We start from the raw sequence: 57,351 nt of genomic DNA on the forward strand, positions 1-57,351 counted from the left end.
CCCTTTTTCATTCTGAAGATCATGCCCTTATCCACTAGGCTTTATAAATTTTCCCTAGAACATCCTTACCGCCTGTAACGGGTATGATGCTGCCGGTAATGAAATCTGATTTTTCATCACATAAGAATGTGATGACCCTCGCTATATCCTCCCCTGTACCAGGTCTGCCGACTGGTATCGAATCATCCTTTACTCCTCTTGCGACCCTAATTTCTTCCTCTTTCCAATTACCAATGATATCGCCAGGACAGACCATATTAACGGTGATTCCATGTGTAGCTTCTTCGGCAGCTAAAGTTCTAGTCAAGGAGGTCAAGCCGCTCTTTGCAGCGGAAAAAGCAGAACGATAAATCCAACCCGGTGCAGTTTCACACCTCTCAAACCCTAATGTAATGACCCTTCCCCAGCTTCTACTGCGCATTTGTGGAATAAGCTCCTTCGCAATATAGAAAAAACCATTTAAATTTCCATCCATGATATACTTCCATTCATCATTGGCATATTCAGTCATGGGCTTGCGATCATGCATATATGGCCCTGCGTTATGAATGAAGATATCAACATGGCCAAAGGCCTCCAAGGCCAACTGCAAAATATTCCGGCAATCTTTCTCACTTGACGAATCACCTTGAATCGCAAGTGCCTTAACATGATACTTATCCTGTAATTGATCCACTAATGCTAAAGCTGCCTTTTTACTTTTTCGATAAGTAATGATAATGGACATTCCATTATCCGCGAGTGAAAATGCCATCCTTTTGCCGATTCCAGTTGCTCCACCAGTAATAAAAGCTACTTTTTCATCCACAGGCATACCCTCTTTATCAAATGGATTTTACTTAATTATACATAAGTTTGACCCGATTTCTATAATTTAGTAATTATAAAAACGAACCTATAGGCTTTAGCCTGCATAAAATATAAGAAATAAACCTGTCAGCCCATAAGCAGGAGAGAGGAATTCAAAATGTTTCCCTGGAATTCACTTTTTTCTTTTAAAAATAACCCCAACCAAAAGGACTTCATGAAAAATATGCAGCAAAGTGATGTACAATCATTCATTGAAAAAGTATTTTCACAGGTCATCCCTGAAAATATGCAAGGTATGATGAACCAAAATGATGGCGGCTCACAAAAAGTAAATGCCAAATCTGAACATCCTTTACATGCCGATGTATTTGAAACTCATTTATTTGTCTTTGTAAGAATTCCCATAGAAGATGAATCTTGGCTGAAGAAAATGAAACTTTACCATACCTCTAACCAATCCATCATTGAGGGGATTCCAAAAGAGTCAGATCGTCATGTCATAACACTTCCCGCTCTTGTAAAGAAAAAAGGGGCATCTGCCCAATATAAAGAATCAACATTGGAAATACGTCTTCAGAAAAGTTTCAATACCCAGTATTCAGAAATCGATGTATCCGAGATTTAACGTGCTTCATTGGGACCACACTGATGATAAAGTGCGGTTCCTGCCATTCTATTAGATTTCGGCAACCAATCGATGTCACAATTCATACCATTCCTTTGAATGGAATTAGTTATTTTCGCACAAAAAAAGCGCACCCCATGTTTTTGGGATGCACTCTTCTATCAATTATTATTTTCCGATGAATTGTTGAGTCCAGTAGTTACCAGATTCCACATAACCTACTCCAATATGAGTAAAGCTAGAATTCATGATGTTTTCACGGTGTCCTTGGCTATCCATCCAAGCTTGTACAACTTCTTCAGGTGTTTGTTGACCTTGTGCGATGTTCTCGCCTGCTGTTGTATAGCTGATTCCGAATTTTTTCATCATATCGAATGGTGAGCCGTAAGTTGGGCTATTGTGGTCAAAGTAGTTATTATCTTTCATGTCTTGAGACTTGGCGCGTGCAACTTTGCTCAACTCAGTGTCGATTTTAAGAGCTGCCAAACCTTGTTTTTCACGTTCTGCATTAGTTAATTTAACAACTTCTTGTTCAAAAGCGCTTAATTCAGAGCTTGTCTCTTTTTCACCAGTTGATTTATCAGGTGTTACTTCAGGTTTTGCTTCAGGTTTTGGTTGGTTTGCTGTTCCAGCTTCTTGAGCTGGTTTTTGAACTGGTTTTTGAACTGGTTTTTGAACTGGTTTTTGAACTGGTTTTTGAACTGGTTTTTGAACTGGTTTTTGTTGTGCCTGTGCTGCCGGTAAAGTGACATTGTATTTAGTTAGATATTGGTTAAGGACTTTTTGCATATCCTCTTTATTCATAGATTGGTAAGTTACTTGTTTCACAGTATCACAGTTGGCTGCTTCTGCTTGGTTAGCTCCTACTCCTGTGAATATAATAGCTGCAGCTGCTGCTGCTGACATAAACATTTTCTTTTTCATTCGTATTTCCTCCTGTGATGTTCTTTTTTTGTTGTGCTTTGCTTCTGGAATTATCATATCATGCACTTTTTGTAATATATGCACCATCAATTTCCAACAAATTCACAGGATGCGAATGACGAATATATTATTATCATAGTTTCAGAGAAAGCAAGCAAAAATGCTTAAACTATCTATGTTTCTGCCAATAGTATAAATACTCATATTTATCCAGATATTCCTTGTCAATGGTAGTTACATAGAACCATTTCCATTGAATACTAATAACTTTTAGTTGACATATCGTTTCAAACCTAATTATTGTGACTTTCTTTACTTTTATGTTACAAATTTTTCGAATTGACTTCGACATTTCGTCCTTTGTCCTTATTCATTAACCTCTGTTGCCTTGAACATTTTTCCAAATAAAAAAACAATCCGGATTTAAACCCGAATTGTTTTGGTTTTGATGGTTCATTCATCATTTCATTTCTCCATCATTCATCTCGTCCATTTCCTTTTTATCACCATTTTGTTCAGGAGGGCTTGGTTTGCCTATGACGAATTCCTTCTTTGGCATGTTGTGCATATCCCTTGCCGTTACATGGGCATATACATAATAGGTTCCTTCTTCTTCAAAATTCTTTTCCATTTCATAAATGCCGTTTCCTTTATGTTTTACAGAGATCTTGTCATGGTCATCGCTATTTGCAAGCCAAATTTCAAAACTGACATCATCCGCATCTGTCACTTCTTCGTCCCCGTAGGTCACTTTTGCCTGAAACTTCACAGACTCGTTCACTTTGCCCTGAATTGGATCGACAGCTAAATCGACATTTAACATTTTCGGTATTTCCTCTTCCTTGCCACATCCAGCCAATAAAATTAACGCCATGCAAAATAACATGATTTTTTTCATTTTTGAACGTATCCCCTTTTTATGAATTCCATTCTTCTTTTATTATCGGTAGGACGACCCTGACTTTTGTTCCCCTTTTTTCCTTGCTTTCTATTTCGATTTTGCCATTTTGCAATTCCACCAATTTTTTGACGATCGACAGTCCGAGCCCTGACCCTCCATCAAAACGACTGCGTGCTTTGTTCACCCGGTAAAAACGATTCATTACATATGGCAGATCCGCTTCAGGAATCCCGTTACCCGTATCAGTAACCAGCAGTTCGCAATTTTCTTTATGCTGAATTAGGCTAATATCGATTGATCCTCCAGAATCCGTGTACTGAATGGCATTGTCAAGAATGTTATGCAGGATCTGTTCCATCCTGCCTTCATCCCCAATAATAATCGGATCTGGATCCAGCTCGATCTGCAAGTCCAATTGCTTTTCTTTTATTATCGGTTCATATTTAACAAGCACTTCTTCAATGAATTGCGCATAGGCAATCGGAGTTTTATATAACATGAATGGATCACTATCCATTTTTGATAAGTCCATCAAATCTCCTACAAGGCGCTGCAGCCTAAGAGCTTCCCTTGAAATGAGTTGAAGGTATTTCCGTTCCTCTTCATCATTTTTCACAACACCATCCAAAATGGCCTGTGTGTACCCCTTTACGTAACTAAGCGGGGTCCTGAGCTCATGTGCCACATTTTCAAGAAACTCTTTTTTTCTTTCCTCTTCCAAATGGATTGAATTGGCCATATCATTAAAGGCTATTGCCAATTTGCCTATTTCATCATGACTCCTTACCGGAACCTGTATGTCATAATACCCCTCTGAGACACGATGGGCAGCTGTCTCGATTTCCTTAATCGGACTGACCAGCTTTTTCAACCATTTCGTAGTAAAAAAAATCGCGACAATCAAGAATAAAAGAATCGCTGCCATCCATTTTGCTGCAAATTCCTTAAGCAAGACAGTAATTGAATCTACTGGAATATATGTATAGATGATACCTTCTAGGCGATCTTCATCAATCAGGGGTATGATGGCCGCCACGATATTTTTTTCAAACCTTTTCTCATACCCCTCTTTTTCAACGGCTTTTCCGGCTAAAAGCATTTGCCTTTCTTCTTCAGAAATAAGTGTGTCATAGTTTATTTCAAAAGGCAGACAAGCACTCAATTCCCTGGGATTGTTGACGACAAAGACCTCGCTGTCATTCTTACTGTTGAACCATTCAACTCTTTGCTTATATTCTTCGCTGATTTCACCACCGGAATAATCCGCTCCAAGCAATGACGCTTCATTAACTAAATCTGTTTTAAGCTTCTCCACATATAGATTTTTATAATAATATTGAGAAAGGGAATAAGCGAAAAGCACGGACAAGATGATGGCAGTGATGATGGTGAGCCATAATTTAAAAGAGAGGGATCTCCATTTATTAATCATTTCTTTTTCCTCTATCTTATAACCGATTCCCCAGACGGTTTGAATGTAATCGGCCGCGCTTAATTTCATTCGTAACGTTTTGATATGGGTATCCACGGTACGTAAAGATCCTCCATATTCCCCGCTCCATACATTTTCAAGCAGTTGTTCACGACTGAGAGCCTGACTTTTATGTCGCATGAGGAATAAAAGCAATTCGAATTCTTTCAAAGTTAAATTGATCGGCTTCCCTTCCACCAAAACGGTTCTGGATTGTAAGTTTAAGCTAATGTTACCGAATCGGACATGGTTTTGATTCTCTTCATTCAATGACAGTTTTCCTGTCCTTCGCAATACCGCTTCGACCCTTGCGACCAATTCTCCAGGATTGAACGGTTTGACGATATAATCGTCCCCGCCGAGCTTCAGCCCTTTCACCTTATCCCATTCTTCACCTTTCGCACTGACAAATATCACAGGAATCTCCCAATTTTCACGGATTTTTTCACAAACGGAGAAACCATCCATACCTGGCATCATGATATCCAATAGGATTAAATCTACTTCCTGTGTTTCAACCATACTAATGGCTTCTTTTCCATTCGCAGCTTGAAGGCATTGATAACCTGAATTCAGCAAATACATTTCAATTAGATTCCGCATATCCTCTTCATCATCCACGACTAATATGGTGTAAACATGCATGTCAACTACTCCCTCAACATCAATTGGAATGGACCCTCGCCGACTTTGACCGTTTTTTTAACATCGACCGTTTCAGCATCCATTACATACAATTCATCACTATCATATCCCGCTACGACCACATCTTCGTTAAAGTTCACCATTTCAAAAGGGTTGACGCCGACCACTTTGCTTTTCACTTCCTCATATTGATCATTCAATTTATATAAGGAGCTGGTGCCATGACTAAGGACAAAAATGCCTTCAGTATTTTCCAGGAACTTTATCGGCATGGTGGGAGCCTTCAACTTTTTCTTCAACTCTCCCGTTTTTGCCGAATAAATATATAGATCTTCTTCCACTTGGTCCCCATCCCCGTGTCCCCCGATCCATATTTCATCCTTTTCCTCCCTTAATAATGTGCCTGTGCTGGAACTATGTATGGGAAATTCGAAATCGACCTTTTTCGTTTCAAGATTTATCACTGAACATTTGGTATCACCAAAATTAATTACATACAAACGATTCACTTGCTCACCTTGAAGAACGGTCAAGGGGCTTTTACCAACTTTGACTATATCCTGCTCCTCCCCTTCATCATTTAAAAAGGAAATGGAGTGATTCGATTGATTGACTGCCACGATGCTTTTTCCATCCTGTAACAGCTGCATATTGACGATCCCTTTCCCAATTTCCCAACTGTTTATCAGTTTTCCTGCCGATAAAGAGAACACTTGGACTTTCTCCATCTCTTTTCCATAAAGCAAGATAGTATCTTTGTCGGCCAGAAGCAGGGCTCCGGTAAATGGTTCTGAAATATCCCACTTGGCAAAAGTATGATAGTTTTCATCTATGAAAGTCAGGGAGGTATCCTTGATATTGACTGTCGCCAAAAAAGCTTCACTTCTGTTTATTTTAGTAAATGTATTACCGCCATTACACCCAGTAAGCAGTACGATGGCAAGAAAAAGCCCAATGCCCCACTTCATATTTTAAGCTCCTTATTCATTAAATATCTATTTTTTTAAAATTTTAACAATGATTTGTGAAAAAAGTATGAAGCGGAAAAGAATATTTGCTTAACAAGCATCCGTGTCACAAGCGGAATCATAATCTTTCCAATTCATTCACATAGGCCATGGCAATCGCGTTTTTCTTTTCTTCTGAAAGCGAAGATTCCATCACGCGTTTAATACAGAGGTAAAACTTCTCTAGTACCGGTTTCCGGGCACGTGGATGTGCATTTTCATCCAAAAGCTCACGGCGGATGAGTTCCGATAACACTTCCCTTCCACCTCCATCCGTCACCTTACGATTATTCCATATACTTAAATAAGCCTCCAGTAGTGCTTCTTGCCTGACATTTTCTTTCATATAATCCCTTCCATCCATTACTAATTTATACATATTAATGATCAAGTTTGTAAAGACTACTTGAATAATACGATATCGCTTAAAAAATTCAAAAAAGGAGTGAGTACATTGTCTCAAGTATACCGCTGTCCGAATTGCCGGACAAATAAATCTCGCTTCAATCTCATTCAGCAAGTATCAACCCCAGTTAAAAAGGATCCGCAATCCGGTGAGATTGTTGAACAATATTCGAACGATTCCCTTCAACCATTCCATCTAGCATATAATGGTCCTGAAGTTCGGGTCCAATGTGCTGCTTGCGGATTAATTGAAGACGAAAAGACATTTGCCGCCTTTGGATTGCAACAATAAAAATGGTCAGACCCGGTAAATGGGTCTGACCATTTTTTCAATCTTTTCCCACCGACATTTTAGCCCGGTCTATGGCAATTGGAATGGCTTTTCCATCCTCATATCCTTCATCCAATAATGCATTTGCGATTTCAATGGCCTTTTCCCTGACATCTTTATCTAGATTCTTCATCGAATTCGGATAATCGTTATTGTTCCATGGCACTAATACCGCCCCCTTGATCAGAAAGTTTCCTATTATGTTTCCCTTCTTTAGTGGGCGATAAACGTTTATTGAGCCGCTTTCGCTTCCAAAGCCTTCAACTGACCGATCATCATTTCCCTATCCAGCTTTTCACCGATAATGACGATATTCAATGGCATTTTCATCATTTCATTCATGTACATCGGCATTCCATAAGAGTATTGGAATAAATGTGGGAATTGTGAATGTGTAAAGGAAATGTATCCTTTCATTCGATAGACCGTTTCCGGAAGGGCCCTAAGCCAATCTTCAAAGTCAGTTTGTGCAACGGCCCCTTCAAATGTATGGACGACTGCAGTTAAATGCAAATGATCGCGTACATCAAGCTTTTGATGGCCATTACGCCCTTTTCTTTGCATCCTTTGCAACGATATCAAGGAAATGGCTGCATACTCCGTCAATAAACATACAGCATCCGTGTTCAGCGCCTGTATTGAATAAATCAGCTGTGCGGCCTCCATCTCACTAACTAGATCAGCTTTATTCAATAATATGAAATCCGCATGGTGGATTTGCTCAGCAAGCAACTGTCGAAGCTGCGGAGACAGTTCCTCCCGGTCGCGCCACCTTAATAAATCGACGACCGTTATAATCCCTTTATACTCCAGCCTTTTGGCGAAAAGCGGTGACATGATGCCATCCAATACTTCAACTGGATGCGCTGCTCCTGTCGTTTCAATATAAACGGCATCCAGGTCGTTTTCAGTTAGCAATTCATGAAGCTGAACCTCTAGCTTATCCTGAATTGTGCAACAGATGCACCCGTCAAACAACTCTTTCAGTGGCACTTCATCACCGATCAGGCCACTGTCCACCGATACACTGCCGAGTTCATTTAGAAGCACGGCCACTTTTCTACCCGCTTCACTTTCCTGTTTTAAGATATTTCGAAGAAGAGTCGTTTTCCCGCTGCCGAGAAAGCCGCCCAATATGTACACTTCGGTTGTTTTCATTCGTATCTGCTCCTATGATCCGGTTAAATTCGATTCCGTTAAATTTTATCATACTTGTCTTCCTAAAGCACTTGCCTGAACCACATAAAAAAACCAGCCTATAAGCTGGTTTTTCAACAATGATTCATGCTTGAACTTCGTCCTTTTCGTAAATCGGCACCCATCCTGCCGCTGTAACGAAAATACGGACAGCGACCGTTTTTCTATCTTCTGCCAGCGTGAAATAATGCCGTGTGGATTCTGGTACACTAATTAGATCTCCTGGATTAAGCCGTACATCAAACCACTGTTTATCGCCGCCTTCAATGGCAAAAATACTCGTTCCGCCTGCTATGAAACGCACTTCATCATCTTCATGGTGGTGTTCCTGCTTAAAGTTTTCAAGCATTTGATCCAAGTTTGGATTTGCATCGGATAATGTAATGATATCGTGCGCTTTATAGCCTCTTCTCTCGGAAATTTCCGCTATCTCCGATTTGAATGTTAAAAGGATTTCCTCCTTGTCAGCATCTGTCAGATCGTATTTTTCCACAAGATGGGCCGGTAATTTCGAAATGTCCCATTGCTCATAGATAACCCCTTGTGTTTCTAAAAAACCTTTTACCTTTTCCCCATTTTCAATAACTTCGTTTGTTTCATGGAATCTGATCGTCGCCATCATTCATTCCTCCTCTATAGATTTTTATCTTATGGAACCTGCAAATGCCTTTTGTTGATTAAGCAATAGTTGATATTGAAATAAAAATTCGCAAGCTTCAAGTATTCTTTTAGCTTCGAATCCGCTTTTACCCCAAACCGTAATACCGTGATTGCGGATCAGCACAGCGCCAGAGTCTTCTTCGACATGTGGTTCGAACTTATCGGATAACAGCGGAATGTCAGCGTGATTATAGACGATAGGAATCCTTAGCTCTGAATCTTCAACCCACCGTCCGGTCGCTTTAATGATTTCATGATTACGAAAAGTAACATGACCTTCATCTCCGTACAATTCGGATATCACATTATTTTCAACTGTATGGACATGGAGTACACAGTTCGCATTGGTTTTCCCGTAAATAACGGTATGAAGCAATGTTTCGGCCGATGGTCTTAACTCCGTTTCTTCAACTGGTTTTCCTTTTAAATCAACCAGTAAAAAGTCCGAATCCGATTGCTTCCTTTTATCCTTACCGCTTGCCGTAATATAAAAGAAAGGACTTTCGGGCTTACGGATGGACAAATTCCCGCTAGTTCCCATAAACCAATCTCTTTCGGCCAATTCAGCCTTAATATCTGCCAACTCCCGCCATTCTTTAGAATGAGTGTTCACGCTTTAACCACCTCCTGCTGTTTTAAAATGTCAATTACATCAAAAAATGTTTCAAATCCTTGATGTGGAATTCCTTCCCTATCGCATTTTTCAAGCAATATGTCACGGGCTATGACAAAATCGGCCTGTTTTGCCGCTTCAAAATCCGTTACTGAATCTCCAATAACGAGTTTAAAATCATCCGCACCCGCAATCTCCCTCATAATGGATGGCTTACAGCAACCACAATCATTTTTACATTGGTCATCACAGGCATGGGGCCACTCAATATAAATTTTTTCCTTATCAAAAAATGCATGGTTGCAATAAACGGACTTTGTTGGCAAGATATCATTTAAAAGGGGTGCAATGAAAAAATCCATGCCTCCGCTTACAATATATAAAGGGATGTTGGCTTGTTTCGTATACTCAACGAATTCATAAAACCCTGGACGAATGCCGGCCGACTCACATACATATTGAATGATGTCATCCTTCAAGCCACTATCAAGTAGCGAAAACATATCCCCAACGCCAGAAGATATACTGATTTTTTGCTGAAGGACACCGTCTTTCAACTCTTCCCATTCCGGAGGCGCAAATTTTTTCATGATGGAAATGATATTATCTGTGTTGGTGATCGTTCCGTCGAAATCACAAAAGATGATCGGTTTCATTTTTCCTTACATGCCTCCCCATAAAACAAGAGCTTTTTTTAGCGTTTCTTCCTCAGCCGCCGCTTCAGATAGGTCCTTTCCTGCAAGAACGGCTTCGACAGCAGAACGGAAAGCCTTGGCCCCACCCTCTGCCCCGTCAGGGTGTCCGTGAATTCCACCTCCGGCATTAATCACACTATCCAGCCCAAAATCCTTGATTAGGTCCGGAACCATGCCCGGATGAATGCCTGCAGAAGGAACAGGGAAGGCTTTTTTCCACGAAGGTTCATCTTTTGTAAGGGCTTCAGCAATCGCCAATGTCTCCTTTTTTTCAAGGGCGACATTTCCATAAGGGGATGGGAATAAGGATAAATCCGCACCTGATAACCTTACTAATTTACCAAGTAATAATGGATAGCCGATCCCATAAAATGATGAAGATGCCAATGCCCCGCTAAAAGCGGGGTGCGCCATGATCGGTAGCCTGATTCGATCATGCTCACTCAAGGCCTGTAATACATCCAAACCATATGTATGAACGTTGAACAATAAAGCATCCGCCCCTGCTTCAGCAGCTTGCTCTGCCTTATCCAATAATTCAAATGTTTTCCCTGATAGATTGACAGCGTATAAAGTTCGGTGGCCAGTGGTCTCATAGACTTCATTCAATATTCGTTTTCCAGTTTTTATTCTATCGAAAAATGGAGTCTGTTCCTGGTCGAAGAGAATCTCATCATCTTTAACTAGGTCGACACCTCCTAATGCTTGTCGCTTCAGTTGCTCATTATGGAAGGCTAGGTCCCTTCCTAATACACCTTTAAAGATGCTCATCACCAGGGGCCGGTTATATACGTCAATCTTTTCCCTTATGCCTGCAATGCCAAATTGCGGCCCTGGGAAAGCTTTTTGAATCTCACCGACAAAATCCAAGTCGATAAGTTTTATTTCTCCGTCCAATGAAAGTTTGCCGAAGACCGTCGTGAGGATAGCAGGTAAATCATTGGAGAAATTCCCTGCCGGATAGGCAATCTTAATTAGTGAACGGTACACTTTACGATTTAAATATCTGTTTGCCCTCTCTTCTTCAGATAGTGGTGTCACCGATACGACACGACCCTTATGTTTTTCCAGTTGCTTCTGGACCAAATGGGGCAGGTCCGTCCATGTTCCCACAGTCAATCCTAAGGCAATGCTTTCTGCTTTTTTCTCATGATTTCCATTAAAGTCATGAATTAAATAAGTAGCGACTATCTCGCTCATTTGATCACTCCTATATCACGTTAGTTAAACTCTCGAAGTCATTAACCTGAAATGGTCTCAAAATGGCAAAAGCCCCTTCATAAAGAAGAGGCTTTAAAAAGCCATCTTCTTATCTCCCAGCCATTGGCTGCAAGAATTAGCACCGTGCCTTGTGGATTTCAAGAAAATCCGGCGAAGAATTCCGCCCCATTTTACAATGGAATTACGGTCGGTTGCTGGGCTTCATAGGGCTAGTCCCTCCACCTGCTCAAAATAAGAAAACGCTGATATATAGTTACATTCAAGTATCGAAAGATTAAGAATTTATTTTGTATTCTGACACGTAATCCATACTTTGTCAATAAGTTTTTGTCTATTTAACCGTGGATAAATTGAATCCTCCGTTAAAATAATTTTAATGTACGTATCCGTTCCACAGCCTCTTCAAGCCGTTCTTCCGAAGTCAGAAGCCCTACCCTGACGTAACCTTCGCCAAATTCACCGAATCCATTCCCTGCGGCAACAGCTACGTGGGCATGCGTTAATAGATAGTCTGCAAAACTCTCGGACGTAAAACCTTTTGGTACCTTGAGCCAGGCAAAGAATGATGCTTTAGGAGCTTTGACATCCCAGCCGATTGCCCTCAATCCCTCAATGAAAACATTCCTGCGTCCCTCATACATCTTCACTAACTCCTCTACACAGCTCTGCGAGTCCAGTAACGCGCTTGCCGCTGCTTCCTGTATCGCTGGAAAGAGACTAACATAAAGATGGTCTTGCAATAGTTCAAGAGCTTCTATGACACTTTTATTCCCCACTGCAAAACCGACTCTCCACCCTGCCATATTGAATGTTTTCGATAGTGTGTAAATTTCTATCCCTACATCCTTCGCTCCTTCTGCCTGGAGAAAGCTTATCGGTTTTTTTCCGTCGAATCCTATCGCCCCATAAGCGAAATCGTGGACCACGCAAATCGAATGCTCTTTTGCAAAGGAGACGGTTTCATCAAAGAAACTTTCAGTTGCAGAAGCACCTGTGGGATTATTCGGATAGTTCAAAAACATCATTTTGGCTTTATCTAGCACTTCTTTATGTATGTCATTGTATTTCGGAAGAAAATCATTTTCTTCTGTCAAGGGCATCAGTTCGGTCTTTGCCTGTGCTAAAACGACACCGGAAAGATAATCCGGATAGCCGGGGTCTGGAACAAGGATCGTATCACCTGGATTCAATAAACACTGCGGCAGTTCGACAAGACCTGCCTTTCCCCCGAAGAGAATCGCCACTTCACTATTCGGATCCAGCTTGACACCATATTCACGTTCATAAAAGACGGCAGCAGCATCTTTTAAATATTGATGTCCCCGAAACGGCGAATATTTATGATTAATGGTTTTTTCAGCGGCAACCTGCAAACTTTTCACGATATGTTCAGGCGTCGGTTGATCAGGATTTCCCTGGCCTAAATTAATGACATCATGACCCTGCGCCGTAATCGCATTGACTTTTGCGACTAGAGAGGCAAAAAATTGCTTGGGCAGTTTTTGAAGTTGTCTGGATTTTTCGAATTGCAACATTTATACACCTTCTCTGAAATTTCTTGAAATTCTAGTCACAAATGATATATGTTTATCATAGTCTTGTAAAGCATTTTTTACATGTGGGGTTTTAAACGATGAAGTGGAAGATTGCCTGCATTCAAATGGATATTGCCTTCGGGCAACCAGATATCAATTTTCAGGTTGCAGAACAATGGTTGGGAAAAGCAGCAATGTCAAAACCCGATATCGTTATTTTACCAGAGCTTTGGTCAACAGGATACGACTTGACCAGGTTAAATGAGATTGCTGATGAAGAAGCAGAAAAAACGATTGAATGTTTAAAAGATCAGGCAAAGAAACACCAGTTTCACATAATTGGGGGTTCCGTTGCCAAAAAAGCAAGCAAGGGCATCTATAACAACATGATCATCATCAATAAGCATGGAAATCTCATTAAACAATATGATAAGCTTCACTTATTTCAGTTAATGGATGAACATCATTTCCTGCAGCCAGGTGAAAAAGATGGTTAATTTACTCTTGATGAAAAAATATGTGCTGGATTCATTTGTTATGACATCCGTTTTCCTGAATGGCAGCGAGCCCAAGCCCATACCGTTCAAGGCGCCGAAGTTCCGTGCTTCCGTAACTTTATTGAAGTCCAAGGTGCCTGTCAAGAGTTCGTTTGCTTCTCCGGATTCACCAATGATATTCCCCCATGGATCAATAATCAAGGAATATTATTGACATCCGAACCTGAACGGTTAACGGCTACAACATATGATTGGTTCTCGATGGCACGGCTAATCAATAAGGCTCTCCAGTGATCGAGTCTGGGCTTTGGCCATGAACAAAATACCCGTATTCGAAGATAGTCGGCCGGATTATTATTAATTTCCCCATTGACAAACTATTTAAAAAGTTGATATTATTTTCCCGAAGATTAAAATTTCAGAAAACATATACTCTTATCAAGAGCAGGCTGAGGGATAAAGGCCCTATGAAGCCCAGCAACCGACTGTAATACCATTGTGAAATGGGGCGGATTCACCGCCGGATTATAAAATCCACAGAGCACGGTGCTAATTCCACCAGAATTCATTTTCTGGAAGATAAGAGGTCCGAAGCCAAAACTTCTGCCTCTTTCTATATGAAAGAGGCTTTTTTATTCTTATTTTGAATCTGGAGGGAAAAAGAATGACTCAAAACCATTCAAATTTTAAGAGATTGACAAACGAAACAGCTATAACCCTTGCAAAAAAACTTGGGTTGGTCAATGCGGATGCAAGTTTAAACTGTAAAGAAATCGGCGATGGAAATTTAAATTATGTTTTTCATATTACAGACACAGTCACAAACAAAGGAATAATAATCAAACAAGCGGTCCCTTATGCCAAGGTACTTGGTGAAAGCTGGCCACTGACATTGAAAAGGGCAGCCATTGAAGCGAATGCACTGATTCATTTCAGAAGCTATTGCCCCGAATTCGTACCGCAAGTCTATTATTCGGATGAACAGCTTGCCATTACAGTCATGGAAGATTTATCGCACTTGAAAATCGTTAGAAAAGGCTTGATCGATGGCGATCAATATCCATTGCTTTCACAGCATATTGGTGAATATGTAGCGAAGACGGCATTTTATACATCAGATTATCATTTAGAACCATCCGCGAAAAAGGAAGTGGCCCGACATTTCACGAATCCGGAACTCTGCAAAATCACTGAGGTCTTTATTTTCACGGATCCATTTTTTGAGGAACTCCCGGGAGATTTCGAGCTGGAATTGACTGAAGCCGCCAAAAATATTTGGAATGATCAAGAAGTGATACTTGAGGTCGCTAAGCTGAAACAAAGCTTTGAAACCGAGCAGGAAGCCTTGCTTCATGGAGATTTACATACTGGAAGTATTTTTGCAAGTGAAACTGAAACAAAGGTTATTGATCCGGAATTCGCTTTTTATGGGCCCGTTGGTTTTGACCTTGGTCAATACACCGCCAACCTTCTCTTTCAGGCAATTACACGAAATGGCGCTGGAAAGGAAGAGATTTTCTCACACCTTCATGAATTTTGGAATGCCTTTGAAGAAACTTATACCGAATTATGGGAAGGCCAAAATAAAAGCCCATTCCGCAATGTGAAAGGTTATCTGCCTTATTTACTGACAAAATTCAAAAAAGATGCATTCGGTTTTGCCGGCTGTGAACTGATTCGGCGAACCATTGGCCTTTCCCATGTTGCCGATTTAAACGTCATTGAAAATAAAGATACAAGGATCGCTGCCAAAACGGCAACATTGGAAATTGGTGCATTTTTAATTAAAAAACGGGAAGAATTGGATGTTCCAGCTGTCATTGAAGCGTTGAAGCAACGTACACTGCCATCTTATTCAACCCTATAAAAGGAGACCTGCACATGACTACACTAGCACCCTTACCATATTCGGTACAATGGGATGATACCCATATTACATTATTAAATCAACAAGCACTTCCTTCCATAACTGAATTTATTGAACTTCATTCTGTTGATGATGTATATGACAGCATATTGACATTAAAAGTTCGTGGTGCCCCAGCAATTGGACTGACGGCAGCATTTGGTGTTGCACTTGGTGCCAAACAGGAAACAACCGCTGAATTAGGGGAATTCAAGAAAAATGTAACGAGGCATATTGAAAAACTCGCTTCTTCACGGCCAACTGCAGTCAACCTTTTTTGGGCGTTAAGGAGGATGGAGAATACGTTGAAAGCAGCGCAAAGCATTTCAACTGCCAAGGAAGCACTTGTATCGGAGGCCCAAGCCATCTTTGCTGAAGATGAAGAAATGTGCAGGAAAATCGGGGAACATGGTTTATCCTTATTCGCTAAAGGAGATTCCATCCTAACGCATTGCAACGCTGGAGGGATTGCCACAGCCCGTTATGGAACAGCCCTGGCTCCCTTCCACCTGGCTAAAGAAAGGGACTTTCCGCTAAAAGTGTACGCTTGTGAAACCAGGCCTGTCCTGCAAGGGGCGCGTTTGACGGCTTGGGAATTGATGCAAGCGGGGGTTGACGTCACCTTAATTTCTGATAATATGGCCGCCCATACGATTCACCAGAAACGAATAAATGGAATTATAGTCGGGGCCGACAGGATTGCGGCTAATGGAGATACAGCCAATAAAATCGGGACATTGGGATTAGCCATATTAGCCAAGCACTTTGGTATCCCTTTTTATGTGGCGGCTCCATCAAGCACCTTCGACCTCTCTATCCAATCCGGCACATCCATCCCGATCGAAGAACGGCATGAAGCGGAAATCACTTTCATTCAAGGTGTAAGGATTGCCCCGGAAAACGTGAAGACTTTCAATCCAGCCTTTGATGTTACACCGAATCATCTAATTACAGGCATCATTACAGAAAACGGCATCATAACACCGGATTTCATCAAAAACATTCCTGATTTCGTTAAATGATCCAAGTTTTATTGGTGATAAAAAAACGAGAAGGATTTCGTATCCGTCTCGTTTTTTAATGAAGATCAATTATGATTATTCTTTCGAGGTCTATTATGCAATAATCTAAGTGATTCGAATCTATTCATTAATTAAATCCCGTGTTTTCGATAACAAATGATATTAGACATTCTTATTATTTTGAAAAGAACTCCTGAAGTGCTTTCTTATTTTTAGTGTAGTCCATTTCCAAAACGGCTCCAGACTGGGGATATATTTCATCTCTAAAACTTCCTTCCACTGGAATCCTTAAGGTTTCAACGGTTTCCGGTGTATGGAAGACGGCTTTTGGACCCATTTCCATTATCGTTTTCATCCCAATATCTGTATCCAAATACGAGAGCCCTTGTTCTATTATACTAGGAAGCGCTGCCATCCCTTCGAAGGTTGAGATTTGATTTATAAACGCTGTTTTTAATTGAACCATTACTTCTTGTTGACGTTCAACCCTTCCAAAATCACTTTCATCATCATGTCTAAAACGGACATATTTCAATATTTCCTCACCATGTAAAACATTTTTGCCAATGCTTGCTTGAATGCTCATATCATCAATAATTTCTTGATCCACATCCACCGCTACTCCTTCAGGGGCAAGCAAGTCGACCATCTTCACAAATCCCTGAAAGTCAATTACTGCCACATGATCGACCTTGACATCAAAGTTTTCCTGTATCGTTTTCTTGAGCAGTTCCCTTCCGCCATAATAATAAGCGGCATTTATTTTGTTATATCCTGGTTTATACCCAGGGATTTTTACATAACTATCACGCATGATTGAAGCCAGCTTCAGTTTCTCCTGCTCAGGAAAGTATTTTGCCAGTATAATCGCATCTGATCGAGATTTTTCCTCTCCCCTGGTATCAACACCAATAAACAGAAATGTTTTCACGCTTTCCTCGTTCTCTTCTTCGGTTAGTTTTTTTTCCGTACCTGCATTTCCATTTTGTTTGGGTAAAGGAGCATAGGTGCAGCCTGCCAGAATCAAGATCAAAAAATATATGAACAGTACCTTTTCTTTCATTACCTCACCTCATCGGAAATTTACCCATATTTTCTGCCTAATATTGGAATTGTATGCATTAAACGACAAAAAAGCCTGCCAACGATTATCGTTGGCAGGCTTTTGATCATTTATTTGATTTCTTTCTTTAATACTTCTACCGCTTTTTTAACTTGAGTGTCGTTTTTAAGGATTTTCTCCCGGATGACCTGCATCAATTTAACGGTAGTATCGTCTTTTATAGTGCCGGTTTCTTTAATTTTTTGTTCCCTTTGAAATGCTGTTACCGCATTTTTTGTTGCTTCATCAAAGAATCCATCTATCTTCCCTGGATCATGTCCTGCTTCCTTCAACATCTCTTCAGCAGCTTTCACTTCACTTGAAGAATCCGATGCTTTCAATTCCTTATCAGGCGAAATGTACGGAAGGTTGGCATAATCAGGGAGCTTCACATTAATATCAGGCTTGATCCCTTTTTTATGAATCCAATTGCCTTCAGGCGTCAACCATTTAGCTGCCGTGTATTTGAAGTTGGATCCATCTTCAAAGTCTTGGGCAGTCTGAACGGTCCCTTTGCCAAATGATTTGACACCAATCAAAGGAATATCTGCTGATTCACTGACAGCCGCTGCAACAATTTCAGAAGCGCTGGCACTTCCATCATCAATCAACACGACTACCGGGATCTTCAGCTCGCCATCATTCTTCGATTTATAGACATCTTTTTTCCCGCTTCGTTCCTCAACTTGAAGGACCACTTCCCCATTAGGTATGAACAGGCTTGCCATTTCTATTGCTTGGTCAAGCAGTCCCCCTGGGTTTCCACGCAAATCCAATACCAGACCCTTCATATCCTTCTTCGACATTTCTTCAAGCGCCGTTTTCAGCTCTTGAACTGTATGTTCGGAAAAACTGGTCACTTGGATTTTTGCAACTCCATCATCAAGCATTTCCGCATACACTGTTTCAATCGGAATTGTGTCACGTTTAATGGTGAGTTCAATCGGTTCCGATTCACCAGCTCTTGAGATGGATAAATTCACTTTCGTTCCCTTTTCGCCCCTGATTTTCAGGACAGCTTCAGAAGAGCTCAGTCCTTCAACGCTTTTACCGTCGACACTTAAAATGATGTCATTCGGTTTTACACCCGCTTTTTCGGCTGGGGACCCTTTTATCGGTGAGACGACCATGATTTTTCCATCCTGTTCCTGAATCTCAGCACCGATTCCTTCAAAAGATGAAGAGATGCTCTCATGGAAACTCGATGCTTCCTTCTTATCCATATAGGCAGAGTAGGGGTCATCCAATGATTTGATCATTCCATTAATTGCCCCGTCAACCAGCTTGTCTTGATCAATCTCTTCATAATAGTTATCTTTTATCGTATCGTATGTAGAATACAGCTTTTCAAATTCCGAATGTTTATCCGGTGCTATTGACTCTACTTTTTCATTTCCAAAGGTCAAGGCTATTGTAGTAATCCCTGCAGTTAGAAATATGACTAGGAAAATCCCCATTATGAACGTAAACTTCTTTATTTTAATGAATTTCCCTGCCTCTTTTGGCTGTTGTTGATTTTCTTCTTCCACTGAAGCCTCACCACTTTCATTCTTCATGACGATATAAACGGTTTCTTTCTATTTTATCAGTTTTCATGCCAATCGAAAAATAATAGTTATCAAAAATAACAACTTACTGATCATATGTATTTTTTTAACCCTGCAAACGTTAAATCTAGGGTACCCCTTAAGGCGAGACATTACAAAAATGCGGATACCAAGGAATAAATGAGCCTGTATCCCACCCTTCATTATACAGCATCATTTATTCCTGGTCACCCGCCTGTCATTAACATCCAATTATCAGTCTTGGATAGCTGCTTCCAATGCCACTTCAACCATTTCGTTAAAAGTTGACTGGCGCTCATCCGACGTCGTTTCCTCACCGGTTAAAATGTGATCGGAAATGGTTAATACTGATAAAGCTTGGCGTCCAAATTTAGCAGCAAGCGTATATAGGGCCGCTGATTCCATTTCTATTGCTAGGATTTGGTATTTTGCCCATTTTTCCAATTCACTATTATCGTTATAAAACTGATCGGCCGTAAATACATTCCCGACCTTCAATTGCAAGCCCTTAGCCGTGCCCGCATCATAAGCTTTTCTTAGTAATTCGAAATCCGCGGTTGGAGCAAAGTCCACCCCGCCGAAAGTCATGCGGTTCATTTGCGAGTCGGTGGAAGCACTCATTGCAAGGATTACATCCCTGACCTTTACGTCTTTTTGGATGGCTCCTGCAGTTCCAACGCGAATCAGCTTCTGAACATTATAGCTATTCATCAATTCATTTACGTAGATGGAAATGGATGGAACACCCATGCCTGTGCCTTGGACGGAAATTCTTTTCCCTTTATATGTCCCTGTGTATCCAAACATATTCCGAACTTCATTGTAAAGTTTTGCATCCTCTAAAAATGTTTCAGCAATATATTTTGCACGCAATGGGTCTCCAGGTAGTAAGACCGTTTCTGCAATTTCATTTTCTTTTGCACCAATATGTACGCTCATACAACTATTTCCTCCTTAACTTGTGGTTGGAATGATATACAAAAACTACTATACCATATCAACCACAAGTTAGGAAAATTGAACCTTATCCAATAACCAACCTGATAAGGAAACTGGAAATCGTGAAAAGACTTTTGGCACCCCTCCTCAGAACCGCAAACAAAACGGCGGAGGCCCGCCGTCTTTTTTTAATTGTTTTTAAAATTAAGGGAAAGGAAGCTGCTAACCGTCTTATGACTGGTTACTCATCGACTTCTTCATCAATTATGCATTTTTCAAGAAGATATTCGAATGTGATGTCAGCAAGATCTTCAACTTCAGCTTCTGTTGGAAGATAGCCCCGTCTTATCAATTCTTGAAAAAAGAATTCCGCTATCTCTTCTGTATCAATAAAAACCTCAATTTCTCGCAAATCATCGCCCCCTTATTTAAAGGTCTATGAATGTGTAGAGACAAATATGCCAGTAAGGCATCCCTTAATGGAAAATCATATGAAGGGCCTATATTTACCATGTTCCATTGGTGGCCAATTTGAATGGTAGATTTTTTAGGTAATTTGGAAATTGCCCTTTAAAAGTTTGGGATACCTTTTCACTTCGTTTGCTTCTTTTTATGATCTGGATAAATTTCCTCTGCAGCTTTTTCAATTTTAGCAAGGGCGATCTTCATGATATGACGATATTCATCATCGCCAAAATGTTCGTAGAGCTTACAATAATCATTATATAAATCCAACAGTCCATCAATCATTTCCTTTTTTTCATTTTTTGTCATTGTCATTTCTCGCTCACCTTTACCAGGGTTGTATTGTTTAGCAATGATAGCAAGCTCATTATTCTTTTTAGGAAGGAGCAGGCCCAACTTTTTAATGATCCCATCTGCACGTTTAGCATCGGCTATCAGAGTCAGTTCTTCTTCATGCGCTTCAAGCCATTCACCATCCGAAATTCTTGATAACTCATAGATTACATCCTCCCAGGCATTTTCCTTATAGCGCCAAATTTCCGTTCGATAGCCGATAATCTTGAAATAATCCTGTTCATATCCATCCACCTGGACCAAGTCACCTAATAAATATTTATATTCAATGTCGATTTGTTCTTTTGGATAAAGGATTTCTCCTTCGTATTCATTTATCGATTGCAATGTTTTTTCAATATAAAGACCTTCACTATAGTTCACTTCATACACATAAGCACCATCGAGAAATTTAACATCGGTTATATTCCCGACTGTCCCATACATTGTTATTACGACTGTATCGCCTAATTTAAATTTCGGCTGTTTTTTTTTGCCCATAAGAGACATCCCCCAATATGGTCCTTATCGTTTGATTAGTAAATTATATGCATAAACAAACATGGAGGTTAATGGAAATGAGAGGGCATTTTACTCATTTAGATAAGGAACTTGCCCATTTATTAAAGGGCAACGAAAAACCTTGTTCCTCATTTATCTACAACCAAAAACCGTCTCATTTAATGAGACGGTTCGCAGTAGGGATAATGAGCGTCACTTTCGTTCCTTCGTCATGTACACTCTCAATTTGAAATTTTCCTTTTAATTCCTCCATTATCTGAATGCAGGTCGCTACACCTAGGCCGTTTCCATCTTGTTTAGTGGTATAAAAGGGCATGCCGATATTTTTTAAATTCTCGGGACTGATGCCTTTTCCATCATCTCTGATCATCAATTTTACATATTGGGAAACGGCAGTCAGATCCAGTTCAATCTGCCCTCTTGCTTCGATGGCTTCACAAGAATTATTCAGGACATTCAAGAGAACCTGCCTTAACCGGTTCCTGTCTGAAAAAACAATGACGGATTGTGTCACTCCATTCATTATTCTTACGTGAGAACTCGGATTTGAAGAAGTATATGTATCTATCATTTCATCAAGGAAATCCTTTAAATCCATTTTCTCCCATTCCAGTTGATGGGGTTTTGCCAAATCAAGAAGTTGAGTCACGAATACATTCACCCGATCCACTTCATGAAGCATGACATCACTATATTTTTCTATTAGTGTTTTATCATGATCCTGACTCTTCAATAGTTGGAAAAAGCCCTTTATTGTCGTCAGCGGGTTCCTGATTTCATGCGCGACCCCGGCTGCAAGCTGGCCAACATATTTCAATTTTTCCGTACGGACGATTTCCTTCTCACGATCTTCTATCGTTTCCATCATTCTTAGAAAGGCAAGATTCAATTTTTCCATTTCCTCGAAGCTTCTTTTATTGGAAAAGACGAATTCTTTTCCTTCAATGAAATCCTCCGTTGCTTCGACAAGATCTTGAACTGGCCGCACAAGAGTCTTTGTAAGTAAATAGACAGCCAGAATGATAGAAACAAATACGATGCTGTAGATGGTCAGATACCGTGATAAAAGGTCATTCAAAGGCTGAAACACCTGATTCTTATCTGCACCCACAACAACAAACCATGTATTCTCCGTTTCCGCTATCGTTTGGATAGGCTGGATAGAATATATTTTTTCCCCATTCTCTGCACTGTACAATTCATCCGATAACGAAGCCTCCATCAGCTTTTCTTTCGTTAATCCAATTTCCTCCAAGGCTGAATCCTGCATGACGCCATGTGGGTCTTTTTTCGAAATCATGATACCTTCTTGATTAAGAATGAAAAAGTTCACTGGATATTTATCACTAATGTCATTAGCCTTTTTCTCCATCATCTCCCAGAGCCCTTCCAATCTGAAAGCTGGAGATACGACACCGATTATTTTTCCTGTATTATCATATACCGGCGCACTTAGAGATATTATGGGTTCTGAGTAAGCTCGGGTTTTGTATACGTCAGAAAGGAATTCATGACCTTCCATGGCCTCTTTAAACCATATTCTCTTTGCGAGGTTATCCCCGATCATTTTATTGGAGGTATCCGCAATGACCTTTCCTTCCATATTCAAATGCAAAACACCGTAATAACTTCCTTTTGCATCGATAAACTTTTTTAGTTCAACTGACTTCTCTTCCTTTGAAGAGCCGGGATTTATGATTACCGAATTTGCACTCATTAACTTCACATCACTGATGCGTTCGTTCAAATAGCTATATGTTTCATTTACAATATTCAGTGAACCTGCATTCAAGGCATTTTTAGCTTCCTTTTCCAGCAGGGAGCGCTGTGATCCATAGGATATGATCCCCAATATCAGAACAGGAACACTTGCTATAAGTAAAGAATAAAGCAAAATTCGGGTTTGAAGGCTTTTAAGCATCCTTCCGATCCCCCTATTCCTGATCTCCCAATAGGAGTCCTTCTTCTATTTGGACATATTGTTCCCACGCTTGATCGAATACTGACATACTTTCGAGATAATCTGCATTCAATTCCAAATAACTGCTCAGTTCATTATAATCAGTCGATTGTTTTGGGAAGCCATGATCCTGATAGGCATGATTGGCAAATTTAGTGATTGCATCAATTTCCTTTGGTTGTCGAAATTTCATTAAATATAAATAAAATGGTCTCATGGTGTCGAGCCCCCCTAAAAATAACTATGATTCTGCTTTAATATATCGGAAACTTTCTCTTCCGTCCACTTTTTTAAAATAATTTGGTTTTTTCTTCCTCATTTTATTGAAATCCACCATTTTTCAGCACGAACCGCATTTGATAATAGAAAACGGAACTTCAATAAAAATATCGTTCTCATTCCCAAATTGATTCAATCCTTTTAAAGGCGGGAAATATTTTTTCACACTTACGTTCTTTATTCTTTAAGTGATCGATCAATGAATCGAATCGCTACAAGTTTAACCTAGAGCTTCAATCAAATGCTTGCAAGTACCCTTACCTTATATACACACGAGCATAGTCAGTCATGCCGTATGAAGGGTGGCGGAATTACTCTAACATTCAAATACCCGATGGCCTATAATTCTTGTGAATGGGAAAAACCCCCTACATCTAAGATAGAATAGTGATTTACACTGTTCTGCCTAAAATGAGGGGATTCATTCATTAATAAATGGAAACGTCATGTACCATTCCGCTAAAAGTCAAAGTAGTTGCGTTTCAACAGCTTTTTCATGTTCATTAGCTCACTGTACTTCGTTTGTTTTTCAAGCAGTTTCGAATCAATTAAAAATAGTTGATTTTCAATTTCCTTCACTATTTCATCACTTTGAAAAAGAGCATCGCAATTCTCACAATGAGATGAAGGGGTTTCCGTAATTTCCACCGCCCTCGTACCATCCGGCAGTTCCCAATACACCGTCCCCTTTACCGATGTAAGCTTCCCTTTCTCACACCATGGACACGTCTCCATGCTATTCATCTCCCTTTGGAGTGCTCTTTTTTTGCTGTGCCTGGTATTTCTTTTCTTTCAACAAATCTCTTTTTTCACGTTGGTTTTTCAATGTAGCATGCTCTGGGTTTGTCACGTAATTTTCCCGTCGATTCATTCGCTTCAGCCCTTCAGGCACTAAATTGAATTGCTTATCGTTCATCAAACCGGATACACCTATATCTGACCTTTTTTCTTCCATATCGGGATATACCCCTTTGAAATAATCATCTGCAAGCCCAGGTGTATAATGCTCAGGTTCAGGATATGTGGTTATGACTCCTTCAAAATTGCGCAGCACCGTTTTTGTTGGGGATTGTGAAAGGATATAATTCGGTTGCAGTGTTATTTTCCCTCCCCCACCTGGAGCATCGACGACGAAGGTAGGAACAGCATTTTTAATTGTATGTACTTTAAAGACAAAAAAATAACGGGCTTACTTTGCAGTAGTAGCACCGTTTTTATAAGTTGTTATAATGCTTTGCGCAATTAGCGTTATGTTTGGTTTATTACGTTCTATAACCGTGCCTACGGGCTTGTTTAACGCCCCTGTACCGCCTGCCTGTGTGTTTGCCATTAGTATACGCCCCTCTTCAACGTTGTAAAATGCTTTACGATGCCTATACAACGGGCAAAAACTGTTTCGCACAGCCTTATTAATACTTATGCAGTTACGTCTTGGACACTTGCAGAGCGGTCACAAATAAAAAAGGCTATCCCGTTAAGGATCAGCCCGTTTTACATTTTACTTTTTCATTTGCCATGCGTTAAGCATCTCCTTTTTATACGTTATCGTTTATTACCTTACGTAGTATAACGTCATAAAAAGACGAACACAACTCATATTCAGAATATTTAGATAACTATATTAGTAGTTATAACGGCTTGCCTGTTAGCCTACACGATTGACTTTATAAATTACCCATATAATAGGAAGTAACTCGGTAAAATGGACATAAAAAAAGCAAGCCCGTAAGCCTGCCCGTTTTAAATGTTATTGCGCTTCTGCTTCGTCTATTTCAGTTACAATGCCAAAAAAGTCACGTAGCAGATCGTTATACAGCTTACTGCCCTTCTCTACGTAATGTACTGTGCCTAAATCATAAAATTTAATGCGTACAGTCATTGTTTTCTTATCAAGCCAGATTCGATAACTACTGCCGTCTCTAAAAATACTCTTATCCGTTTCACTTGCTACAATGCCCTTCGGCTCGTAAACTGCCATAAATAATGCACCCCTATTTAGTTAATATGTAACGATACCTAACGTTAACAGAACATTCAATTTACGTAAACTCCATTCGTTAAAATAAGACAAAAAAAGAGCCGTAACCCCCACGAAAGGATTACGGCTAAATTAGAGCAGTTTGAGATGTACCCTAAACACAAACACGCTGATGGACCTGATTCCGTAAGCGTGGTAAAAAAGTAAAACTGGTAATGTTACGATAACACAACGCAAATACAAATAAACGTGATTGAGGAAGTGGATTTCACCATCCTTTATAATATATTTTTGGTTAAGGGCGTTCACGTATGCGCCCCGTTTATAACCATTTAAGGCAGTAGCCGTTAAGCTACCGCCGACAAATAAGGCACAGCCGTAAGCCATGCCCGTTACTTTGTTATTACGCTACTACGGGTGTAATTGCGCCTGTGCCTTGAAACTCAACGCTATAAGTAGCTTCGCCATCATATGCGCCCTCTAGTTCACGGCTTGTTACCAACGCTTGCCCCTGCTCAAGGTTTACGCCCTCTTCTTGGATACGTAAAGTTACTTTTTGTTTGTTACGCATGGCGTCACGTAGTGCAACGTAACCTGCATCACCTTTAATGTATACGCCATCAGCACTTACAGTCCATTCGCCAAACCCGTACTCAAACTCTTTAAATCCGCTTGTAAGTTTATGTGTGGTTTCAATGGTTTCTACGCTTTCGCTTAACGTAGCCCCACGTTGCCCTCCTACAATCGTACCGTTTACTAAAATTAAAATATCTACGCCTTTTACTGCCATAATTAATTGCCTCCATCTAATAGTTTATTTAAATCTTCCAATTCAGCCGTAATTTCTGCATTACTAATGCGTGGTTCAAAGTCGCCTTCGCTGTCCGCATTAACAGTACGGTTAACTAACTTGCCTGTAATCTGAAAATACAGTTGTAATGCCTTTACGCTTGGTAGCCTGCCAGTGCCGTCATCAATCAGTTTTAACAACGCACTTTCTGCATTTGCTTGGAAGGCGTTTACTGCCCGTTCACTAAGCAATGCCATGTATGCGATTACTGCACCGTTATTTTTATGTGTGTAAATGGTCTGCCTGCTTACGCCAACCTCTTCTGCAAGCTGTGTAACGGTTTTTTTGTCGTTATTTTTGCAGTACGCATTTGCTACAAGTTCGTTAGCAATTTGCACTTGCAACGGGGTAAGCTCTTTTTCATAGTCTTTTAGCGTTTTCTTTGCCATAACTTTTCCTCCTTTTATTTATTGGTATAGGCGATATGATCCGCCCTGCCTTCTATAGTAAATAACTCGTATAATCCTTTACTGTCGCTAAGTTGTATATAGGAATAAAGCGTGTAAACAGCATCCTCTGCTTCATCATCATTAAACCCGTTTATCACCGTTTGCAGGGCGTGCAAATAACTAACGCCAATGCTACTCAACTTTTTGCAGTTGCTTAACCGTGTTGCAGGTTCAATAAACGGCTGTAACTTTGTAGGGTCTACGGGTATGTACTTTTTTGCCTTGTTTACAAGCCCTGTGTACTTAATTAAAAACGGTCTAAACTGTTCGTCAAGCTGTGTCATTAACTGCAAGCCCTCCTGTGTAGTTACTGTGTATTCTTTATGCGGTACTACCACGTCAGCAAACTCTTTTTCAAGTTTTGCAATGTCAACCATATCGTTAACCTCCTGTTATTTCACGTTTTAAGCACGTTTAAAAGCCCTGCACACTTACCTATTAAAAAGGTAGCTATGAGGCAGTTTTTCTACTTTAATGCGGTAAGCAATTGCAATACCCTTGTCATCGGTATCCTCTTGTAAAATAGTAGCTATGTCTACGGTTTTTAACCTTTTAATGTGCTTTGGTACGGTTGTATAAATGTCAAACTGCTTAGTAGCCGTTTCATATAAAATTACCGTTTCTTGTTCTTCGATACTGTAATATGCCACTGTAATTCCCTCCATAATAAAAGAGCCTACCCGTTACGGTAAGCCCTGCACGTTATTTAATTACGCAAACGTTACTCCACTAAATTGGCTCTCCGCCATATACTTTGCAGTCAAAAACGTTTTAAGTGTCGCATCTAGTGCGGGTGCAGTTACGGTAACGGCTTGCGTTGCCTCACTAGCTTTTACCGCCTGTTCCTTTGCTACCGCCAATGCCTTGTCAACTACGTTAAATAACGGCTGATTAGGTAGGTAAATGCCCTCATTGCTACCGTTAATAGTTACTGCGTACACCTCACGCCCCATTGAGTAGTTAGTGCCTGCTTGTACTGTCTTTGTGATTACGATTGCTTTTGCCATTTTTGTTGCCTCCTGTAATTTGTTTTATTTAAATAAGGCGGTGCAACTTAATGCCCGCCCTGTACCTTTTATTCACTTGTAATTAGCCCGTAACGCCGTTTACCTAAACTTATCAACCCAACGCCCTAACACGCCTTTTTTACGTGGCAAATTAAACCTACTAAGGGTTTTGCTAGGCTGTACTTGCTCCCCTAATGCCATACCCATTGCGGGTCTTATACTAGTTAGTTGATTACCGTGTCTTTGGTGTATGTTCATAGCAAGCTGTTTACCGTTTTCATACTGTGTATTAACGGGTTTGTAGTCACTGCGGGTAAAAGGTCTTACTCCAAGCGCTTTGCGTAATTCCACGTATTCATCATCCAATGGGTCAGCGCCACTTTTCTTACCCGTTGCCCTAAATGCACCCGCAAGTTGCAAAGCTGTTTCGTTAATTGCCTGCTCGTTGGTTAACTCTGCAAGGCGATCCGCCATAACTTGTGCCTGTTCTTCAGTTAGGCGGTACTGCTTAACGGCTTCATCTTTAATGCGTTGCAGCTCTCTATCGGCAAGGGGCTGTACTTCGGTTTCATACCGTGCTACTTTCAGTTTTAACTGTTCTAACTCCTGGATAACTGCTAGGCGGTCAAACTCCTCAACCGCCCCGTTATTGTTATCAGTCATTTATTACACGCCCCTAACGTTAGTTTTTTTGCTGTACTCAATGGCACGTTTATACAGATCGTGCTGTGTGTCTAAACCTCGGGCTTTAAGCGCCTGTAATTGGCGTAACTGCAAGTCCAAATTACTAGCTTTATTACTTTGCTTGGCAATGTTAACAATATCGGCAAATACGCTTTCAGCTTCATTTTTATCTTTCGTAATACCGTTAATTACCTGCTTAATCGCCCCTGCCTGTGCCAGTACGGTTGCCTTTTGTATCTCGTTCATTGCGCCTACTTTAATACGCAATAACTGCATATCCAATAAAGGGGTATCGCTGTAAGCTAACTGCGTTACCGTGCTACTTAAAAAGCGTGCAGTTTGCTCGTCTGTTGGGTGTATTTCAGTTACCGCCTTTAGTGCTAATTCACGTTCTTGCAACTCTAGTTCTTTTGCGTAGCCTTCTTTTGTACGGGCTATATCTTCTGCAAATTTTAACTCTAGTTGCTCCAACTGGTACTCACGTTCAGATTCACTATCCCTGAACCGTGGGTTTGCCTGTAAACGGCTCTTTGCCTGTTCATGTTCTTTAACTACGCTACCAATCGTAAGTTCCAGTGCTTCAAGCGTAGGGAAGTTAATTTCGTGTGCCTTCCCAGATGCAAGTAGTTGTTCCTCTTCGTGAGGGCTTTCAATAACGTAAACCCCGTCAACTGTAAATGCTCTATTAATTCCTTCAACTTGTGTACCCTTTTCAACAAATAGATTCTTTGCCATATTAATAACACTCTCCCGTTAATAGTTTTAGTTTTGTAGTTTTGCTAACTCTTCATTTGCTTCACGGTACGCCGTTAGTATCCTGTGGCATTCATTCAACGTATAGTACCGTTCTGTATCTATTAAAAATTCAATGTATTCTATATCCTTTTGTAGCTGTTCCATTACGCTAACCTCCTTAGTCATCACATTTGGTTTCTTGCGCTTGTAGCCAACGGTCAATCTCTGTTTCCATACTACCTTCTTGCTTTTCTGCCTGTGCCTGTTCCCTGCGTGCGGTTGCGTTGGTGTCTATTAAGCTACGGTCAATATACGTAACTACTTCGCCATCTTTATTGCTATACGGCTTGCTAATGCTTTTAATCTTTCGTATGTTGCCTGTACCGTCATCTTCTATAAGCCACCGTTTAGGTAATATATCCCCCGTTGTGTACTCGTTCATTTCGTATTGTGCTAACATAAACTCCACTCCCTATTTTTAGTAGTTTTTAGTTGCCCTTATTTTCTAACTCTTTTAGGCGGTTACTTAGCATACGTACCGCCAATAACACTTCATCATCTACTTTTAAACGATCTGCTATAAGTTCCTGTACGTTACCTGTTAACGGCTTTTTGCCATTTTCAATCATGCTAATGTATTCAGGTGTTTTATCTATTAAAAATCCCAACTGCCTTTGCGTAAGCCCTAACGCTGTACGCAGTACAATAATGTCGTATCTATTAAGTTTCATATATTTGTCCTCCTAGTTTTAGTTGTATTGCAACGCAAATAAGCGTAAACCCTGTTACTAGGGCTACGCCGTTTTATCTCCTCTTACTACCTATACAGTTTTTGATTAGGTTTTCGCACGCTTTTTAAATTATTTAAACGCTAGTAATAAAGATTTATCTGGTCTGCGTTTTGCTTGCCAAAAAATGCGAGGGTTAACGTACACCGTTTTATTATTGCCTACGTTCATAAAGCCAAACACGTACTCACCGTTTAACTTAACCTTGCGTAGTGCCTGCGTTACCTTATTCTCGTGGTAGCCAAACAACTCCGCAACCTGTACCACGTTTAAACGGTCAATAAAATTAACATTTTCCTCCGTTGGGTTGCTTACAAGTGCGTTAGTTTCAAAGCTAATATACGGCAGTGCCATGTATAACAGCCCTAAACTACCTACTGCACCACGGTTGTTCCCGTACTGCTCGTAAAGATCACGTATAGGTTTAATAATGGTACGGGCAAAACTTAATCCCCGTTTATTTAGTTCATTTGCGTTAATTTTGCCTTTTTTAAACCAATCTTCGTTAATACAAATATGGTCGCCCATGTCGTAAATAATGCTTTCACGCTCTAACTTGTTATAAAAATCACGGTAAGCCCTGTCGCCTAACTGCAATAATGTACGTAAGCCTTTTTTATCTATTGGCGTTCCGTTGTCGTATACCAACTTACCACCGTTTCTTTCGTGTGTTAAGTAGGTTGCAAGGTATAACAAGCGTGCAAAATCATGCTGTGTTAGCTGTGTGCCGTTTGCCTGCATACTAACTGCCTTACGGTATATACTCCACATAAAAGCACCCCCGTTTTCATTTATCCAGTCTTTAGCTTCTTGTATATCTTGCATGTGCTGTAAATTGCTTTGCGTAACCTTTTTAACGTGCTCGCCTTCTTTTAGCGTAATAATTTGCATTAAGCCCTCTTCGCCCTCTACTTTTATACCAATCTTACTTACATTAGTCATTTTACTAATCCCCCTTTAGTTAGTTAAGTAGTAAAGGTGTAACATCCACCTAACCTTTAGTGCCGTTTTCACCCCATCTACCTTACCTTTAGTGCCGTTTATTAAAGTGCCGTCAACCTTACTGCCCCAACGGTTTCAACCGTTTTTTGGCGTTCTGGTACGTATTGATATTACAGGTTAAGTAATAACGCCGTTGTACACTAATAACAGCCCCCAACCCCTTGCACCGCCTTCGGCGTTGCTAATAATAGTAATAAGCCGTTTAATAAGTTAATAAGTACAGCCCGTTAGGGTTGTAGTGTTTTAATACCGCTATTAAAAGCCCCGTAATAAATACGCTATAACGGCGTAATAACACTGCTTATACAACGCACCGTAATTTAACGGCACACAAAAAGGCACAGCCCGTAACTAATACGTAACTGCACCACTTGACTTCCTATATAAGTTTAAAAATGTTAACTTTTACTCTAATAAAAAATACGCCCAACCCCGTGAGGTGAGCGCATGCCTACAAAAAATGTTTGTGCCTATGCACGCCTGCAAAGCACTGATTGGGTTATTAGGAGAGGTATTACCGCTATACAGTACGGTAAGCCCTTTATAATTAACTTTGACTACGTTGGGGCTTGCGCCCCCATGCGTTAACGCGGAGTATAAACTAATTTAGTAACGAGTAGACCCTACGTGTACCCGTTTACCTTGTATGTTTTAAAAAAAGTAGCTCTCATATAATACCCGACAAAATGGAGTTTTTATTAGGTTTGTGCCGAAAATAAATAACCCTATACTTATAAGCCAACTAACGCCCTTTTTTATTAGGTTTATACCGTAAATAAATAGTCCTCTCATATATAACCCGTTAAAACGCCTTTTTTATACCCTTTTTACGCAATACAAATAACCCTTATACTTATAACCCGTTAAAACGGAGTTTTTTATAGGTTTCTTGCGTAAATAAATACCCCTACACTTATAAAGCAGCGTTTCAGGCTCTTTTATTAGGTTTGCACCGTAAATAAATATCCCTATACTTATAAGCCAACTAACGCCCTTTTTTACAGGGTTTGCACCGTAAAATTTATGCCCTTACTATAAAGGCAACGTTTCAGGCTCTTTTATACCGTTTGTGCAGTAAATAAATTGCCCCTATACTTATTACCCGTTAAAACGGAGTATTTACAGGGTTTTTGCAGTAAATAAATACCCCTACATATATAGGCAACGTTTCAGCACTTTTTACAGGTTTTTTATCGAAACTTTTTTACGTTTAAAATACCTTTATATTTCTATCGGGTTATAAAAAACGTGACTTAAGTCATTTCTCGACTTATAATAAAGCATCGTTGGAATATTCTGGGGAGGGATACTTGTTATGGAAAACGAAATAGAACAGGCTAAAAATATGCTAGATACGATTTCGGGTAAGTTAAAGGGGTATTTAGATGCAAGAGATAACATTTTGGATAACGAATATGTACAGGTATTAGGAGATGTATCAAAGGTTGTTGGGTTATTACGTAATGCTAGCACGCTAATTGCACAAAAACGTTTTGAAGCTTTTTTAAAGGGCTTTAAACCTAACGACATTCCTACCGAAACACAATTAGCTAAATTACGGGATTATATTGATAACGAAGAAAAAGCACAATTTATTTCTGATACCCTTTCTAAAATACTGCTATCTAAATCTACTAAATCCTGCACGATCTTAGGCATGATTATGTATGAAGTGATAGAAAATAAGCAAAACATATCGCTTGATTATTTAGTGTGTATCGACGCGTTAATGAACTTATTCGATAAAGACATTGATAACATTAAGTTTTTATACGAATTTTTCGATACAACCAAAACCGGAAAATTCTTCGCTTCAAGTAAGGCGTATAAAGAGGCATGTAAAAATAGAGATATAGATACTAATAGCATGGAGTTAACATTAGAAAAGGCGGTCTATCATCAAGTTGTACGCCGTACTTACGAAATTGACCTAGATTTAGATATAGACGTAGAAAATCCTTCGTTTAGCGATGGGCAGGCGGAAAATGACGAATACTATTCAAAATCAAGTCCAGGCAAGTTGTTATATAGCTTTATTAAAAAAGTAACATAAACAAAAAACGGTATTTAATGCAGAGATAAAACGGGCAAGCATTATGCAAGCCCGTTATCCGTTATTTTATAAAAATTTTTAGATAGTACGGTGTGTTCCTCAAACAAACCTTTCTTGTTAAGCATTTTCATAAAGCCCAAATACGTACCGATTTGAGTTCTATCACCTTTAATATCCAAAATGGCACCAAATTCGGGTACTATTGTTTTTTTAACTAAAATGTCACTTAATTTGTACTTATGCTCAAACCCAAATTCAAATTCTTCATCCGTAAATCTATTTAAACTGTCATTTGTTTTAAATACTGTATTCACGGTTGCTTCACCTACACTATCTGACATCAGTTTAGGTTTAGGTTCAATTCCTGGTTGGTATCTTTTTCTAACAAGCTGACTAAAATCATATTTCGATTCAAGGTTATTATTAATAAACTGAATAAAATCAAAAACTAGGTCTAATGATTCCAAAAAATAATCTTCTGAAACTTTTATGTATTTACCTTTTTTTGAGGTGGATTGCATATAGGTGTCGGCATATACCTGATCTATATAACCTCCTGCATGTACAATTAAGTTTCTTCTAGAATATAACTCTTCAATATTATTAAGATTTAAACCCGAATCACCAAATTCAATTTGCAGTTTTTGCTTAAAGAATCTCTTCATTCTGCTAAAACTACCCAAAACCACGCTTCTTATTTAGTTTTTAATAATATTATGTTGGATTTCTTGAATATCCGATATTGATAAAAGTTCTGCTACCTTAAACTCCCTTGGTTCATCCGTTTTAAAGGGGTCATACGTTAATTTGCTTAATTCATATAAAACATCCGAAAAATAAAGCTCCATTATTGATATAAGCCTAACAAATAACGATTCCCTTAACATGTTTGCATATCTTCCAGCAAGGTTTTTAGTTATCTCGTTAGGCGATCTCGCAATTAACTCATCTTTATAATGTATATCTTCACGGAAATCTATTACCTTGTCACTTATCTCGTCATTAATGCGGGAGATTGTTTCGCCGTAGGAATATATAGTTACTAAATAAATTCTTCTAATTCGGTTCCATTCGGTTCTAAACTTCCTAAAAGCTGCAACATTTGTTTTGTATCGCATAATAATCTCCTTAAATCATTACTCAAGCCCGTTTTAAATTTTATTTAATTTCTGCCATTTATTATAAGCAATACACGGATCATTTGATTTATATAGTCTTATGTACCTCTTTAACGTTTACCTCCTTATCGGTAGCGGTATCAGATTCCACTAATTCTTTACGTATTGTAAAATCCCTACGTTGTTCCCCTGTAAAGTCATTCGCTATTAACTTACTACTAGCACTTTAAATAGTTAATATCATCCGTCAAATCCTTACCGATATAAATCTTTCCGTTAGGGTACGTAATTTTGTAAATACTTCAATATAAGTGCCTCATTTAAGTTAAATAAAAAACGGGTAAGCACTATGAAAGACCTATTAATTTACTTTAATTAGCTTACCTTTATCTAATTGATATTCGTAACTATTAAATAAGAACGTTACTACCGTTTTAGCGGAGTTGATCACAACTAACGCATGGTGCTTGTTTACATCGTACCGTCTATGGTGTGCGTCACCGTTTTCATTCCTAATCTCGGCTAAACCGTTAACTATATTAATTAAACCGCTAATTACTTGCTTTAACGGTGCTTCTAACTTCGGGTTATCCGTGTCTAGGTTTAAATGTTTCCGTACTTTTTTAAACAACGCAGGTAAATCAAGTTTATCCTCTAAACTTTCCCCCGTAATATTTACAACTATTTCGTTACAAACGCCTTCCACCAATGAACGGGCACTTGTAATAGCTCCTGAATAATCTTCTTTGCTAAAACGCTTTTCACACTTGGCCAAATCTTCCTTAATATGGGCAAACGTTAAGTGCTCGGGTATTTCGCTAGGAACGTGTATTATTTTCACGTCAATTTGCTCATCTTCTAGATAATCTATATATTCGTTCATGCTAGATTTAACGTTGCTTTTTAAAGTAAAAAAACTATCATCCCTACCCATTTCGTTAGTTAAGTATTCCACAACTTCTTCAATGGTTCTGCAACCACGAATAAATGGCGGTACATTAATGTTTAGCTTACGTGCTAATGCTTTAATAATGATACGGCTCTCTTGATAGAAAGTATCGGCAACTACCGTATCTACCAAAGTTACTGCGAAAGGCTCATCGGAATGATAATTATCAAAATATTGTTCTAGCGATTTACAAATGTAATCCTTCGTTTTTACAAGTACCTCTATCGAGTTCATATATTGCCCTCCTGTTCCAATATTATCCTTTAAACTATTATATCACCGCTAGTTATTAAGCGATATATTAAGCGTGGGGGAAGTTTAATAGTTTAACGGCTTAAAATACCGAATAGCCTGCGTAATATCGCTAACTGCTTGTTAAAACATACGGTAGGCATTCCGCTATTATAGGCAAAAGGCTTAATACGGATGTATCCCTATAAATTTACTGAAGATATGAAGATAAATTTTTTACGAATAGGCATTACGTAGCCGTTACCGTGTTTGCTAGCGTAATAGGGTAAAGTTTAACCCCTCACGTTTTTAAAATCACGTCAGCAAATTTTATACACTTGGCAACGATTGAGATTTCGAGATAGCCCCCCCCGAGTAGCTTACGTTGCATACTTATACATTCATGCGCTATACCTACTCTCTAACAATGCTGTATAATCCCGCATAATAATACGTTGAGGACTACCCATAGTTGGCATTATGTAAACTACTATACCGTTTAACCCCCGTTATACCAACGTTTATATATTACGTTATAGTAAACACTATGCACCGTATTATACATTGCTTTAACAACAGGCTTTGTACGTATTGTACACATATTGTTTACATACAGGCTTGCATAACGTTGGTACTATTACGGTTGCTTACGCTATGTACGCCGTACACATTACGCTGTATAGTTATACGGACACCCCCGTAGTTTAGGCAGGCACGTACGCACCGAGGGCGTTAAGCTGGTATATATGGTACATAAACGGTAGCAGTACGGTTGCAATACGCCTGCACACAGCCCCTATAATAACGGTATATATGTTAACCTACGTAAATCCTTAACGCATATATCCCCGTTACACATAACCCTTATAAACCTAGACGTATCAATCCTTTACGCTATATCCACCGTACACATACCGTTAAGGTTAGGTACTTTACACAGTTATATATTAGCGTATTGTACACAGTCCCCTGCCACGTTGATAAACGCCTGTAACGGGCTTACTGTCACGTTTTAGTAGTTTATTAGAGCCATTATAGCGGTATGCCTTATACGGGGCTTAAACGGCTGATAAAACGGACATAAAAAAGGCGTAAGCGTTAAGCCTGCACCCCTATTACATGTATTCAATTTCAATGGTAAACGGATAATTGCGCCTTACAGGGTTGTTTGTTGATACATGCGCCAACTCTTCGGGTAACATGCGGTCATAGTAAATCTTACGTATAAACCGCTTTAAGTGTGTGTTAAGCGCAGTAGGGTCAGCCCCTACGCCTTCTAACTGGTCTATAACGGTTAGCATGTTTTGTAACTTATCTGTTACCGTAGCTGTGTTGGTGTTTTGTAGCTTAACGGTCAGATCCGCCTTTTCAGCTTTTAAGCTGTCCAACCTTGCCGTTATTTCCTTCTTTTTGCCTGCTATCTCCTCTGCCGTTAATATACCTTGCACGGCTAAGTCGATTAGAGTGCTAAACGCCTTTTCCTGTTCAGTAATTTGCTTATCCACACGGCTTAACTGTTCAACTATATCTTTCGTTATGTCACTCGTATCGGTATTTAACAGGCGTTCAATTTCCTGCTCTATTTCGGTACGTACCGTTGTAACCCTTTGCATTACCAACTCTTCCACGTATTGTACCCTTATGCCTGCATTACCGCACTTAACCCCGTTAGGCATTAAGTATTCGCATACTTTTATATGGTGTTTACCGCTCTTATTATCTTTGCGTACGGCTAACTTACGCCCACAATTAGCGCAGTACATTAAATCTTTGAGGGCTGTTACTCCCGTTTTAGTTGCAGGCTTTTCCCGTGTTTGCTGTGCGTACTCCGCACGGGCTATACGTACATCATTAACCCTGTTCCACTCTTCTACGGCTATAATTGCAGGGTGTGCTTTCTCTACCTCTATTGTATCTATATTTTTATACGTGTACTTGCCGTTTACCTTTATGCGCTTGCGGTCATTAAATACTACCGTACCTTTGTAAACAGGGTTGCGTATAATACGCCTTATGCTTGGTATGTTAAACGGCTTACCCGTTGCACTTTTATAGCCCTCCGCATTTAATATATCCCGTATTTTGTAACTACCTAACCCTTCGCCGTGTAGCTTAAAAATGTACCGTATTATTTGTGCGCTTTGTTCATCAATCTCTAACTTTTTAGTAGCGTTGTTACGCTTGTAACCAAACGGCGTATTACCGCTAACATATAGTCCTTGTTTTGTCATTGCTATTTTGTTGTTTTTACTCCGCTTACCTATTAGGCTGTGTTCCTGCGAAGCTATCAAACTGCCAAACCGATAAGTAAGTACGTCATTTTGTACGTTGGCTAAATCGTATATCTTTTCCCGTGTAACAATAGGTGTGTCGTAATCTACACATTGTTGCAGTACGGTTTCACTTATTAGCCCGTTACGGCTCAAACGGCTTAACTCCATTACCATAATACCGTCAAACTTTTCTATATCAGTTAATAACCGTTGTAACTGTGGTCTTTCGTTTATATCCGTTTTGCCCCCAGATAACACCTCTTCGTACAAAACATAAGTCCAACCCTGTGAAGTTGCGTAATCCGTTAATATGCTACGGTGGTTGCCTAATGTTTCTACGTTCTCGCCTTTCTTTTCCTGTGATATACGCAGGTATATCGCAACGTGTTTTATTTTGCTTGCTACGGTTGCTACTGCCTCCATTGTTATAAAAACCCCCTAATACGGTTTATACGTTATACAACGCATTTTATGTACAACCGCACGTATTTAATACGGTAAATATTAGTATAAGGGTAGTTTAACAGGCTTCATATAGTGCATGCAATAAAATACGTAGTAGGAACAGCATACCCGGATGTATGGCCTCTGAGTCCCTCGATGATTTCAATCCCTTTTGATATGGGAGCCCTGAAATGACCGATGCCTTCTGACAAATCACACTGATAAATATAGTAAGGTCGCACACGAATCTTAACAAGGTCATGCATTAGCTTTTTCATGATTGCGACACTGTCATTTATCCCCGCTAAAATAACTGCCTGGTTGCCCACAGGTACACCTGCATCGGCAAGCATCTCACAAGCTTTCTTTGACTCTTCGGTGATTTCTATCGAGGTATTGAAATGAGTATTCAGCCAAACCGGATGATATTTTTTTAAGATGGTACATAAATTTCCAGTGATTCTTTGAGGAAAAACAACCGGAGCCCGCGTACCTATCCTGATTATTTCAACGTGAGGGATTTCCCTTAAGTTTTTGAGGATATATTCAAGGATCGTGTCATTAATCAATAATCCGTCCCCGCCTGAAATAAGGACGTCCCTAACCGCCGGTGTGTCACGTATATAACCGATGGCAGCGTCCAATTGTTTTTTTGGCACGCCCATGCCAATTTGCCCTGAAAAGCGTCTTCTCGTACAATAACGGCAGTACATCGAGCACTGATTCGTCACCAAAAAAAGGACGCGATCCGGATATCTATGGGTCAGACCAGGTACAGGGGAGTCCTCATCCTCATGAAGGGGGTCTTCCATGTCATATTTGGTTTTATGCATTTCTTCCGAGATGGGGACCGATTGCATTCTGATTGGACACCTTGGGTCATCTTGATTCATTAGCGAAGCATAGTATGGGGTGATATTCAAAGGGATGGTTTTAGTGGAGATCCTTACGCCTTCCTCTTCATCCGGAGTCAGGTTTACCACTTTTTTCAAATCATCAACGGTTCGGATCGTATTCGTAAGCTGCCACAGCCAGTTGTTCCATTGTTCTTCGGTTACATCTTTCCATAGCTCTATATCTTTCCAATTGCGATCTGGCTTATATAAGTCAAATAACATGGTTATACCTCCTGAGTTATGATAGTAGTATTAAATGCAAGAAGGGTGCCAAAATGACCCAAAAATTCCATTGACCATAAAAAAATCCGGACTGCTGGCTGCTTCCGGATTTTTTTATGGTCAAATATGTTTTTTTATTTTATATTGCAAGGTCTGCCTTGGAATCTGCAATAGCTTCGATGCCTGAAAAACATTTCCGTTTGTCTGATGAAGGGCCTCGGTAATCAATTTTGTTTCCATCTCAATCATGGCCTCACGAAGCGGAAGTATTTTTACTGATGAGGAATGGGTATGTTTTTTTAAAAACTGTGGCAAGTCTTCAAGGTTCAAAATATCCTTCTCCGTATGGTTCATCATGAATTCTATCGTATGTTTAAGCTCCCTTACGTTTCCAGGCCAATGATATTCCCGAAAGAAAACCTTTGTCTTCTCTTCAATGCCTTTTATGGAAAGTCCTAATTTACTGTTAAATATTGATATGAAATGCTCAGTCAGAAGCTCTATATCATCAGTACGCTCCCTTAACGAAGGCAGCTCGTAGCTCAATACGTTTAATCGGTAAAATAGATCTGGCCTTAGCCTGTTTTCCGATACGGCCTTTTTAGGATCTATATTCATCGCTGCCATGATCCTGACATCCACCTGTACGCTCTTTGTGCCGCCTATCCTCCTGATGAACCCATCTTCAAGCACACGCAGAAGCTTTGCCTGCAAGTCAATCGGCATTGATTGCAATTCATCCAAAAACAAGGTTCCGCCGTTTGCTAATTCAAATAATCCCTGGCGTTCCACAGCGCCAGTGTAACTTCCTTTAGCCGTACCGAATAGAAGCGATTCCAATAAATTTTCTGGTAAGGCAGCACAATTTTGTGCGATGAATGGTTCTTTACTGCGGCTGGAATCCTTGTGGATGCTTTGAACAAAAAGCTCTTTTCCTACACCGCTTTCCCCATAAACCAATACCGATGAGGATGATCGGGCAGCCTTTTTCCCTTGTGATATCAAACCTTTAAACCCAGTATCACTGGTCAGGATTTCAGTGAACGAATACAATCCGCCTTTCTGGGACGTTTTCTTTTCAGGACTTTTGATTGTCTTGAGCGAGCTTTCAAGGTCAGCTAACCTTTCAGATAATTGCTTCAAACTTGAATAATCCTTAGCAATTTCTATTGCACCAATCATGAACCCATCTACATATATGGGGAGCGTCGTATTTAGCGTCTCAATGATTCGCCCATGTGCATTTACATATGATTGGCTATAGTTGTAGATCGGTTTTTCAGATTTAATCACTCGGAGTAATGTCGATGATTTGTGATTTAAAGAAGGGAAGGCTTCAAGCAACGGTTTCCCAAGCACTTCACTTCTTTTCATTCCATCATGATTGGCCGCCACTCCGTTATAAAATATGGTCTGTCCTTTTGGATCTATTACATGAATGCCTTCATCAATTGTCTCTAATATAGCTTCCAGTACTTCACTTGTATTAAAAAATTCACTTGGCAAGATATCCCTCCTCAATTACCCTCTTGCTAGAGTATATGAGGAAATGCCAAAAACTTGTCATGTACCGCCTGAAAATGAGCAATCATGTAAAATTTTTCACCCAAAGATTCATGTCTTCCAGTTTATCGAAGATGTAACAATTATTGGCCAAACGTCCACGGTACGAGTAACCCTGCTGGTGCAATGCAGCATTCATACCGAATGAGAGCGACCGGGCAATGGAATAAATACAATAAATGCCATTCGAAATAAGGTAGTCTTCAAGTGAGGAAATCAAGTGTTTCATCAAACCGTACTGCCGATGTTCCGGCAATGTCGCACAATCAGTGATTTCCGCATTATGGTAAAAAGCATCAATTTCTGCGGAAGCAGCACTGATGATCTTGCCTTCATGAACAAAAATATAAAAGACCGTTCCCTTTTCCATGCATTTTTTCACATATAACGGATCATTCATCGGAGTGGGATACACTTCGAAAACCTTCCCGTACAATTGTGCCAGCTGAACTGCATCGGTAACTTCCGCTTTACGTCCTTGATAGGCGGACGGCGGAACATCCAGTCCGGATTTAATCGGGAGACTCTGAACATCGGTGAGGATTTGATCTTCCTTTTCCCATTCCTCACTGTTGCGCCTTTCGTTCTTGTTATATTTAACAAGGAAGAAACAATCGCTTCCCAAAAAGAATTTATCGATGCTTCCTTCATATAAAAAGCCCTGAGCAATTAATGCCAGAACGTTTTCCTTGCGTGACTTGAAGATGATTTTCTCTGCTGATACGCCGTTAGCCACCTTCAGGGATTCCTCTACGCATTCCTGAAAATGACCTAGATAATCATCAACCCTTAATCGCTTATTAAAATAGTCGATCGTAATATGTATTGAGCACCTTGGCTTTTGAATTCTTTTTTCAATGATGCCAGCCTCCATTTGTCCCGCTCCTTTCACGTCCATCGAAAATGGTAATAAAAGGCCTGACCCTTTCTAGAATCAGACCTTGGGAAAATAATTATTGCTCTTCCACCCCGCACCAATCAATCATGGTCAATGCAATGATTTCTGCAACCTCCATCATTTTATCCACTTCTATATATTCGTTTGAATCATGGGCCATTTTCGTTTCCCCTGGTCCAAATACAACTACGGGAGTCGAGCCGACTGATGAAAGGTACCCTCCATCCGTCGCCCAAGGGGACGCTTCGACAAGCGGTTCTTCCCCCACCACTTTTTCATAGTACCTGCCAATGGTTTTCATTAGCGAATGATCGATTTCGAGATTGCCAGGCAGCCATCTGGCCCCAAACCATTCTAATTCAATAGGTTTTTCTTTGAACCATGAATCACTCCGGTTTAAAGCATCTATTCGCTGTATCAGCGATTTTTGTGCCTCTTCCATGGTCTCTGTCGGTGCGATGCCGAATCTGCCTTCAAGAACGGCTGTATCCGGCACGGAAGAAGGCCAGTTTCCGCTTTGAATGCTTCCTATGTTGATTGGAATGGGAATGGGTACATTTTTATAGAGTGAATGACGGAGTGACTCATTCCGTTCTTGTTCAAGCATCTTGATTTCTTTCATTACACCAACCGCTTTATCAATTGCACTTACTCCTTCATACCTTGTGCCTCCATGTGCAGACTTGCCCTTTATTTTCAGTCGAAACCACATCGAACCTTGCTGTATAGGGAATAGTTTCATATTGGTAGGCTCCGGAATGATTGCCCCATCCGCTTCGTACCCTCTGATGACTGCCGCAAGTGTTCCGGCACCGCCGCTTTCCTCTTCAATCACACTCTGGAAAATCACGTCCCCCTTCAATTGGATTCCAGATTCGACTATCGCTTCGATGGCCAGCAATAAAGAAACATTGCCGCCTTTCATATCTGTCGTTCCCCTCCCGAACACTTTCCCGTCTTTTAATTTGCCGCTATAGGGTTCATCGTGCCATGCTGCATGATCGCCTTCAGGAACAACATCAATATGTCCGTTTAAAATAAGGGATTTCCCATTGCCGGTTCCTCTTTTAATAGCCACAAGGTTCGGATTTCCTTTAAAATCCTTGCGATCGCAATAAAAATGGGGGTGTTTTCTTAATTGTTCATCCCCAATTTCCCATAGATCTATTTCCAGACCAAGTTGTCTGCACTTCTCGACCACTATGGCTTGTGCACTTCCTTCTTGCCCCCTTTTGCTCGGTTCCTGGACCAGTTTTTGCAAAAGCTGAACCCCATTTGTCCGATGATCATTCAACCATGTTCTTATTCTTTCCTCATACATATCCATTCTCCTCTCTCATTCTTTTAAAATATGGATGTTTTCAGAGACGGTAAACAAGGCTTCGGTTCGATCCCTGATTTCCTCAATACCGGATGTATCAAATACATCTGTTAAAAGGAGGCCCTCGGAAGTTACAGAAAACACGCCTAGCTCAGTGATGATCATATGTACGCATTTCTTGGCAGTTAACGGCAACGTACATTTTTTGACTAATTTAGACATGCCCGCTTTATCGGTATGTTCCATTAATACGATGACCTTTTTTGCCTTTGCAGCCAGTTCCATGGCACCACCCATGCCTGGCACCCTCTTTCCCGGGACAATCCAATTAGCGAGATCCCCCACTTCACTCACTTGAAGGGCTCCTAGAATCGTGATATCCACCCTCCCGCGCCGTATCATCCCAAATGCAACCGTACTGTCGCAGTAGGAAGTCCCGGGTCTTATGGTGATCGGTAGTCCCCCGGCATTGCAAAGATGTGCATCTTCCTTTCCCTTTTCAGGAGAACTGCCAATCCCCACAAGGCCATTTTCAGCATGAAACATAACTTTATGGTCATTCAAAAGATGATTCGGTACAAGCGATGGAATGCCAATTCCCAAATTGACCAGCATCCCATCGCTTATTTCTGCTGCTGCCCGTTTCGCTATTCGATTTCTATCTTCGGTTCCCAAACCCATTTCCAATCGACTCCTTTTGATGGAATGATATAATCCACAAAGGCACCTGGCACAATGATGCTCTCTGGATCCAAAGAGCCAAGCGGAACGATTTGCATGGCTTCGACGATCGTGATTTGTCCGGCCGCAGCTACGAGTGGGTTCGTGTTCCTGGCGCTTTTATCAAAGATGAGGTTTCCATAAGGATCTGCCATTTCTGCGTAAACAATGGCGATATCTGCTGTTAATGCAGGTTCCACCAGATAATTTTTCTTACCTAGCTTTACGGTTTGCTTGCCTTCCCGGACGATATCGGTTTCAATTCCTATATCAGTCAATACCCCACCTAATCCCATCCCTCCAGCCCGGATGCGTTCGACAAGTGTACCTTGAGGAGAGAACTCCACTTCGAGTTCCCCATTGTTCATTAATAGTCCTGCATTTGGATTGGAACCGATATGGGAAACGATGATTTTTTTTGCACGGCGTTGGGTGACCAGTTTTCCGATTCCAATATCGGGGAAACCTGTATCGTTCCCAATCAAGGTTAAATCTTTTATACCTGACTCCAAAATCAGATTGATCAATCCCGGAGGTGTCCCAATACCACCGAATCCCCCATACAGGATGGACTGATTATCTTTAAAGAGATGGAGGACATCCTCCAAACGACAAATCTTCTGGAATGTATTTTCCAACACTATGACTCACTTCCTTGGTGTGATGGCCGTTTACCAATGGATTCATTAAATTGCCGAAAAGTTATATCGACCCTCATTAACAATTCTGCACACTCCTCTTCCGAAATCGTTAACGGCGGGGAGATGATGATGGCTGCCCCGGTTACACCGTCAAGGCCTGCTGCTGCGGGATAAAGGAGTATTCCATTCCTCATTCCCAACTCAATGATTTCATTGGTCACATCGGCCTCCTTCGGAAATGGGGCCTTTGTGGCCTTATCCTGGACAAATTCGACGCCTATCAATAAACCTCTGCCACGTATATCACCGATAAAGGAATACTTCCCTGCTAACTTCTTCAGGCCCCTAATCAGGTCCTTCCCTCTATCGGCTGATTTTTCAACAAGATCATTCCTTACGACATATTCTAAAACGGCTAAAGATACCGCACACGATAATGGATTGGCACTAAGCGTATGTCCTCCGATAATTGACTTCGAGCCTTTCATTATTGGCTCCATCACGTTTTTGGTCATTACTGTGGCGGCTATCGGGGTGTACCCCCCACTCATGCCTTTACCAAATGTTACGATATCAGGTTCCACATCCCAATATTCTGAGGCAAGCATCTTACCGGTACGTCCAAATCCAGTCATGACTTCATCGGCAATGAATAAAATATCATTCTCTTCACAGATTTTCTTCAGTTTTCGAAAATAACCATCTGGAGGGACAATCGCCCCTCCAGCTGCCCCGATAACAGGTTCTGCGATGAAAGCCGCTATATTTTCACTGCCAATACGCCGGATGGATGCTTCCAATTCCGAAGCACAGGCCATTCCGCACGTATGGGGATCAAGTTGAAGTGGACACCGGTAACAATATGGAGGAGATACAGAAGGATATGATTCAAGCAAAGGGGTAAATCGCTCTCGACGAATCGGATGCCCAGACATTGAAAGAGCCCCCATCGTGATGCCATGGTAGCTCATCCACCTCGATATGATTTTCTGTTTCTTGGGCTTCCCTTTTTCCTGCCAATGCTGAATGGCTATCTTCAAGGCAGTTTCAGTTGCTTCGGAGCCGCTGTTTACAAAAAAGCTGTAGGTCAGTTCCCCTTTGGTCAATTCAGCAATTTTTCCGGCAAGTTTCTCTGCAGCATCATTGGTAAATTGGGAACGATATACAAATGAAACCAGTTTAGCCTGTTTTACCATCGCCTCCATGATTTCCTGGACCCCATGGCCAATATTGGCAGTAACAGCACCTGAGGAAGCATCCAAGTAATCCTTACCTTCTTTGTCGTATAAAAACACTCCTTGACCATGACTGATAGTCGGGTAGGCTCCTCCCAGGACCGGCTTGATCAATGAAGACTGCTCCATAAGCCCACACTCTCCTTCTCTTTAAAAACAAATGCAATATAGTAAAGTGTATGTCCAGATGAACGCAATCTTGCTAAGGAAATTGACCTAAGCAAATAAACGGATGAATTTTTGGGTTTCCTGATGAATCGGACAAAAAAAGGCGACAAAAAAAGTGTATCCGCGAGAGATACACTTTTTTCTTACAATGCGCTAATTAGTTCTTTTTCACGAATTGACTCCAAAAAACTTTCATCCTTTAAAACAGCCAGCACATTTTTATAAAAAGCAGTTTTATCGATAACTGAAGTATGTACATATTCATACTCTTTTAAAGAAGGATGACGCAAAACATTTTTCATGCAGGAATGACAAACTTTTTTAGTTCCTAACTTATAGTAGTTCAAGTTGCTTGCATCACCATTAGAAGTGTCTCCGTTACAAACGAAACATGTATGGCTAACACGGCCTTTTTTATTATACTCGGCCAAAGCCCCTTCTAAACGAATGGATGCGGGAATTGTTAATAACACATAATCACCTTTTCTATTTTAAATCTCTTAGTATTATATCAGAAAAATATAGAATTTGAACTATTAGACTCATATTCCCTAATAATGCTTGTAAAATAGGACAATTTTCAGGTGCTGATTAGAGGAAAGGCTCCAAAAACACACCAAAATGTAAAATACATTTATCCAAATCCCGACAGATTAAAATACCGTCCACTTTTTGAACGGCGTCTTCAAACTGTGTCATGAATTTATCTGGATCGTCGCTTTTCCGTTCTTTACCTTCATTATTGCTTTTGAACCAACCGGCACCGTTACAAATGGATGAACATGACCAAAATTGGCATTAGCGATCACGGGTATGCCATTTATCTCCTTTTTGCCAGCGATGATTTCATGCAAAGCATATTCAGTCATCCCCGAATCCTTTTGGAAACGGCCTATGATGATTCCTTTAATCCCAGTTGCCTCTGGCTGATGTAACAAGGATTGTAAATCCCGGTCAAAACTGAATGGATGACTTTCTTCGTCATCTTCAATGAAAAGGATACTGTCCTTTAAAGACGGCATAAACTCTGTACCTTGTAATAGATTCAGTGTGCAAAGATTTCCCCCAATGATCGTCCCAGCCGCTTCCCCTTCCTGAATGACCATATAACCAGCATTCGGGTGAAAAGTTCGGTCATCCTGTTCTAAATGCCAAGAGTCATCACTCCACGTTTGACTTGGTTCAAGATAAAAGCCTTCACTTTCAATTACAGCCTTTTTAAAATATTCCATCGTATATTCCAGACCAGCCTTCATTCCGAACGTCGAGAAATGAGGACCTGAGTATGTAGTTAGGCCTGTTTTTTTATGAATGGCCAATAAAATTGCGGTTATATCACTATACCCCATCAACACTTTTGGATTTTCCTTAATCAAATCGTAGTCGATATATCGTAACAATTGGTTAGCGTTATACCCCCCGATGGCTGTAAAGATTCCCTTAACATTCGGATCCCTGAAAGCCTCATGTAAATCTTCGACCCGGTCTTCAATCGAATTCGAAAAAAAGTCATCATGGAACAAAGCCGTTTTACCATATGTCACTTTAAAACCAAGCTCAATCAATCTTTCTTCTGCCAATCTGCGTTGTTCCCCTTTGACAATCGCCAAGCTTCTTGAAGGAGCAATAACGCGAATTTCATCCCCTGCTTGTAAACGGGAAGGTTTCATATCTTTATCCCCCTAAATTAATACATCTTTCGTTATTTTAGCAGAAATGTTGAACAAAGAAAAATCAAGACTCTTAAGGACTGCCACTCACCCCATTCTCTTATCGACCTTACTTACATCAAAACCGGGTCATGATTTCCTTATAGATCCTTCGGCCTCGTTCTCCCCATCAATGGCATCCTCTCTTCATTCCCGTTGTGCCAGGAATTGTTGTGTAATGTATCGCCTGTCCCATGATTACACTGTATTTATCCATGTCTAATCAGTAATCACTATGGATTCTAAAAAGGGCCCCGTCAAACCACCAAATCCTTACATAAAGAAAAGACCAGCTTTATAAACTGGTCTCTTTAGTTATTCAATTAGCAACAGAATGAAGCACCGATGATAATCAACAGAATGAACAAGACAACGATTAATGCGAAGCCTGATCCAAATCCGCAGCAACCGCCGCCGCCACCATATCCACCGCCGCCACCATAACCGTAACCTGGTCCTGCAACATTTCCACCATATCCGTACATTAAGTTTCACTCCTTTTAGAATTCTGATTTCTCTTTACACCTTACCATATGTCAATACGCCCGCCTCGGTCTGTGTATTTGCCTATTTTTTTGGATTTAAGAAAAAACTTATCGAAAAACACCTTCATCACCATTAAACATTCAATAGGTGAAACACCAAGAGTAGCCATAAAAAGTGTCAAAAAAACGTTTCGTATTTATTGTGTTACTTTAAAATTGGGATATAATAAGAAAAAAAACAATTCTTAGCCTCTTTACGCTATCTCATGCCAATATAGATACATAAAAGGTTAATACGGGGGAACATAATTGAAAAAGAACGCAAAATCCTTCATCCCTTTCGCTGCAATCGCCACGATCCTTCTAATCAGCTATATCCTTCAAAAAGCTCCTAAAACATATGGATCGGATGATTCGATAAATGTTTATCAAAAATTCCAAACAGGCCAGCCCATTCAGTATCTCGTTATTGGTGACAGTATCGGAAGAGGGTCGGGAGCTGAAAACCCTAAACTAACATGGTTCAAACAGTTAGAAAATAAGTTGATCGAAACCAATGATGTTCCTTTACACGGAGATTACTTGGTCCAAAGCGGATCCACTGCTTTTGAAGGTCTATTTAAGCTTTCCCAAAGAAAGAAGCATGACCATAAAGATTTGATTTTCTTCGTTTTCGGTGAAAATGACCGTAAATATATGAATGTCGATGATTTTACCATGACATATGAAGCTTTAATCAGAAAGGCAAAAGGGCTCCACCCTAATGCTGAATTGTTCACAATAACAGAGAGTTCCTTGAAATATGAGGAATTTGCGTCAGCCATCGTCCTTTTATCCAAACATTATGGTGCAACTAATGTGGATATGCGTCCAATATTCAAGCATTCTGGATATACGGAAAAACAGCTGACCAGAGATTTGATTCATCCAAATGGGCTAGGTTATAAATTTTATGCTAATGAAATATACGAACGCTTCCTGGATAATATAGAACGCGGGAAGACTGTTTCAGACCTGCCATCTAAGCTTCATGACCATTCAGAATTTGAATTATCCGAGATTGAACACTATGAAAAAATGAAAGGTTTCCGTCCAAGGGGCGGCTATTTCACTAGTAGTGTAAAGGGCAGTGTGATTGAATATAACTTCAAAGGAACTATGCTTGGTGTGAGACTGCTTAGGAGTCCCGATGGCGGGGAAGTAGATGTATGGATCGATGGAAATGAAATCACCACTTTAAATACGTGGTGGCCCTTTGCCCGTGAAAGGTATTTATTTATCGCTAATGGGCTTCCTCCAGGTTCACATACGGTCCGTTTTGAGGTGACTGGCAGAAGTAAAGCAATGGAGCTTACCACCATCCCATATGTCCGGATAGCATCGATCATTACCGATTGAATCTTACCCGATATTAAATAACCCCCTATCATTATCTGATAGGGGGTTTTCCATTCAATCAAAAAGCTTTTTGTATTCTCCATATCCTTCTTTTTCAAGATCTTGGAGCGGGATGAACCTCAATGAGGCAGAATTGATGCAATACCGCAAGCCTGATGGTCCAGGCCCATCATTAAAGACATGGCCCAGATGAGAATCGGCAGTTTTTGAGCGAACCTCGATTCTTCTCATACCGTAACTCGTATCGAGGTTTTCCACCACTTCCTCTTCTTTTAGCGGTTTAGTGAAGCTTGGCCAACCACAGCCTGAATCGAACTTTTCCTTTGAAGTGAAAAGAGGATTACCTGAAACGATGTCCACATATAACCCTTCCTCCTTCAAGTTCCAATATTCATTGTTAAAAGCTGGTTCCGTTCCATTATTTTGGGTGACTTCATATTGAATCGCTGAAAGTTTCTGTTTTAATTCTTCTTTACTTTTCATCTTTTTCCCCCCAGTGATGTTGTATAAATGCTTTTCGGCCTGAGCCAATCGAATATCTTTCATAATGCTCAGGTTGCTTTTTATAATAATGCTGGTGATATGTCTCAGCTGGATAAAAAGTTTTGGCTGGTATAACCGGCGTTACGATCGGTTTGGAAAATTTTCCGCTCGCCTGCAACTTAGCTTTGGATGCTTCCGCAATTTCACGTTGTTTTTCGTCATGATAAAAAATGGCCGTTTGATAAGAACTTCCCCGGTCATGAAATTGTCCGCCAACATCTGTCGGGTCAATTTGCTGCCAAAACAACTCGATTATTTTTTCATATGGATATACGCTTGGATCAAAGGTGATCTGCACAGCCTCATAATGTCCCGTGGTTTCAGAACAAACTTCTTTGTACGTGGGATTTTCCGTAGTCCCGCCCGTATAGCCCGAGATAACGGATTCGATACCAGGCTGTTCATCGAACGGTTTCACCATGCACCAAAAACATCCACCTGCGAATGTTGCTTTCTCTAATTGCTTTGTCAAATGAAAATCCTCCTTTTTTACAAACAATCCATTGAATGCATTTTAACGCTTTTATTTTGCTCTGTAAAATAATATGCCGATCGTCCCTTTTAACATAAATTGCCCCTTCCCTTATAAGGGAAGGAAACACACGCCCAAGCATAACTACATATGATGAGTCCATAATGGAAAATGTGAGGTGTTGGAAATGAGCGATAAACAATCATATTTACAAAAAGCGGGTACTTATGATTTACTATCGTCTTATTATAAATACAGTAATCCGCATCTGCATGATTATTATTACCATAAGCATTTGAAAAGTCTCAATAAAGCAACACAACAATCGAGATATGAGCATATGAAAGTCATATTGCCATCACAAGTTCGCATTTTACACGCTGCCCCAACAGCTCCCTCATTTGATATTTATGTAAATGAAAAGTGCATTCTCAACAATCTTTCATATAAAGAAAGCAATGGTTATTCACAGCTTTCCCCTGGCATATACCAATTGGAGATATACCGCAGCGGGCAAAGGCTTTTAGGCTGTAAAGTGGCGCTAGAAAGCGGGAGGTCCTATACCATAGCAGCTTCCTTGGCTAATGAGTCGTTGAAAATGTCACCTTTCGAAGATAATCCATTGGTGCCTCAAAATGAAGCCAAGGTCCGATTCATCCATCTTTCCCATGGTTTACCTTCGGTGGATATTGCCGTCAAAGACGGAGATGTCGTTTTTGAAAATCTCGATTTCAGGGAAGCATGCGATTATCTTAATATACATCCCATGATTGTCGACTTCGAAGTCAGGAAAGCTGGGACAAAAGAGATCATACTCTCTTTGCCAAACTATGTTTTCCAAGAAAATACGTCCTCAACCATTTTTATAATCGGATTGAATCGAAAATCATCCACTCCAGAAACCTTAACGCTCTCCCCATAAATGATAAAAAACCAGGATTCATTGATCCTGGTTTTTTATCAATTCACTATTACTGTAATGATGATGGGATGGTCAATAAAAATGAAATGTCATCATTCTCAAGATCGAAGTCTTTCGCCTTCACCCTAATGTCGCTTTTCAATTCCATATCCTGCAATGACACATAAATACTTTCGTCATTGGGGCTGATGCTAACCCAATCCGGCATGTTATAACGCTCATTTATTAGGTTCATTACATATGAAACAGGAAGATTCATTTGTCCAACAGCAATTGATTTTTGTTTTAAGACCAAATCCCCATTCTTTTGGGCAATTGGCTCAAAAGTCAATTTCATTTCAACTTCACGATTGAAAAATGGCATTGTTCCATATAACTCTACCTCATCCGTTAAATACACTTCGTAGTGAATCGATCCCGTCAATCCTTCTTTATCAAGATATTGGTTGATTAATCTCGTCAGGTCTTCCCGATTCGTGTGAACTTGAAATTGGATATCTTCTTCGTGGCTTACTTGTGGAATCAGCTCTTTATCTTTAGCCGGCAGATTTACTAAAATCACAACAAACAGGATGACCAGGATGTTTAGGGCTAATAGGGAAATAAACAAAGTCTTCCATTTGACATTTGTCATTCTTGGTCATCATCTCCTTTGGCACTCGCTTCCAACGTGTCCTTTCCAATTGTGGTTATATCCATATCATTATAGATTCTTGTCGCGATTAATTCATATCCGCGGTCATTTGGATGAAAATAATCCTCAGCATAAAGCAAATCCTCTTCGGAATCCTTGAAAATGTCTGCTATTTCAATAAAATAGGCTGAATCATATTCTTCAATAATCTCTTTTCCGCTTTCATTCCAATCATTCATGATCATATCAAGTTCATAAAAATCAGCGAACCATTTGGAGAATGGATTATAAACGCCAACAAGGTAAATTTGCGCATGATCATTTTCGGAACGAACCTTATCAAGTATCTGCCTTAATCTTTTTTCATACCCTATTTTTGCCGAATCAAACTGATTCAGTTCCAAGTTGGAGAAATTCTGTTTAAAGACCTTCATGATATCATTTCCACCGATTGTGACAACAATCGAGTCAGCTTGCTTAATGTCTTCTTTAATCCTAGCCTTATCCAGTCTTTTCAATAGTTGGTCGGTCCTATTTCCACGTATGCCATGATTAATCATCTCAACGGAAGTAATCGATGGTTCTTTTTCCAGCTTATTTTGTAAATAAGGCAGATACCCGCCGTTATCTTTACTATCACCGACACCTTGAGTCAAGGAATCGCCAATTGAAACGATTTGCACAGGGTCTGGAAAAAAGCTGGCAGGAATGGTTTCCTTTTTACTCAGCTCAACTATGCTTTTCTGCTGAACAGATGGCTGCTTTGAGGCCGGTTCACTTTGACCGCAGCCTGAAATCCAAACTAGGCATATGAAAAGACAGGTGATTCTGTACCTCATGTCCCTCACCTTCCTACCCATATATTATATCATGCAGAAAACGAAAAATTGCAAACAATATACCTTCATCATACTTTTATCTTGAGCATTCCTTACTATACAATATGAAAAATGAAGTGAATAAAAGCTAGTCCTATAAAATTTAGCATGTACTGAGGATGTAAAATCATTCTTCGCCACTGCTGTTTCTTCAAAAACTAATTTTCACTTTTTTCACCTTTCAAAATGCTAAAGAAATCCGAATGAAAAATGGACGAAAACAGAAAGAACAGGTCATTTAACCTGTTCAATAATTCTGTAAAATTTTTATATGCTTAATAATTTCTTCAAAGGGAATATCCTGCAGACCTGTATAATCCATAATGATCTTTCCTTCTTGATCAATTAGAAAAAAGCTGGTCCCATGAATCACTTGATCTTCTCTTTCTGGTTTTTTGACGATTGTTTTAAAGTTATCCAATGCAAACTGCTCGATTTCTTCCTGACCATAACCGGTCAGAAAATGCCAATTGCCGTAATCCACATTAAATTGGTCACCAAACTTTTTTAAAACATCAGGTTTGTCAATTTCCGGGTCCACAGAAAAGGAAACGAACTCTACATCCGATATACCCTCAGCCTTCAGTTGCTGCTGCAGTTTCGTCATATTGGAAGTCATGGGCAGACAGACCGTCTCGCAGCTTGTGAAAATAAAATCCGCTACCCAAACCTTACCTTTAAGATCGCTTTTTGAGAAAGGCTTTCCCTCCTGATCAATGTAACTAAAATCTTCAAGGTCCCAATTCTTGGCAGCAGGTACACCATTGGAACCGCATGCTGTCAACAGCAATAAAATTGATGCCCCCATAGCTGCCATAAGCAAATGCAGCTTTCTCATCCCTACCCCGTCCTTTATGTATAAAATATTCTGTTACTTCATTTATTCTAACAGACCAATTGGTATGAGAACAGCAACACTTTCTACGAATTAAAGACAATTGTAAAAATGACAGACCTCTGCGGCTGCAATTTCATACACTTTATACATATCAATCCCAATAATACATGATTGCCATGGCGCCTTCGCCTGTATGGGTACTGACAACGGCAGTGGTTGCATCTATCTTTATATCTTGATACCCTGTTAATTCTGCAATGGCCTGGCGGACTTTATCCGCAATTTCAAGTCCATTTGCATGTACAAAACCAATGCCTCTAATTTTTTTGCCTTGTGTATCTTCTTTGAATTTCTTGATGATGAACTTCACGACCTGTGACTGGCTCCTAGCTTTGGATACAGGATTCAGTACACCATCGTCCAAAAGTGCAATCGGCTTTATGTGCAGCAGTGAACCGATAAATGCAGAAACTTTCCCAATCCTTCCACCTTTAACGAGGTTATCAAGTGTTTCAATGACAATGATTAAACTTGACTGCTTTTTAATATGTTCCAGTCGTTCGATTATCTCTGATACGGATTTCCCTTCCTTTGCCATCTTCGCTGCCTCGATCACCTGGAATGACATCGCTTTCGAAATGAATTTCGAGTCAAGAACGGTTACTTTCGCTTCAGACATACTGGCTGCGCTTTCCGCTGAGCGTACAGTACCGCTCATGCCACCTGTCATATGAATCGAAATAATCTCACTGCCGTCTTTTCCGAGTTCATTATATACCTCAACAAAGGTACCTGCGGCTGGTTGTGAGCTTTTTGGAAGTTCTTTTGACTGGTTCATCCTTTTCAAGAATTCTTCTTGTTCGATTTCAACCTTATCCAAAAAAGTCTCTCCATCTATAAAGATAGATAAAGGAACCATTGTAATGTCATAATATTCCAGTTCTTCCGGTGTCATATCTACTGTAGAATCTGTTACTATCTTTACTTTTTTCATCATTACACATCCCTAAATTAACATATCTATTGTATTATACCTATTCAAGGTACGCATTCAAACCAAAGGTATCTTTTTTCAAGTGAAAGGATACTCATCTTTCGAAATGATTGCACAAAAAAAAGACCGTCCCATGAGCTAACCTGAACACATGCCGTTTTATTTCGGAATCGCACGGCATTCGTGGCATCTCTTTTATCGGAGATGTTAGCTATGGAACAGTCCGCATTAAGCATTATTGAGTAAGCTTCCAAAAAAAATCTTGTTATAAACGGGCCATTTGAGTACGGATGCTAAATAATGCTTAAATGAGTAATTTTCTTTATGATCTTTATTAGCAAAAACTTTCTTTACAAATATTTCCAAACGCGCGGTCAACATAAAAAAATTCGGATCACTAGGCAATAAGACAGGTATTTCTGAAATTGTGACCTTATGTCCAAAACAATCTTTGAATTCCAAGCATTTGAACATCAAAATATCAATCCTCATTTTTAACCGATTGCTTACATTATACACAATAAATCAAAAAGTATAAATATTCAAATGTATAAAAAAATGGACAAATCACGCTCGACTTACATTACAAAAAACCCATAATGGCAAAATGCCATCATGGGTCCCCTGTTATAAACCTTCCTCGTAGCTGCCTTCCTGCAAACTTTCACGCTTCACCCTTCGTTTATAGACGACTTTAGATAATGAAATGCTGATTTCGTATAATAACAGCAGTGGAACCATTACCATAAAGTCGGACATAAAGTCAGGCGGCGTAATCGATATCGCAATGACAACCAGTACAAAGTATGCATACTTCCTTAACTTTTGAAGCACATAAGGATTAATTATACCAATGGAGGTCAAAAACATGGTAACGACCGGAAGCTCGAATAAAACGGCAAAAGGTATCGTCATATTAAATAGGAATGAAAAGTACTTATCCGCTGTAAAACTGGTTATGAACATCCCATCGCCCAATTCAATCAAAAATTGAAGAATGGTCGGGAAGATGACAAAATAACCAAAAGCAAGCCCTCCGATAAAAAGCAAGAAAAGTGCTGGAATATAGGCAAGGGTCGCTCTTACTTCATTTGGCATCAAGGCGGGTTTAACGAATAACCATATTTGCAGAGCAATTATCGGTATCGTTGCCGCAATGGCTACGACGCCTGAAAGCATAAAGTAAATCCAGATAATATCACTTGGTCCCAATACCATCAGGTCAAAATCGAGATCCTTCACGAACCAATTATAAATCTCTTCAACATAAATAAAACTGGCGATAAAAAAGATGAAAAAAGCAACAGCAGTAATGATGAGCCGTTTTCTCAATTCATCGAGATGATCGATGATATTTAATTCTTTATCTTCCAAAGTTGATCACGCCTTCATCTGAAAATCCGTATCTTTGTTCCAGCATAAAGGCGCAAGACGATTACATCTTACGCCCAGCATTTCAATCATTCATGATTTTTTTGTTGTAATTTCTTATCTTCTTCATAATCACCTTTTGTTAAGTCACTCGTGGACTTTTTAAATTCACGAAGTGTCTGTCCAAAAGCACGGCCAATTTCTGGAAGTTTCTTCGGACCAAAGATAATTAATGCCAATATTAAGATGAGAATCAGACCAGGTACTCCAATGTTCGACATGGATACATCCCCTTTGGTGTTGTAATTAGACCTACTACGATTATAATACCATTTCCAACCAATTGAAAGGGAACTGGCAATTCGTCATAGAATGGTAACAATTTTCGACAGTATGGCCGTAACGACTGTGCCGGCAGAATAAAATGTAAAAACATAGGTATTATTCTATCCTAATTTAACATTTTGTCCATGATTAAATCAATAAATGAAATAAATTACTGTCTTTATTGACCTCAACGAAAGAGAATCCTTTTTTGTTCATCCTTTGAATGAGCCCTTGATAATCATTTTTATCCTTTAGCTCTACACCAACCAGGGCCGGCCCGCTTTCTTTATTGTTTTTCTTCGTATATTCAAATCGGCTTATATCGTCATTCGGTCCTAACACCTCATCAAGGAATTCCCTTAAAGCCCCAGCGCGTTGCGGGAAATTCACGATAAAATAATAAAGCAGTCCTTCATATAATAAGGATTTCTCCTTAATTTCCTGCATACGACCAATGTCGTTATTCCCTCCACTGACCATGCAAACAACCGTTTTGCCTTTGATTTGTTCTTTGTACAAATCCAAAGCGGCTACAGAAATGGCCCCTGCCGGCTCAGCGACAATTGCATGCTGATTATATAAATCGAGAATCGTCGTGCAGATCTGCCCTGAAGGAACGACAACGATATCTTCCAGGTTTTCCTTACAGAGCTGATATGTCATCTGTCCTACACACTTGACAGCTGCTCCGTCAACAAATGTATCTATGCTTTCAAGTTCAGAAACTTTTCCTTCCTTGAAGGAGTATTCCATCGATGCAGCCCCAAGCGGCTCCACGCCAATGCATTTCGTTTTTGGTGAAACCGATTTGAAATAACTTGATACTCCGGCCATTAAACCGCCACCGCCGATAGCGGCAAATACATAATCAATTCCATCTTCACAATCATTCAGGATTTCTACAGCCGTTGTTCCTTGCCCG

Annotated in this window: 65 protein-coding genes, 3 pseudogenes and 2 riboswitches (1 of these 70 cut by a window edge); of the genes and pseudogenes, 8 read left to right on the plus strand and 60 right to left on the minus strand. The window is 40.0% G+C overall.

The window, feature by feature from the left end; translation table 11 throughout:
• Nucleotides 1-34 precede the first annotated feature (34 nt).
• A complete protein-coding gene (locus tag ABIE66_RS15610) occupies nt 35-808 on the minus strand; it encodes an SDR family oxidoreductase (RefSeq protein WP_370015378.1) in 774 nt (257 codons plus the stop codon).
• Between the two features lie 159 nt (nt 809-967).
• Between ABIE66_RS15610 and ABIE66_RS15615 the strand changes: the two genes are divergently transcribed.
• Nucleotides 968-1,435 (plus strand): Hsp20/alpha crystallin family protein, encoded by a 468-nt coding sequence (locus ABIE66_RS15615; protein WP_370015379.1) that lies wholly within the window; start codon nt 968-970, stop codon nt 1,433-1,435.
• Nucleotides 1,436-1,603: 168 nt separating this feature from the next.
• Here ABIE66_RS15615 and ABIE66_RS15620 read toward each other — a convergent pair whose 3' ends face one another.
• The 5 genes from ABIE66_RS15620 to ABIE66_RS15640 all read right to left on the minus strand — a co-directional run bounded on the left by ABIE66_RS15620 (nt 1,604) and on the right by ABIE66_RS15640 (nt 6,762).
• Nucleotides 1,604-2,359, minus strand: coding sequence for a CAP domain-containing protein (locus tag ABIE66_RS15620; protein WP_370015380.1), 756 nt, complete (start codon nt 2,357-2,359; stop codon nt 1,604-1,606).
• A gap of 460 nt (nt 2,360-2,819) precedes the next feature.
• Complete coding sequence (locus ABIE66_RS15625; protein WP_370015381.1) at nt 2,820-3,257, minus strand: FixH family protein; 438 nt, start codon at nt 3,255-3,257, stop codon at nt 2,820-2,822.
• 19 nt (nt 3,258-3,276) lie between these two features.
• On the minus strand, nt 3,277-5,376 hold the full coding sequence (locus ABIE66_RS15630; RefSeq protein WP_370015382.1) for an ATP-binding response regulator: 2,100 nt from the start codon (nt 5,374-5,376) through the stop codon (nt 3,277-3,279).
• Nucleotides 5,377-5,381: 5 nt separating this feature from the next.
• Nucleotides 5,382-6,344 carry a YncE family protein gene (locus tag ABIE66_RS15635; RefSeq protein ID WP_370015383.1) on the minus strand — a complete coding sequence of 321 codons (963 nt, stop codon included), beginning with the start codon at nt 6,342-6,344 and terminating at the stop codon, nt 5,382-5,384.
• Between the two features lie 118 nt (nt 6,345-6,462).
• Nucleotides 6,463-6,762: a hypothetical protein gene (locus tag ABIE66_RS15640; RefSeq protein WP_289325392.1), complete on the minus strand. Its 300-nt coding sequence runs from the start codon at nt 6,760-6,762 to the stop codon at nt 6,463-6,465.
• A 75-nt stretch (nt 6,763-6,837) separates the two neighbouring features.
• Here ABIE66_RS15640 and ABIE66_RS15645 point away from each other — a divergent pair, with 75 nt between their 5' ends.
• Complete coding sequence (locus tag ABIE66_RS15645; protein ID WP_251428523.1) at nt 6,838-7,080, plus strand: DNA alkylation repair protein; 243 nt, start codon at nt 6,838-6,840, stop codon at nt 7,078-7,080.
• A 58-nt stretch (nt 7,081-7,138) separates the two neighbouring features.
• On the opposite strand, the pseudogene ABIE66_RS15650 reads toward ABIE66_RS15645, so the two are convergent.
• From ABIE66_RS15650 to ABIE66_RS15680, 7 genes and pseudogenes are all read right to left on the minus strand, one after another.
• Nucleotides 7,139-7,285 (minus strand): annotated as a pseudogene (locus ABIE66_RS15650) (DUF2188 domain-containing protein); the annotation flags it as partial.
• Between the two features lie 65 nt (nt 7,286-7,350).
• Complete coding sequence (locus ABIE66_RS15655; protein WP_370015384.1) at nt 7,351-8,277, minus strand: CobW family GTP-binding protein; 927 nt, start codon at nt 8,275-8,277, stop codon at nt 7,351-7,353.
• A gap of 124 nt (nt 8,278-8,401) precedes the next feature.
• On the minus strand, nt 8,402-8,935 hold the full coding sequence (locus ABIE66_RS15660) for a cupin domain-containing protein (RefSeq protein ID WP_289325394.1): 534 nt from the start codon (nt 8,933-8,935) through the stop codon (nt 8,402-8,404).
• 24 nt (nt 8,936-8,959) lie between these two features.
• On the minus strand, nt 8,960-9,589 hold the full coding sequence (locus ABIE66_RS15665) for a methylthioribulose 1-phosphate dehydratase (RefSeq protein WP_370015385.1): 630 nt from the start codon (nt 9,587-9,589) through the stop codon (nt 8,960-8,962).
• The gene (locus ABIE66_RS15670) at nt 9,586-10,245 is read right to left on the minus strand and encodes a 2-hydroxy-3-keto-5-methylthiopentenyl-1-phosphate phosphatase (protein ID WP_370015387.1); all 660 of its coding nucleotides are present in this window, start codon (nt 10,243-10,245) and stop codon (nt 9,586-9,588) included. Before ABIE66_RS15670 ends, ABIE66_RS15665 begins: the two co-directional genes overlap by 4 nt.
• A 6-nt stretch (nt 10,246-10,251) precedes the next feature.
• Nucleotides 10,252-11,484 carry a 2,3-diketo-5-methylthiopentyl-1-phosphate enolase gene (gene mtnW, locus ABIE66_RS15675; RefSeq protein ID WP_370015388.1) on the minus strand — a complete coding sequence of 411 codons (1,233 nt, stop codon included), beginning with the start codon at nt 11,482-11,484 and terminating at the stop codon, nt 10,252-10,254.
• Between the two features lie 106 nt (nt 11,485-11,590).
• Nucleotides 11,591-11,743: riboswitch (SAM riboswitch) on the minus strand.
• 124 nt (nt 11,744-11,867) lie between these two features.
• Complete coding sequence (locus tag ABIE66_RS15680) at nt 11,868-13,040, minus strand: pyridoxal phosphate-dependent aminotransferase (RefSeq protein ID WP_370015389.1); 1,173 nt, start codon at nt 13,038-13,040, stop codon at nt 11,868-11,870.
• Between the two features lie 98 nt (nt 13,041-13,138).
• On the opposite strand from ABIE66_RS15680, the gene ABIE66_RS15685 reads away from it, so the two are divergent.
• Nucleotides 13,139-13,537: a nitrilase-related carbon-nitrogen hydrolase gene (locus tag ABIE66_RS15685; protein ID WP_370015390.1), complete on the plus strand. Its 399-nt coding sequence runs from the start codon at nt 13,139-13,141 to the stop codon at nt 13,535-13,537.
• On the opposite strand, the gene ABIE66_RS15690 is transcribed toward ABIE66_RS15685, so the two are convergent.
• On the minus strand, nt 13,490-13,738 hold the full coding sequence (locus tag ABIE66_RS15690) for a hypothetical protein (protein WP_370015391.1): 249 nt from the start codon (nt 13,736-13,738) through the stop codon (nt 13,490-13,492). The two genes, ABIE66_RS15685 and ABIE66_RS15690, sit on opposite strands and share 48 nt — an antisense overlap.
• Nucleotides 13,739-13,969: 231 nt before the next feature.
• Nucleotides 13,970-14,123, plus strand: a riboswitch (SAM riboswitch).
• A gap of 78 nt (nt 14,124-14,201) precedes the next feature.
• On the opposite strand from ABIE66_RS15690, the gene mtnK reads away from it, so the two are divergent.
• Nucleotides 14,202-15,404 (plus strand): S-methyl-5-thioribose kinase, encoded by a 1,203-nt coding sequence (mtnK, locus tag ABIE66_RS15695; RefSeq protein WP_370015393.1) that lies wholly within the window; start codon nt 14,202-14,204, stop codon nt 15,402-15,404.
• 14 nt (nt 15,405-15,418) lie between these two features.
• The gene (gene mtnA, locus ABIE66_RS15700) at nt 15,419-16,465 is read left to right on the plus strand and encodes an S-methyl-5-thioribose-1-phosphate isomerase (protein WP_289334994.1); all 1,047 of its coding nucleotides are present in this window, start codon (nt 15,419-15,421) and stop codon (nt 16,463-16,465) included.
• Nucleotides 16,466-16,640: 175 nt separating this feature from the next.
• On the opposite strand, the gene ABIE66_RS15705 is transcribed toward mtnA, so the two are convergent.
• From ABIE66_RS15705 to ABIE66_RS15810, 22 genes and pseudogenes are all read right to left on the minus strand, one after another.
• Nucleotides 16,641-17,528: an LCP family protein gene (locus tag ABIE66_RS15705; protein ID WP_370015394.1), complete on the minus strand. Its 888-nt coding sequence runs from the start codon at nt 17,526-17,528 to the stop codon at nt 16,641-16,643.
• Nucleotides 17,529-17,638: 110 nt separating this feature from the next.
• Nucleotides 17,639-19,123 (minus strand): lmo1851 family serine protease, encoded by a 1,485-nt coding sequence (locus ABIE66_RS15710; RefSeq protein WP_370015395.1) that lies wholly within the window; start codon nt 19,121-19,123, stop codon nt 17,639-17,641.
• A gap of 246 nt (nt 19,124-19,369) precedes the next feature.
• Nucleotides 19,370-20,074, minus strand: coding sequence for a purine-nucleoside phosphorylase (gene deoD, locus ABIE66_RS15715; RefSeq protein ID WP_207440173.1), 705 nt, complete (start codon nt 20,072-20,074; stop codon nt 19,370-19,372).
• A 241-nt stretch (nt 20,075-20,315) separates the two neighbouring features.
• On the minus strand, nt 20,316-20,486 hold the full coding sequence (locus tag ABIE66_RS15720; protein ID WP_064505166.1) for a YozD family protein: 171 nt from the start codon (nt 20,484-20,486) through the stop codon (nt 20,316-20,318).
• Between the two features lie 179 nt (nt 20,487-20,665).
• Nucleotides 20,666-21,373, minus strand: coding sequence for a hypothetical protein (locus ABIE66_RS15725; RefSeq protein WP_289325404.1), 708 nt, complete (start codon nt 21,371-21,373; stop codon nt 20,666-20,668).
• Between the two features lie 175 nt (nt 21,374-21,548).
• Complete coding sequence (locus ABIE66_RS15730) at nt 21,549-23,315, minus strand: ATP-binding protein (RefSeq protein ID WP_370015396.1); 1,767 nt, start codon at nt 23,313-23,315, stop codon at nt 21,549-21,551.
• A 13-nt stretch (nt 23,316-23,328) separates the two neighbouring features.
• Nucleotides 23,329-23,571 carry a YozE family protein gene (locus tag ABIE66_RS15735; protein WP_289316053.1) on the minus strand — a complete coding sequence of 81 codons (243 nt, stop codon included), beginning with the start codon at nt 23,569-23,571 and terminating at the stop codon, nt 23,329-23,331.
• A gap of 521 nt (nt 23,572-24,092) precedes the next feature.
• Nucleotides 24,093-24,368, minus strand: a complete 276-nt coding sequence (locus ABIE66_RS15740) for a YokU family protein (protein ID WP_370015397.1) — start codon at nt 24,366-24,368, stop codon at nt 24,093-24,095.
• Nucleotide 24,369: 1 nt separating this feature from the next.
• A pseudogene (locus ABIE66_RS15745) lies at nt 24,370-24,795 on the minus strand (lysine 2,3-aminomutase); the annotation flags it as partial.
• A gap of 27 nt (nt 24,796-24,822) precedes the next feature.
• Nucleotides 24,823-24,963 (minus strand): hypothetical protein, encoded by a 141-nt coding sequence (locus ABIE66_RS15750; protein ID WP_370015399.1) that lies wholly within the window; start codon nt 24,961-24,963, stop codon nt 24,823-24,825.
• 417 nt (nt 24,964-25,380) lie between these two features.
• Nucleotides 25,381-25,611, minus strand: coding sequence for a hypothetical protein (locus tag ABIE66_RS15755; protein WP_370015401.1), 231 nt, complete (start codon nt 25,609-25,611; stop codon nt 25,381-25,383).
• 403 nt (nt 25,612-26,014) lie between these two features.
• A complete protein-coding gene (locus ABIE66_RS15760) occupies nt 26,015-26,401 on the minus strand; it encodes a phage tail tube protein (RefSeq protein ID WP_370015402.1) in 387 nt (128 codons plus the stop codon).
• A gap of 2 nt (nt 26,402-26,403) precedes the next feature.
• A complete protein-coding gene (locus tag ABIE66_RS15765; protein WP_370015404.1) occupies nt 26,404-26,850 on the minus strand; it encodes a phBC6A51 family helix-turn-helix protein in 447 nt (148 codons plus the stop codon).
• 14 nt (nt 26,851-26,864) lie between these two features.
• Nucleotides 26,865-27,287: a hypothetical protein gene (locus ABIE66_RS15770; RefSeq protein WP_370015406.1), complete on the minus strand. Its 423-nt coding sequence runs from the start codon at nt 27,285-27,287 to the stop codon at nt 26,865-26,867.
• A gap of 54 nt (nt 27,288-27,341) precedes the next feature.
• Nucleotides 27,342-27,560: a hypothetical protein gene (locus ABIE66_RS15775; RefSeq protein ID WP_370015407.1), complete on the minus strand. Its 219-nt coding sequence runs from the start codon at nt 27,558-27,560 to the stop codon at nt 27,342-27,344.
• Nucleotides 27,561-27,620: 60 nt separating this feature from the next.
• The gene (locus tag ABIE66_RS15780) at nt 27,621-27,917 is read right to left on the minus strand and encodes a hypothetical protein (RefSeq protein WP_370015408.1); all 297 of its coding nucleotides are present in this window, start codon (nt 27,915-27,917) and stop codon (nt 27,621-27,623) included.
• Between the two features lie 99 nt (nt 27,918-28,016).
• A complete protein-coding gene (locus ABIE66_RS15785; RefSeq protein ID WP_370015410.1) occupies nt 28,017-28,580 on the minus strand; it encodes a hypothetical protein in 564 nt (187 codons plus the stop codon).
• A 3-nt stretch (nt 28,581-28,583) separates the two neighbouring features.
• Nucleotides 28,584-29,336 carry a hypothetical protein gene (locus tag ABIE66_RS15790; RefSeq protein ID WP_370015411.1) on the minus strand — a complete coding sequence of 251 codons (753 nt, stop codon included), beginning with the start codon at nt 29,334-29,336 and terminating at the stop codon, nt 28,584-28,586.
• A 27-nt stretch (nt 29,337-29,363) separates the two neighbouring features.
• On the minus strand, nt 29,364-29,501 hold the full coding sequence (locus ABIE66_RS15795; protein WP_370015413.1) for a hypothetical protein: 138 nt from the start codon (nt 29,499-29,501) through the stop codon (nt 29,364-29,366).
• Between the two features lie 13 nt (nt 29,502-29,514).
• Nucleotides 29,515-29,796, minus strand: coding sequence for a hypothetical protein (locus ABIE66_RS15800; protein WP_370015414.1), 282 nt, complete (start codon nt 29,794-29,796; stop codon nt 29,515-29,517).
• A 28-nt stretch (nt 29,797-29,824) separates the two neighbouring features.
• Nucleotides 29,825-30,067, minus strand: coding sequence for a helix-turn-helix domain-containing protein (locus ABIE66_RS15805; RefSeq protein ID WP_370015415.1), 243 nt, complete (start codon nt 30,065-30,067; stop codon nt 29,825-29,827).
• Between the two features lie 129 nt (nt 30,068-30,196).
• Nucleotides 30,197-31,066, minus strand: coding sequence for a hypothetical protein (locus ABIE66_RS15810; protein ID WP_370015416.1), 870 nt, complete (start codon nt 31,064-31,066; stop codon nt 30,197-30,199).
• Between the two features lie 1,375 nt (nt 31,067-32,441).
• Between ABIE66_RS15810 and ABIE66_RS15815 the strand changes: the two genes are divergently transcribed.
• Nucleotides 32,442-33,179 carry a hypothetical protein gene (locus ABIE66_RS15815; RefSeq protein WP_370015417.1) on the plus strand — a complete coding sequence of 246 codons (738 nt, stop codon included), beginning with the start codon at nt 32,442-32,444 and terminating at the stop codon, nt 33,177-33,179.
• Nucleotides 33,180-33,220: 41 nt separating this feature from the next.
• Here the strand turns inward: ABIE66_RS15815 and ABIE66_RS15820 are convergent, their stop codons facing one another.
• The 14 genes and pseudogenes from ABIE66_RS15820 to ABIE66_RS15885 form a co-directional block, all read right to left on the minus strand.
• Nucleotides 33,221-33,844 (minus strand): hypothetical protein, encoded by a 624-nt coding sequence (locus tag ABIE66_RS15820; protein ID WP_370015418.1) that lies wholly within the window; start codon nt 33,842-33,844, stop codon nt 33,221-33,223.
• Between the two features lie 33 nt (nt 33,845-33,877).
• Nucleotides 33,878-34,297: a hypothetical protein gene (locus ABIE66_RS15825; protein WP_370015419.1), complete on the minus strand. Its 420-nt coding sequence runs from the start codon at nt 34,295-34,297 to the stop codon at nt 33,878-33,880.
• A 361-nt stretch (nt 34,298-34,658) separates the two neighbouring features.
• Entirely contained in the window at nt 34,659-35,480 is an 822-nt protein-coding gene (locus tag ABIE66_RS15830; protein WP_370015420.1) for an abortive infection family protein, read from the minus strand.
• 1,112 nt (nt 35,481-36,592) lie between these two features.
• Complete coding sequence (locus tag ABIE66_RS15835; protein WP_370015421.1) at nt 36,593-38,173, minus strand: recombinase family protein; 1,581 nt, start codon at nt 38,171-38,173, stop codon at nt 36,593-36,595.
• 134 nt (nt 38,174-38,307) lie between these two features.
• Nucleotides 38,308-39,312: pseudogene (gene kamA / locus ABIE66_RS15840) on the minus strand (lysine 2,3-aminomutase); the annotation flags it as partial.
• 120 nt (nt 39,313-39,432) lie between these two features.
• Complete coding sequence (locus ABIE66_RS15845; protein ID WP_370015422.1) at nt 39,433-40,818, minus strand: sigma-54 interaction domain-containing protein; 1,386 nt, start codon at nt 40,816-40,818, stop codon at nt 39,433-39,435.
• An 82-nt stretch (nt 40,819-40,900) separates the two neighbouring features.
• Complete coding sequence (gene ablB, locus ABIE66_RS15850) at nt 40,901-41,773, minus strand: putative beta-lysine N-acetyltransferase (RefSeq protein WP_370015424.1); 873 nt, start codon at nt 41,771-41,773, stop codon at nt 40,901-40,903.
• A gap of 55 nt (nt 41,774-41,828) precedes the next feature.
• Nucleotides 41,829-43,100 (minus strand): peptidase, encoded by a 1,272-nt coding sequence (locus ABIE66_RS15855; protein ID WP_370015426.1) that lies wholly within the window; start codon nt 43,098-43,100, stop codon nt 41,829-41,831.
• 9 nt (nt 43,101-43,109) lie between these two features.
• Nucleotides 43,110-43,775: a 3-oxoacid CoA-transferase subunit B gene (locus ABIE66_RS15860; protein ID WP_370015427.1), complete on the minus strand. Its 666-nt coding sequence runs from the start codon at nt 43,773-43,775 to the stop codon at nt 43,110-43,112.
• On the minus strand, nt 43,742-44,431 hold the full coding sequence (locus tag ABIE66_RS15865; protein WP_370017058.1) for a CoA transferase subunit A: 690 nt from the start codon (nt 44,429-44,431) through the stop codon (nt 43,742-43,744). The genes ABIE66_RS15860 and ABIE66_RS15865 overlap by 34 nt, the downstream gene beginning before the upstream one ends.
• A 23-nt stretch (nt 44,432-44,454) precedes the next feature.
• On the minus strand, nt 44,455-45,819 hold the full coding sequence (locus ABIE66_RS15870; protein WP_370015428.1) for an aspartate aminotransferase family protein: 1,365 nt from the start codon (nt 45,817-45,819) through the stop codon (nt 44,455-44,457).
• Nucleotides 45,820-46,001: 182 nt separating this feature from the next.
• Nucleotides 46,002-46,331, minus strand: a complete 330-nt coding sequence (locus tag ABIE66_RS15875) for a hypothetical protein (RefSeq protein WP_289325413.1) — start codon at nt 46,329-46,331, stop codon at nt 46,002-46,004.
• 222 nt (nt 46,332-46,553) lie between these two features.
• Nucleotides 46,554-47,528 (minus strand): S66 family peptidase, encoded by a 975-nt coding sequence (locus tag ABIE66_RS15880; RefSeq protein ID WP_370015429.1) that lies wholly within the window; start codon nt 47,526-47,528, stop codon nt 46,554-46,556.
• Nucleotides 47,529-47,890: 362 nt separating this feature from the next.
• Nucleotides 47,891-48,052, minus strand: a complete 162-nt coding sequence (locus ABIE66_RS15885) for a YjcZ family sporulation protein (RefSeq protein ID WP_370015431.1) — start codon at nt 48,050-48,052, stop codon at nt 47,891-47,893.
• Nucleotides 48,053-48,361: 309 nt separating this feature from the next.
• Here ABIE66_RS15885 and ABIE66_RS15890 point away from each other — a divergent pair, with 309 nt between their 5' ends.
• Nucleotides 48,362-49,450, plus strand: coding sequence for an SGNH/GDSL hydrolase family protein (locus ABIE66_RS15890; RefSeq protein WP_370015432.1), 1,089 nt, complete (start codon nt 48,362-48,364; stop codon nt 49,448-49,450).
• A gap of 54 nt (nt 49,451-49,504) precedes the next feature.
• On the opposite strand, the gene msrB is transcribed toward ABIE66_RS15890, so the two are convergent.
• On the minus strand, nt 49,505-49,933 hold the full coding sequence (gene msrB / locus ABIE66_RS15895) for a peptide-methionine (R)-S-oxide reductase MsrB (RefSeq protein ID WP_289316041.1): 429 nt from the start codon (nt 49,931-49,933) through the stop codon (nt 49,505-49,507).
• Complete coding sequence (gene msrA, locus ABIE66_RS15900) at nt 49,923-50,465, minus strand: peptide-methionine (S)-S-oxide reductase MsrA (protein WP_289334983.1); 543 nt, start codon at nt 50,463-50,465, stop codon at nt 49,923-49,925. The genes msrB and msrA overlap by 11 nt, the downstream gene beginning before the upstream one ends.
• Nucleotides 50,466-50,652: 187 nt before the next feature.
• Between msrA and ABIE66_RS15905 the strand changes: the two genes are divergently transcribed.
• Nucleotides 50,653-51,387: a DUF4397 domain-containing protein gene (locus ABIE66_RS15905; RefSeq protein ID WP_370015434.1), complete on the plus strand. Its 735-nt coding sequence runs from the start codon at nt 50,653-50,655 to the stop codon at nt 51,385-51,387.
• 49 nt (nt 51,388-51,436) lie between these two features.
• Here ABIE66_RS15905 and ABIE66_RS15910 read toward each other — a convergent pair whose 3' ends face one another.
• The 8 genes from ABIE66_RS15910 to ilvA form a co-directional block, all read right to left on the minus strand.
• Nucleotides 51,437-52,021 (minus strand): YpmS family protein, encoded by a 585-nt coding sequence (locus tag ABIE66_RS15910; RefSeq protein WP_289316038.1) that lies wholly within the window; start codon nt 52,019-52,021, stop codon nt 51,437-51,439.
• Entirely contained in the window at nt 52,018-52,860 is an 843-nt protein-coding gene (locus ABIE66_RS15915) for an SGNH/GDSL hydrolase family protein (protein ID WP_289325419.1), read from the minus strand. Before ABIE66_RS15915 ends, ABIE66_RS15910 begins: the two co-directional genes overlap by 4 nt.
• 286 nt (nt 52,861-53,146) lie before the next feature.
• Entirely contained in the window at nt 53,147-53,737 is a 591-nt protein-coding gene (locus ABIE66_RS15920) for an SCO family protein (RefSeq protein WP_370015435.1), read from the minus strand.
• Nucleotides 53,738-53,888: 151 nt separating this feature from the next.
• The gene (locus ABIE66_RS15925) at nt 53,889-54,731 is read right to left on the minus strand and encodes a DegV family protein (RefSeq protein WP_289325421.1); all 843 of its coding nucleotides are present in this window, start codon (nt 54,729-54,731) and stop codon (nt 53,889-53,891) included.
• Nucleotides 54,732-54,959: 228 nt separating this feature from the next.
• The gene (locus tag ABIE66_RS15930; protein ID WP_353957914.1) at nt 54,960-55,223 is read right to left on the minus strand and encodes a DUF2535 family protein; all 264 of its coding nucleotides are present in this window, start codon (nt 55,221-55,223) and stop codon (nt 54,960-54,962) included.
• Nucleotides 55,224-55,358: 135 nt separating this feature from the next.
• On the minus strand, nt 55,359-56,105 hold the full coding sequence (gene tatC, locus ABIE66_RS15935; protein ID WP_370015437.1) for a twin-arginine translocase subunit TatC: 747 nt from the start codon (nt 56,103-56,105) through the stop codon (nt 55,359-55,361).
• A gap of 86 nt (nt 56,106-56,191) precedes the next feature.
• Complete coding sequence (gene tatA / locus ABIE66_RS15940; protein ID WP_034307557.1) at nt 56,192-56,383, minus strand: twin-arginine translocase TatA/TatE family subunit; 192 nt, start codon at nt 56,381-56,383, stop codon at nt 56,192-56,194.
• Between the two features lie 193 nt (nt 56,384-56,576).
• Nucleotides 56,577-57,351 carry the 3' portion of a threonine ammonia-lyase IlvA gene (gene ilvA / locus ABIE66_RS15945; protein ID WP_289325424.1) on the minus strand. Its footprint extends 494 nt past the window's final position, so the window shows 775 of its 1,269 coding nt (coding positions 495-1,269); its start codon lies off the right edge, out of view; it ends in the stop codon at nt 56,577-56,579.

Origin of the sequence: Peribacillus sp. B2I2, from assembly GCF_041261685.1 — a bacterium.
Lineage (GTDB): Bacteria > Bacillota > Bacilli > Bacillales > DSM-1321 > Peribacillus.

Coding starts and splice junctions, on each gene's coding strand:
- ABIE66_RS15780 (WP_370015408.1), bottom strand. CDS start 27,917: ATGGCAAAAGCAATCGTAATCACAAAGACAGTACAAGCAGGCACTAAC.
- tatA (WP_034307557.1), bottom strand. CDS start 56,383: ATGTCGAACATTGGAGTACCTGGTCTGATTCTCATCTTAATATTGGCA.
- ABIE66_RS15810 (WP_370015416.1), bottom strand. CDS start 31,066: ATGACTAATGTAAGTAAGATTGGTATAAAAGTAGAGGGCGAAGAGGGC.
- ABIE66_RS15820 (WP_370015418.1), bottom strand. CDS start 33,844: ATGAAGAGATTCTTTAAGCAAAAACTGCAAATTGAATTTGGTGATTCG.
- ABIE66_RS15790 (WP_370015411.1), bottom strand. CDS start 29,336: ATGGCAAAGAATCTATTTGTTGAAAAGGGTACACAAGTTGAAGGAATT.
- ABIE66_RS15835 (WP_370015421.1), bottom strand. CDS start 38,173: ATGGAGGCAGTAGCAACCGTAGCAAGCAAAATAAAACACGTTGCGATA.
- ABIE66_RS15660 (WP_289325394.1), bottom strand. CDS start 8,935: ATGGCGACGATCAGATTCCATGAAACAAACGAAGTTATTGAAAATGGG.
- ABIE66_RS15860 (WP_370015427.1), bottom strand. CDS start 43,775: ATGGGTTTGGGAACCGAAGATAGAAATCGAATAGCGAAACGGGCAGCA.
- ABIE66_RS15685 (WP_370015390.1), top strand. CDS start 13,139: ATGAAGTGGAAGATTGCCTGCATTCAAATGGATATTGCCTTCGGGCAA.
- ABIE66_RS15795 (WP_370015413.1), bottom strand. CDS start 29,501: ATGGAACAGCTACAAAAGGATATAGAATACATTGAATTTTTAATAGAT.
- ABIE66_RS15920 (WP_370015435.1), bottom strand. CDS start 53,737: ATGAGAAAGCTGCATTTGCTTATGGCAGCTATGGGGGCATCAATTTTA.
- ABIE66_RS15740 (WP_370015397.1), bottom strand. CDS start 24,368: ATGGAGACGTGTCCATGGTGTGAGAAAGGGAAGCTTACATCGGTAAAG.
- ABIE66_RS15830 (WP_370015420.1), bottom strand. CDS start 35,480: ATGAACTCGATAGAGGTACTTGTAAAAACGAAGGATTACATTTGTAAA.
- ABIE66_RS15885 (WP_370015431.1), bottom strand. CDS start 48,052: ATGTACGGATATGGTGGAAATGTTGCAGGACCAGGTTACGGTTATGGT.
- ABIE66_RS15910 (WP_289316038.1), bottom strand. CDS start 52,021: ATGACAAATGTCAAATGGAAGACTTTGTTTATTTCCCTATTAGCCCTA.
- ABIE66_RS15805 (WP_370015415.1), bottom strand. CDS start 30,067: ATGAAACTTAATAGATACGACATTATTGTACTGCGTACAGCGTTAGGG.
- ABIE66_RS15725 (WP_289325404.1), bottom strand. CDS start 21,373: ATGGGCAAAAAAAAACAGCCGAAATTTAAATTAGGCGATACAGTCGTA.
- ABIE66_RS15815 (WP_370015417.1), top strand. CDS start 32,442: ATGGAAAACGAAATAGAACAGGCTAAAAATATGCTAGATACGATTTCG.
- ABIE66_RS15705 (WP_370015394.1), bottom strand. CDS start 17,528: ATGAAAGAAAAGGTACTGTTCATATATTTTTTGATCTTGATTCTGGCA.
- ABIE66_RS15735 (WP_289316053.1), bottom strand. CDS start 23,571: ATGAGACCATTTTATTTATATTTAATGAAATTTCGACAACCAAAGGAA.
- ABIE66_RS15640 (WP_289325392.1), bottom strand. CDS start 6,762: ATGTATAAATTAGTAATGGATGGAAGGGATTATATGAAAGAAAATGTC.
- ABIE66_RS15625 (WP_370015381.1), bottom strand. CDS start 3,257: ATGAAAAAAATCATGTTATTTTGCATGGCGTTAATTTTATTGGCTGGA.
- mtnK (WP_370015393.1), top strand. CDS start 14,202: ATGACTCAAAACCATTCAAATTTTAAGAGATTGACAAACGAAACAGCT.
- ABIE66_RS15615 (WP_370015379.1), top strand. CDS start 968: ATGTTTCCCTGGAATTCACTTTTTTCTTTTAAAAATAACCCCAACCAA.
- ABIE66_RS15680 (WP_370015389.1), bottom strand. CDS start 13,040: ATGTTGCAATTCGAAAAATCCAGACAACTTCAAAAACTGCCCAAGCAA.
- msrB (WP_289316041.1), bottom strand. CDS start 49,933: ATGAAAAGTAAAGAAGAATTAAAACAGAAACTTTCAGCGATTCAATAT.
- ABIE66_RS15710 (WP_370015395.1), bottom strand. CDS start 19,123: ATGAAGAATGAAAGTGGTGAGGCTTCAGTGGAAGAAGAAAATCAACAA.
- ABIE66_RS15880 (WP_370015429.1), bottom strand. CDS start 47,528: ATGAAACCTTCCCGTTTACAAGCAGGGGATGAAATTCGCGTTATTGCT.
- ABIE66_RS15655 (WP_370015384.1), bottom strand. CDS start 8,277: ATGAAAACAACCGAAGTGTACATATTGGGCGGCTTTCTCGGCAGCGGG.
- ABIE66_RS15750 (WP_370015399.1), bottom strand. CDS start 24,963: ATGGCAAACACACAGGCAGGCGGTACAGGGGCGTTAAACAAGCCCGTA.
- ABIE66_RS15760 (WP_370015402.1), bottom strand. CDS start 26,401: ATGGCAGTAAAAGGCGTAGATATTTTAATTTTAGTAAACGGTACGATT.
- ablB (WP_370015424.1), bottom strand. CDS start 41,773: ATGGACGTGAAAGGAGCGGGACAAATGGAGGCTGGCATCATTGAAAAA.
- ABIE66_RS15770 (WP_370015406.1), bottom strand. CDS start 27,287: ATGGTTGACATTGCAAAACTTGAAAAAGAGTTTGCTGACGTGGTAGTA.
- ABIE66_RS15800 (WP_370015414.1), bottom strand. CDS start 29,796: ATGTTAGCACAATACGAAATGAACGAGTACACAACGGGGGATATATTA.
- ABIE66_RS15670 (WP_370015387.1), bottom strand. CDS start 10,245: ATGAAACCGATCATCTTTTGTGATTTCGACGGAACGATCACCAACACA.
- deoD (WP_207440173.1), bottom strand. CDS start 20,074: ATGAGCGTACATATTGGTGCAAAAGAAAATGAAATTGCAGAAACGGTC.
- ABIE66_RS15930 (WP_353957914.1), bottom strand. CDS start 55,223: ATGAGGATTGATATTTTGATGTTCAAATGCTTGGAATTCAAAGATTGT.
- ABIE66_RS15905 (WP_370015434.1), top strand. CDS start 50,653: ATGAGCGATAAACAATCATATTTACAAAAAGCGGGTACTTATGATTTA.
- ABIE66_RS15620 (WP_370015380.1), bottom strand. CDS start 2,359: ATGAAAAAGAAAATGTTTATGTCAGCAGCAGCAGCTGCAGCTATTATA.
- ABIE66_RS15915 (WP_289325419.1), bottom strand. CDS start 52,860: ATGAGGTACAGAATCACCTGTCTTTTCATATGCCTAGTTTGGATTTCA.
- ABIE66_RS15825 (WP_370015419.1), bottom strand. CDS start 34,297: ATGCGATACAAAACAAATGTTGCAGCTTTTAGGAAGTTTAGAACCGAA.
- ABIE66_RS15630 (WP_370015382.1), bottom strand. CDS start 5,376: ATGCATGTTTACACCATATTAGTCGTGGATGATGAAGAGGATATGCGG.
- ABIE66_RS15765 (WP_370015404.1), bottom strand. CDS start 26,850: ATGGCAAAGAAAACGCTAAAAGACTATGAAAAAGAGCTTACCCCGTTG.
- ABIE66_RS15635 (WP_370015383.1), bottom strand. CDS start 6,344: ATGAAGTGGGGCATTGGGCTTTTTCTTGCCATCGTACTGCTTACTGGG.
- ABIE66_RS15855 (WP_370015426.1), bottom strand. CDS start 43,100: ATGGATATGTATGAGGAAAGAATAAGAACATGGTTGAATGATCATCGG.
- ABIE66_RS15755 (WP_370015401.1), bottom strand. CDS start 25,611: ATGGCAGTTTACGAGCCGAAGGGCATTGTAGCAAGTGAAACGGATAAG.
- ABIE66_RS15925 (WP_289325421.1), bottom strand. CDS start 54,731: ATGAAAAAAGTAAAGATAGTAACAGATTCTACAGTAGATATGACACCG.
- ABIE66_RS15870 (WP_370015428.1), bottom strand. CDS start 45,819: ATGGAGCAGTCTTCATTGATCAAGCCGGTCCTGGGAGGAGCCTACCCG.
- mtnA (WP_289334994.1), top strand. CDS start 15,419: ATGACTACACTAGCACCCTTACCATATTCGGTACAATGGGATGATACC.
- ABIE66_RS15730 (WP_370015396.1), bottom strand. CDS start 23,315: ATGCTTAAAAGCCTTCAAACCCGAATTTTGCTTTATTCTTTACTTATA.
- mtnW (WP_370015388.1), bottom strand. CDS start 11,484: ATGAGCGAGATAGTCGCTACTTATTTAATTCATGACTTTAATGGAAAT.
- ABIE66_RS15785 (WP_370015410.1), bottom strand. CDS start 28,580: ATGACTGATAACAATAACGGGGCGGTTGAGGAGTTTGACCGCCTAGCA.